Raw genomic sequence first — 57,671 nt, 5'->3', positions numbered from 1 at the left:
ACTCGTGGACGTCACGGTCGGGCAACTACTCATCGAGCGGGCCCGGCAGCATCCGGACCGCGACGCCATCATCGGGACACCGCATGGTCGAGCGGAGCAGCAGCGCCTGACCTACCGCGACCTGCTCGATGAGGCAGCGCGTATCGCCGACGCGCTTCTGCGACTGACGCCCCGCGGTAGCAGGATCGCCCTGTGGGCGCCCAACGCCATCGAATGGCCCGTCGTGCAATACGGCGCGGCGCTCGCCGGGATCGTGCTCGTCGCCCTCAATCCTGCGTTGCGTGACGACGAGCTGCTCTATGCACTCGATCATTCCGAAGCGGCCGTGCTTCTCCATGCTGATATGCACCGCGACTACGACATGGCAGCCGTCGCCGAGCGCGTCGGCCGGCGACTGCCGGGATTGGCCTGCGTGTCGCTGTCGGACGTCGCGCAGTGGCGATCGTCGAACCCGGTGGACGTCACCGCCCTCGATGTGCCCGACGACCCGGACGAGGTCTTCATGCTCCAATACACCTCCGGAACGACGGGCCGCCCGAAAGGTGTTGTGCTGCGGCACCGTTCCCTTGTGAACGTCGCCAAGCTGACTTTGCAGGTCGTTGGCGTTTCGGATGGTGCGGTGACCCTCAACCCGCTGCCGATGTTCCACACCGCGGGGTGCGTCATCGCGACCCTCGGTCCGCTGTGGGTCGGGGGTACGACGATACTCATCGACCGGTTCAGCCCGAAGCCGGTGCTGTCCGCATTGCGCACCGAGAACGTTTCGGTGCTCTTCTACGTGCCGGCAGTGCTCAGCGCACTGCTCGACGCTCAGCGCGCCGGGGATGATCCCGCACCGCAACTGGACATCATCATGGGCGGCGCGTCGAACGTATCCTCGACGCTCATCGAGTCAGCGGAAACGGTCTTCGGCGCCAGCGTGATCAACCTGTTCGGCCAGACGGAATTGTCACCCGTGCTCAGCGCCACCCGGCCGGACGATTCCCGTGCCGACCAACTCGCCACGGTCGGGCGACCCATTCCACAAGTCGACTGCCGCATCGTCGATCCAGCCACCGGCGAAGTGGTCGAAGTGGGCCAGGTGGGGGAGATATGCGCCCGCGGCTATCAGACGTTCGTCGAGTACCTGCACGACCCGCGGGCCACTGCCGCCACCATTGACGCTGACGGTTTCGTGCACACCGGTGACCTGGGCAGCATGGACGAGCGTGGCTATCTCACGCTCACCGGCCGGCTCAAGGAACTGATAATCCGCGGCGGCGAGAACATCGCGCCTGCCGAGATCGAAATGCAATTACAGGGGATGGACGCCGTCGCGGACTGCGCGGTCATAGGGCTGCCAGACGACCGCCTCGGCGAGGTCGTTGCGGCGATCGTTCGGCCCTCCGGTCAGGCGGTCGACAAGGAGCAGTTGGTCGAGCATCTTCGACCGCTGTTGGCGCCGTTCAAGATTCCAACCCGGTGGTTCATCACAGACGAGTGGCCCGTGACGCCGACGGGGAAGGTGCGTAAGTTCGAACTCCGTGACGCTGTGATGCGCGGCGCAGTGGACGAACTGTGAATCACGCTGCATCGGTTGACGTGCGGCGTGCCGCACTTCAGGCACGGTTCCCCAGGTGGCAACCCCGCTCCCTCGGCGGGTGGCTGGACACCTGCGCGGCCGAATACGCTGATCGCCCAATGGTATTGACCGACAACCTCGTACTCACTTACAGCGACGTCGCCGAGCAGTCCAAGGAGATCGCCGACGGCCTGCTGTCGCTGGGGGTGCAACCGGGGGACCGAGTGGGGATGGTGATGGCCAATCACCCCGAGTTCGCTGTGATCAAGTTCGCCATCGCCCGCACCGGCGCCATCGCCGTCCCCCTCAACTACCTCTACCGCGCAGACGAACTGCAGTTCGTCGTAAGCGACGCCGACTGTCGCGTCGTCATCACCATGACGGAATACGGCGGCCTCCGATACCCGGAGATGTTGCGCGCCATGAGCGAACAGCCGATCACCGTGCTGGTCGATACGGACGGTAGTGAGCCGGAGGATGCCCTGACGCTATCGACACTGGCGGCACTGGGGCGCCGAAACGCCGGAGCGTGCGATGCACTGGTCGTCGATCCGCTGACCGGTGGTGACATGCTCTACACATCGGGGACCACCGGATCGCCCAAGGGCGTGCTCGTCACGCATGACGCGGTCTTGCGGACCGCTTACGCCTCGGCGCTGACACGCGCCTACGAAGACGGCAGGCGCATCCTGTTCTCGCTGCCGTGCTATCACATGTTCGGCTACATCGAGGGGTTGCTGTCCGCGATGTACGTTGGCGGAGCGATCATCCCCCAGACCAAATTCAGTCCCCGATCGTATTTCGATGGGATTCAACGACATCGGGCGACCGACATCCTGTGCGTGCCAACGATGGCAGTGGCGCTGCTCGAGGATCCCTCTCGCGACGATTACGATCTCAGTTCGCTGAATGCGATCCTCTGTGGATCGGCGCCGGCGCCGGTGTGGTTGTGGAACGCGATCGAAACGGAGTTCGGCGTCAGCGAGATCGTGACCGGGTACGGCATGACCGAGTGCGGTGGCGCGATGACGCTGACCCGGCCCGAGGATGATCTGGTATTGACCTCGGAAACAGTCGGTAGGCCCAAGCTCGCCGGCTGCGCCGGAGTCGCAGGCAGCGATGAGCTCGTCCTCTACAAGACAGTCGATCCCGAATCGGGCGACGAACTGCCTCCCGGAGCAGAAGGTGAACTCGTCTCGCGGGGGCCCACCGCCATGCTGCGCTACTGGAATCGGCCTGCCGAGACGGCGGCAGCTTTGAAGGACGGCTGGTTGCACTCCGGCGACCTGGGACTCGTCTCGGACGACGGTTATATCAGGGTCACCGGACGGAGTAAGGAGCTGTACAAGAGCGGCGGCGAACTCGTGATGCCCAAGGAGATCGAGGATCTTCTGGATGCCCACGAAGGGGTCAGCCAATCTTTCGCCGTCGGACTGCACGACGAACGATGGGGTGAGCTCGGCTGCGTCGTCGCTGTGCGCTCGCCCGGCTCGCATGTCACCGAAGCCGAGATCATCGAGTACTGCCGAGAGCGACTCGCCCGATTCAAGGTCCCGAAGCGCGTGGTCTTCTACCGCGCAGACGAGCTACCGACGACACCCACGGGCAAGGTCCAGAAATTCCGTTTGATTCAAGAGCTCGGTGCCACGCCGTGGACGGTGAACCGACCGTGACCGACTACGCAACCGCGTACTTCGACGCGAGCGCACCATCCTCTTTCACGACGACGTCTTTGGCGGCCAATAGGTCGAGGTGACACATCACCTCTAACACCGCCGTCATTCCGTGAATGACGCCCAGCTCGTCAAGTGTCAATTCCCTTCTTGTCCAACGCATTTGACGCGCAACCTCGTAGGCGGTGTGCGCTCCGGTGCGCACGAGTTCGGTGATTTCATCAAGCCGTTCTTGGTGGTGTTCGAGCAGTTCGGTGACCCGCGACCCGACGTCGGCGACGACTGCGCCGTGTGCCGGCAACATCGACGACGTGGCCCACGTCTCGCACAGTCGCAACGAATCCAGGTAGCTGGATAGGGCGAGTGGCTGTGGGGCGCGCTCGAATCCTATCGACGGCGTGATCCGCGGAAGGATGTGATCGCCGGTGAACAAGACGCCTGCGGAGGGCTCTTCGAAGACCATGTGGCCGCGAGTGTGGCCCGGCGTCGCGTGTGCGATCACGTCAACCCCGCCGCAGTCGATGATCTCGCCGCCGTCGAGCCAGACGTCGGGCGCACCGAATGGCATGTCCTCCTCCCACGGCTCCAGCTCGACCGCCTCCACGCGGTCAGCAAGCTCGAGGGCGCCCGCCCGGCGCAGCCACCGCACCTGGTTGGGGTAGATGCCGTCGATGGTGTCGAATGCTTCGATGGTGTGGCGCTCGCCTCGACCCAGGTAGACCGTGACGTCGCGCTCGGTCCGCCACTTGACGGCTTGCGTGTAGTGATCCCAATGCGCATGGGTGACGAGGATGCGCCGCACGTCGTCCGGGGACCATCCCGCCACGGCGAGCCCGGCGACGAGCAACGACTCCGACTCGGGATTTGCCCATCCCGGATCGATCAGGGTGACGCCGTCATCGCCTCCGATGGCGTATGCATTGACTTCTTTGAGATCTCGCATCGGAAGTGGCAGCGGGATGCGCCAGATGCTCGTGGTGATGCGTTCGACCGGAGGCTGAATCATGCGCGCTATCTCTTTCACTCGATACGAATAATTTAACATGGACTAGAAAACCTGCTACGGTGGCTGGAGCAGCACCGAAGCCATCGCTGCCTGCACAGTTCGAATACAGATTAAACGATTGGATTCAGGTCATGCCGGCGAAGGTGACCAAGGCCCCGGTGGCGTCAGTCGCGACGTCCCCGTCGGCGCGGATGTGCATGCGGCCGCGGGACGTCGGGCGTTGGCTGTCAACCCATGGAGAACCGGTTCGCGGTCCGGTGACCATCAAGCGCATCGGCTTTGGGCAGTCCAACATCACCTCGTTGATCACCGACTGCGACGGCCGTGCGTGGGTACTGCGCGAGCCGCCGTCGGGCCCACGCCGCGGAAACGCTCACGATGTGCATCGTGAGGCCGGCATCATCTCCGCGCTCGCGGATTCGTCTGTTCCGGTGCCCCGCGTCGTGGGAACCGGGCGCACACGGGATTCGGTTTTCTTCGTCATGGACCGAGTCGCGGGGCGGCCATTGGAGAGCGAATCGGATGCCGCCGAGTTGTCTGAGGACCAGCGGCACGCGCTCGGTGTTCAGATGATCAGCACGCTTGCTGCGCTGCACCGCACGGCGCCGGCGTCGGTGGGGTTGGAATCGCCGACGTCTCCGTACCTTTCGCGGCAGCTGCGTCGCGTTAGCGACGCGTGGCTCCTCACGGGCTCGGACAGCGAACACGATTCGCACTGGCGTGCCGTGCGATCCCGCCTGATCGACCGCCGGCCGGACCCGTCGAACCCCGCCGTGATCATGCACGGCGACTACCGGCTGTCCAACGTGCTCGTAGATTCCGGTGCGATCACCGCAGTGCTGGATTGGGAGCTGTGCACCGTCGGCGACCCCTTGGTGGATCTCGCCTGGCTCCTCGACGACTGGCGCGCTCCCGAGGACGCGGCCATCTCCATGCCCAGCCCCACACGTGCCGGCGGCTTCCCGACCCGCGACGGGATGGTGGACCGCTACGCGAAGCAGACGGGTTTCGACCTTGCGCAACTCGACTACTACCGCGGATTCACGCAGTGGAGAGCGGCCAGCCTGTTGCAGGGGGTGGCTGCCCGTCGCCGCAGCGGGGCCATGGGTGACCACGGAGCCCTCGACCTGGACAAGCTCAGCGCGTCGATCGCCACACTGCTCGACTCGGCCTGCGCCCATCTCAAGGCACGAGCGTGCTGACACCGGCTGACGACTACGTGCACCCCATCGGCCCCGAGCCGAACTTCAACGAGTCCATGTACTTCCACTTCTTCGACCCGTTGCATCGTGTCGGCGGGTTCGTGCGCCTGGCGAACCGCCCCAACGAGGGACGAGGCGAGCGCACGGTGTGTCTGTATCTGGCCGACGGATCGGTCGCGTTCGGGTACGCACGTCCGGAGTTCGCCGACAGCAGCCGGTTTGACGCCGGTGGTCTCACTGTTGAGTCCGTCGCCCCGTTCGAGCGGTTGCGCGTCTCATTCGAAGGGCTCGTCAACGTTTTGGACGACCCGGCCGCCATGGCCGATCCCAAGGCCGCGTTGTCGGCGAGCCCGACTGCGCAATGCAACATTGCGTTCGATCTCACCGCGCTGGCGCCACCGCACGCCGAAACATTCGACGGCGAAGGAGAGTCGTTCGCCCCCAACCACTATGAGCAGCTCATGCAAGTTGCTGGAACCGTGCAGCTGGGTGATCGCACCTTCGCTGTTGCGGGACACGGACTACGCGATCACTCCTGGGGACCCCGTTCCTGGCAGGCGCCGTGGTTCTACCGATGGCTCCACGGCTCGTCGTCCACGCTGGGCTTCATGGGCGCGCTGTTCGGTGACGAGGACGGTGCCGAGCGAACCGGTGGGTTCGTGTGGGACGGCGAGCAACTTCACCCGTGCTCCGGTGTCACGGTGGTCACTTCGCGCGACCGCGACCACACCCCCCAAGCCGTGACCGTGTCCCTGATCGGCGATGGCACCACTTGGACCTTCACCGGGAAGGCTCAGAGTTCGATCCCGCTGCGCCACCGCAGCTCTGACGGACGCACGAACACCCGCATCTCCGAGACCGCCATGACATGGACGACCGACGGAGATACCCGCGTACACGGGATGGCCGAATACCTCGATCAAATGGCCGACGGCGTTCCCGTCGGTCTTCGGGTGTGAGAAAGGAATACATGAAGACCTTCGCGAACCTCGACGACTTCGCAGCCGCCAAGGGAACCGAGTTGGGCCCCACCGACTGGACTCTCGTCGATCAGGATCGGGTGAACCTGTTCGCCGACGCCACCGATGATCATCAGTGGATCCACGTCGAACCGGACCGAGCGGCCGAGGGCCCCTTCGGTGGCACGATCGCGCACGGGTTGCTCACGCTATCGCTGCTGCCACGGTTCATGCATCAGCTCTACGAGGTCGACAACGTGACGATGGCGGTGAACTACGGCTTCAACAAGGTGCGCTTCATCAGTCCCGTTGCGGTCGGCAAGCGTATTCGCGCCACGGCCACGATCACCGACGTAACCAGCCTCGAGGGTGCGGTCCAGGCCATGCTGACCACGGCCGTCGAAATCGAAGGAGCCGGTAAGCCGGCCGCCGTGATCGAATCGATTGTCCGCTATGTCCGTTGAGGTTGATACGGCCACGAAAGCCGCTACCGCACAGCGGCTTTACGACGCCTTGCGGGTGGGTGATCGCGATGCACTGGCAAAGCTGCTCAGTCCCGACTTCGTCGGACACGCCACCGAGGGATTGCCTCTCGGCATGGGTGGGGAACATGCTGGCCCTGATGCGATGCAGCGAGAACTCTGGTGGCGAATCGGCCGCAACTACGTCGCGGAGGCGCAACCCGAGAAGATGCTGGGTCTCGAAGATGGAGCGCTGCTTGTGCGCGGCCGCTACGTCGGCCACGGCCGGGCCTCGGGCGCGAAGCTGGACGCGGAGTTTATGCACCTGATCACTTTCGATGACGGCGGTCACATCAACGGGCTGCGTCAGTTGACCGACAGCGCCGCCTGGGTGCGCGCGCTCGGCGCCGAAACCACGCTGGCCACCATCGATTATCAGGTCGAAAACGGCGTTGCCACAATCTGTTTGAATCGACCTGAGGTGCGCAACGCGATCGATCTGCGCATGGGCGAGGAAACCCTCACCGTCGCTCGCCGTATCGCCGACGACCCCGAGGTTCGCGCGGTGTTGATCTGCGGCAACGGACCCGCACTCACCGTCGGTGGTGACATCGACTACTTTCTGACCGCCCCGCCGGAGACCTTCGGCGCACTGTTCGCACGGATGACGACCCCGTTTCACGAGGCGTTCCGCGTACTCAGCCGCATCGACGCACCGATCGTCGCCGCTGCGCACGGTGCAGTAGCCGGCGGCGGCCTGGGCTACGTGTACGCCGCCGACCTCGTCGTCGCCGCTGAGAACACCAAGTTCGTCACAGCCTTCGCGGCCATCGGGCTGTCGGGGGACGGAGGCGGTACCTGGCACCTGCCGCGGCTCATCGGCGCGCGTCGCGCAGCACAGGCCTACCTGCGCAACACCCCGATCACCGCCGCCGAGGCGCTCGAGTGGGGCATGGTGAATGAAGTGGTGCCCGACGACGACGTGCGTGCTCGGGCCCGCGAGATCGCCGAAGAACTGGCCAAGGGCCCGACGCGAGCGTACGCCAGAATGCGTGCGCTGTTGCGCGACACCTGGATCAATGACCTGTCCACACAACTCGTCGCCGAGACCGAAGGCGTCCGGAGCACGGGTTCGACTGTGGACGCTCGACAAGCCATCACCGACTTCGCCGCCAAGCGCAAGCCGCACTTCACAGGGAGATAGACATGGGACTCATCCGGGAATCCGAGGAGCACGCGGCGATCCGCGAAACCGTCGCCGGAATCGCCAATCGGTACGGCGTGCAGTACTTCCTCGAACGAGGCCGGCGCGGCGAGGATATCGAGGAGTTGTGGAAGGACCTCGGCGCCGCCGGACTGCTCGGTGTTCACCTGCCTGAGGAGTACGGCGGCGGCGGGGGAGGCATGGCCGAAGCGGTCGTCGTGGTCGAGGAGCTCGCCGCGCACGGAATGCCGTTGCTGATCTGGGTCATCTCACCCGCCATCTGCGGCAACATTCTCGCCCACCACGCATCCGACGACATGAAGCGGGAATGGTTGCCGCGCATCGCCGATGGCACCAAGAAGATGGCCTTCGGGCTGACCGAGCCGGACGCCGGTTCGAATTCCCACAACGTCAAGACGACGGCGCGTCGCACGGCGAACGGTTGGGTGCTGTCCGGCCAGAAGTACTACATCTCGGCCATCGACCAGTGCGACGCGATCCTCGTCGTCACCCGCGACGCGGAGCACTCGACTGACGAGAAGTCGAAGCTCTCGCTCTTCGTCGTGCCAACGGATGCACCAGGGCTCACATACCAGCAAATCGACACATCCATCGTCTCGCCGGACCGCCAGTTCACGGTGTTCTTCGATGACGTCGAGATCCCCGACACCGCACTGATCGGGGCGGCGGGGAACGGCCTCCGGCAGGTGTTCGACGGGCTCAACCCCGAGCGAATTCTGGTCGGCGCGCTGTGCGGTGGCATTGGGCGTTACGCGATCGAGAAGGCAGCGGCTTACGCGAAGGAGCGCCAGGTCTGGTCGGTGCCGATCGGCGCGCATCAGGGTGTCTCGCATCCGCTCGCTGAAGCACACATCGCCGTCGAGCTCAGCCGCATGGCGACCATCGCCAGCGCCCAGCAGTTCGATGCGAAAGAGTCAGCGGGTGAGGCTGCCAACATCGCCAAGTTCGCCGCTTCGGAGGCGGCTTTGAAGGCCCTCGACCAAGCAATCCAAACCCATGGCGGCAACGGCCTTTCCCACGAGTACGGGTTGTCGGAACTGTGGTTCGTCACCCGATTGATGCGGACGGCCCCCGTGAGCCGCGAGATGGTTTTGAACTTCGTCGCTCAGACCTCGCTGGGTCTGCCGCGTTCGTACTGACGGTTCGTACTGAATAAGGAGAGCAGCATATGACTATCAATGACTTCGACGCTGTCGTCATCGGAGCGGGCGCAGGCGGTCTCTTCACCGCAGCCCGGTTGTCGCAGCAGGGATTTCGCACGCTGGTCGTCGAGCGGCTCGACAAGGTCGGTGGACGCGCTTCGACCGATGACATCGACGGTTTCAAGGTGAACAACGGTGCCATCGTCATCGAACTCGGTGGTATCACCGAGCAGACCTGCGCTGAGGTCGGAGCGGCATTCGACATCCGCGAACCGAATCCACCGATCCTCTACCGCATCGGCGGGAAGGACATCGATGTCACCGGTGGCGGATGGGGTTTCCTGCTGTCGAAGCTGACCCGACAGGGCGCCAAACTCGTCAAGGGAATCGGCGCGGCCCGCAATGACTCCGGCTTGCCCGAGGACGAGATCTCGACGGCGGAGTGGGTGTCGAAGTACACCAAAAACGAAGGCGTGCACGGCATCTTCCGCAACATGTGTGCGTCGATCTTCGCCGTCGGGTCCGAGGATCTACCGGCCAGGGTGTTTCTCACGTACTTCACCCGCAAGAGCGCGTTCAAGAGGTTCGGCTTCCATCCGGAGGGCACCATCGGGTTGTGGCGCTCGCTCGCCGCGGCGATCGAATCGCACGGTGGTGAGGTGTGGTTGTCGACACCGGTGAAGAAGATCCTGTCGGAAGGCGACACCATCACCGGAGTCGACGTCCTCCGAAACGGCGAACGGGTGACGATCAATGCCCCCATCGTGGTGAGTGACGTCGGCCCCGCGGCCACCGTGTCCCTTCTCGGCGAGGAGAACGTTCCTGCCGACTACCAGGATCAGGTCAAGAAGGCCGACCGGCCGACGGCGATGATCTCTGTCAACTTCGCCAGTCGCGAGCGCCTGATCGATGTGCCGGGGATGCTGAGCTTCGCGAAGTCGAAACGGTTGGCTTACATCGCCAACTTCACCGACCTGTGCCCCGAAATGGCGCCGGAGGGTTGGAATCTCTATGTCGGCACCGCGGTGCCCAAGAACCCCACCGGAGACTTCGATGAAGCCGCCGAAACGGAGTTCCTCTTGCAGGACCTTCGAGAGAACATCGAGGATTTCGATCGCCGGGCGCGCATCCTGAACATCGCTGTCACGCGCGATGATTGGCCGCCGCAACGCGCGGTCGCGGGATTCGATCTCACCCACGACACTCCGTTCGCGGGCCTCTGGAACGTGGGTGACGCGGTCAAGGAGTACGCCAACGGCGGCACCACCGCCTGCGCCGAGACCGCGAAGATCGTCGCAGACAAGATCGTCGCGGCCCACACTCCGGCCGTACGTCAGTAGTAGCAGTCCATGGCCGCCGGTCATACCTGGCGGCTAACTGCATATTCGAACTCCTATTAAAAACTGTCTCCGTCGTCAAAAAGGCTGCTTAACATGGTCGTTGGATCACATAGTTGATTGAGATGTGTTTTTAGTCTATTTTCAATTCGACGGTGAGCCGGATCACGGTATCGGCGACCGGCATACGCCATGAGTGTGCAAGGAGGTGTCTCGTTGAATCGCTGCGGTGGTGAAGCAGGTGCGTGGCGCAGTGCGCTCCACGTAGTCGAATTGGCAGGTGCGCCAACGCGAATGAGGGTTTGGTAGTGAATTCCCTTGGCGTTGCAGCCAAACCCCTCCGCGGTCTCGGCGGATTCTTCGCGATGGCAATCGACACGTTCATATGCATGTTCCAGCGGCCGTTCGCATGGCGCGAATACCTCCTGCAGACGTGGTTTGTCGCCAGAGTCTCACTGGTGCCGACGTTGATGCTGTCAATCCCGTTCACGGTGCTGACGGTGTTCACCTTCAACGTGCTGCTCGTTGAGTTCGGCGCAGCGGACTTTTCCGGAACCGGGGCGTCGTTGGGCACCGTCAACCAGACGGGTCCGATCGTGACGGTGCTCGTCGTCGCGGGCGCAGGCGCCACCGCGATGTGCGCCGACCTCGGCGCCCGCACCATCCGAGAGGAACTCGATGCACTTCGAGTGATGGGGATCAACCCGATCCAGACGCTGGTCGTTCCGCGCGTCCTCGCCGCGACGACGGTGGCGCTGCTGCTGTCGTCGCTCGTGATCCTCGTCGGCCTGTTTGGCGGCTTCTTCTTCTCGGTGTACTTCCAGCACGTCACGCCCGGTGCATTCGTCGCCGGGATGACCCTGATCACGGGAGTCGGCGACGTGGTCATCGCCTTGATCAAGGCGACACTGTTCGGCCTGACCGCAGGACTCATCGCCTGCTACATGGGCACCTCGGTCGGCGGCGGTCCCGCCGGCGTCGGGAACGCCGTCAACGAGACGGTGGTGTTCTCCTTCATCGCCCTGTTCGTCATCAACGTCATCATCACCGCCGTGGGATTCCAGGTGACCTTGTGAGTGCGAGAACAGCTGTGGCGCAGAGGCTCCCGCGACTCTCCCGCCAGGCACGGGGCGTTGTGGACAGCGTTGAGCGGGTCGGCGGTCAAGCCGAGTTCTACGCCACCACCATGACCTCCATCTGGTTTGCGATCAACCGATATAAGAGCGAGACCATTCGACTGATCGCCGCGATGAGCCTCGGGACCGGTGCTCTCATCATGGTGGGCGGCACAACGGCGATCGTCGGCTTCCTGACCTTGTCGACCGGTGCGCTCGTAGCCGTACAGGGCTACAACCAGTTCTCCGATGTCGGTGTGGAGGCGCTCATCGGCTTCGCCTCAGCGTTCTTCAACGTGCGCCTGATCGCGCCCCTGACCGCCGGCATCGCGATGGCGGCCACGATCGGAGCGGGTGCGACCGCACAGATAGGCGCGATGCGGATCAACGAAGAGATCGACGCACTCGAGGTCATGGGAATCCGCTCGGTGGCGTACCTGGCATCGACTCGCGTCGCCGCCGGCGTCGTCGTCGTCGTTCCGGTGTACTGCGTGGCGGTCATGGCTTCCTTCTTCGCCGCCCGTTTTGGCACGACCTTCTTCTACGGTCAGTCCACAGGCGTCTACGACCACTACTTCTACACGTTTCTGTCCACTACGGACCTGTTGTGGTCTTTCGTGCTGGCACTCGTCATGGCGGTGGTGATCATGCTGGTGCACACCTTCTACGGCTACAACGCTTCTGGTGGTCCGGCGGGCGTGGGTGAGGCCGTCGGCCGCGCCGTGCGTACCTCGATGATCTCGGCATCGGTGGTGGTGTTGTTCGTGTCGTTGGCGATCTACGGCCAGACCGGCCACTTCAACCTGGCGGGTTAAACGATGGCAGAGGACGCACGCTCAGGTCGCACCCGCCGATTGTGGTGGGCCCTGGCCCTATTCGTGGCAATGGTGTTGTTCGTCTACGTGACGATGGGCGCGTTCGCCAAGACGTTCACTCGCTATGCACGGGTCACGCTCACCTCCGATCGCTCGGGGCTGGTGATGGAGCCCGGGGCCAGGGTGAAGCTGCGCGGGGTTCAGGTCGGCGAAGTCGGTGCGATCAACAGCGGGAGGGACTCCGTCAGCCTGACGCTGAACATGTATCCCGACCAGCTCGGGTTCATTCCGGCGAACGTCGAAGCCCGGATCCGCGCCACCACCGTCTTCGGGGCGAAGTATGTCGACCTGGTTTACCCCAGCGATCCCAGTTCGCAGCGGCTCGCCGCGGGTGCCGTCCTCAAATCGGACAACGTCAGCATCGAAGTCAATACGGTATTCGAGAATCTCAGCGAACTCCTCGACAAGATCGACCCGGCAAAGCTGAACGGCATTCTTTCCGCCTTGGCCGAGGGCGTTCGCGGCCAAGGCGATCGCATCGGAGAGGCCACGACAAGTCTCAACGAGGTTCTGCAGCAGTTGAATCCGCGCGCGGACGCCATCCGCGCCGACTTCCGGTCCCTGCAGGGATTCGCCGACACCTACAGCGCGGCGGCGCCAAATATCCTCACAACGCTCGATGCCGCAAGCGTTACGAGTACGACCGTCACCAACCAGGCCGAGCAATTGGACGCGTTGTTACTCGCGATCAACGGATTCTCCAACAGCGGCATCAATCTCTTGGCTCCGAACAAGGACAATTTCATCCACGGCATCAACGACCTGCAGCCCACAACCGCGCTCCTGGCGAAGTACAACCCCGAATACACCTGTCTGCTCCTCGGTGCCAAGACGTTGCTGGACACCGGATATCCCGGACTCACTGGTGGGCGAAACGGTAAGTCGCTCATCGTCGACGCCGCGTTGTTGTTCGGCGACGATCAATACCGTTACCCGGACAACCTCCCGATCACGAGCGCCAAGGGCGGGCCCGGCGGAAAGCCGGGTTGCGGATCACTGCCCGACGTGGCGAAGAACTTCCCCGTGCGAGCACTGGTCACGAACACGGGGTGGGGTACCGGTATCGACTACCGTCCCAATCCCGGTATCGGACGGCCGTTCTACACCGATTTCTTCCCCACCACGAGGGGGTACCCGCAGCCGCCGACGCTACGAGGCCAGGACCGCGGGGCAGCACCCGGACCCATTCCGTATCCCGGCGCGCCCGCATACGGAGCACCGCTGTACGGGCCCGACGGTACGCCGCTGTATCCAGGGCTGCCGCCGGCGCCGCCACCCATGGCGCCGCGCGAAGACGGGCCGCCGCCACCCGGGACGGAACCCTTCGTGGTCCCGCACCCGGCCGAAATGCAGCCCTTCCCACCGGCAACGCTGCCGCCGGTGCCGGCCGTCCCGTCACCGTGAGCACCCGCCGACCGTCTAGCCCGGAAAGGACACCGTGAGAGATAATCTGTCAGCCGCCGTCGTGCGCCTGATCATCTTCGTCGTGGTGTGTTTGTCCGGGACATTCGCACTGCTGGCGATATATGCGCAGTTCCGATTCGAGAGCGGCTCCACCTATCGGGCGATCTTCAACAACGTCAGCGGGTTGGAGAACGGCAACTTCGTCCGGGTTGCAGGTGTCGAAGTGGGCAAGGTGACCCGCATCTCGATCACCCCCGACAACACCGCAGCCGTGGAGTTCACTGCCAACAACGCGGTTGTCCTGACGGATGGCAGCAAGGCGGCCATCCGGTACGACAACCTGATCGGCGGACGCTACCTCGAGTTGCTCGAAGGAGCCGGCGGCACCCGAAAGCTCAACGCGGGGGACACCATTGCGATGGACCGCACCGCCCCCGCGCTCGACCTCGATGCGTTGATCGGTGGATTCCGCCCACTGTTTCGCGCACTCGACCCCGATCAGGTGAACAAGCTGTCCGGTGAACTGATCACGGCCTTCCAGGGACAAGGCGGCTCCATCGGTTCGTTCCTCACCCAAACCGCCGCACTGACAAGCACTCTGGCCGACCGTGACGAATTGATCGGGCAAGTGGTGGTCAATCTGAACACCGTGCTCGGCTCACTCGCGGGCCAAGGCGATCAATTCGCCAAAGCCGTGGACTCGTTGTCCACGCTGATCGCAGGTCTGCAGAAGCGCAAAGAGGATCTGAGCAACGGACTGGCCTACGCCGGCTCCGCTGCCGCATCGATCAGCGATCTGCTGGTCGCGGCACGGCCACCGCTGAAAGACACAGTGGTGCAGACGGATCGGGTGGCCACGACGATCTTGAACGACAAGGACTACTTCGACGACTTGCTCAACACGCTGCCGGACGCCTATCGCGTGTTGGGCCGGCAAGCACTCGGTGGCGACTATTTCAGTTTCTACCTCTGCGAACTCGTCTTGAAGATGAACGGCAAGGGTGGTCAGCCGGTGTACATCAAGCTCGCAGGACAGGACACCGGTAGGTGCACACCGCAATGAAACCTTTCGCAGAACGCAACCCGGTGATTCTGGGGCTCGTCGGAGCCGGCGCAGTAAGTGCAGTCGTCATCGGGGCACTGCAGTTCAAGAGCCTGCCGTTCATATCGCAAGGGGAGACCTACTCCGCCTACTTCGCCGACGCCGGCGGCCTGAAAACCGGTGCAGCCGTGCAAGTAGCAGGATTCCAGGTGGGCGAGGTGCGAAGCATCACCCTGCAGGACTCGCATGCACTCGTCACGTTCGACGTCTCGGACGACGTACGTGTCGGGGACCGATCCGAAGCGGCAATCAAGACCAAGGCGCTACTCGGTTCGAAAACGCTCGAGATAACCCCACGGGGTGAGGGACAGCAGCGTGACATCATCCCGCTCGAGCGGACGACGTCGCCCTACCAGCTCCCCGACGCCCTCGGCGACCTGTCCGCCACCATCAGTGGGCTCAACACGGACCAGTTGTCGAGCTCGCTGTCGGTGCTCGCCGAAACCTTCGCGGACACACCGCCGCAACTGCAGGCCGCCGTGCAAGGGGTGGCCCGCTTCTCCCATACCCTCGCCGAGCGCGACGCCGAGCTACGGTCCCTGCTGAGCAACGCCAACAAGGCGACCGGCATTCTCGCCCAGCGCAGCAACGACATCGTCGGGCTCGTACACAACACCAATGCGCTGCTCGCAGAGCTCGAAAGTCAAAGCGATGCACTGGATCAGCTGTCGAACAACTTCGCCGGCATGGCCCAGCAGTTGAAGGGTCTCATCGCCGACAACCGCGCTACACTCAAGCCCGCGCTGGACAGGCTCAACGGTGTCCTTACGATCATCGACAACCGCAAGGGGAGGATTCAGGAGGCGCTCAAGGGACTCCGTGATTACGCGACGTCCCTCGGTGAGTCCGTCGGATCCGGACCCTTCTTCAAGGCCTACGTCGCCAACCTGCTGCCCGGTCAGTTCGTCCAACCGTTCATCGACGCGGCGTTCTCGGATCTGGGCTTGGATCCGAACGTGCTGTCGCCCTCGCAGCGCGTCGATCCGCAGACCGGTCAGCCGGGTACTCCGCCGTTGCCGGTTCCCTATCCGCGTACGGGGCAGGGCGGAGAGCCCAACCTGACTCTGCCCGATGCGATCTCAGGGAACCCCGGGGACCGGCAGTGTGGTCCTCCAGGGATCCCGCTTCCAGGCCCGGGCTGCTATCCGGAGCGTGCTGCGGAACCCGCGCCACCGCCGGGTGGGGCTCCGCCAGGCCCTCCGGCAGTGGTACCCGACGCACCGGCGCCTAGCCCCGTCTTCATGCCCGCGCCCGGTGAACCGCCGCGCGGGCCGGCACCCGGCCCGGCGCCCACGGAGGGAGGCCAATGAGCAGTCGCAACCGAAGGATCGGCCTGGCCGTTGTCCTGGTGAGCGCTCTGATCGCCGGCATCTGCGTCGTCGTGTGGAAAGGCAGCGGACTGGGACGGACTCACCTCGTCGCGTATTTCGACAACAGCAACGGCATCTTTGTCGGCGACGAGGTTCGCATCGTCGGTGTTCCGGTCGGAGAGATCGACAGGATCGAGCCCGAACCGACACGGGTCAAGATCAGCTTCTGGTTGGGCGATCAGTACAAGGTGCCCGCAGATGCGAAAGCGGTCATCCTGTCGCCCTCGCTCGTCACATCGCGAGCGATCCAGCTGACACCGGCATACACCGGTGGGCCGGTCATGCCCGACAACACCGTCATCGGTCAGGACCGTACCGCCGTGCCCGTCGAGTTCGACGACTTCCGCAAGCAACTCGAGAAGCTCAACGAGGCACTGCAGCCCACGCAGCCCGGCGGAGTAAGCCCATTGGGCGCGCTCGTCAACACGACTGCGAACAACCTGCGGGGAGAGGGCGCCAACATCCGCGACACCATCATCAAACTGTCGCAGGCGATCTCGGCGCTAGGTGACCACAGCGATGATCTGTTCTCCACACTGAAGAACCTGTCGATCCTGGTGTCGGCTCTGCACGATTCCTCCGACGTACTTTCCCAACTCAACCGGAACCTCGCCAGCGTGACGCACCTTGTGGCCAATGATCCCAACGAGGTGAGCGACGCGGTTGCCGAACTGAGCGGTCTGGCGGGCGACTTGACGAGCTTCGTCAACGAGAACAGGGAATCGCTGGGGATCACGGCGGACAAGCTCGCATCGGTCTCGCAGGCGTTGAACGACAGCATTCCCGTCATCAAGGACGACCTGCACGTCGCGCCGGGCACGTTGCAGAACTTCATCAACATCTACCAGCCGGCGCAGGGCGCTCTGACGGGCGCTCTGTCGGTCAACAACCTCCAGAACCCGATCACGTTCCTATGCGGTGCGATTCAGGCCGCTTCGCGCCTGAACGCTGAGCAATCGTCGAAGTTGTGCGTGCAGTATCTCGCACCGATCGTCAAGAACCGGCAGTACAACTTCCTGCCGCTGGGGCTCAACCCCCTCGTGGGTGCAACGGCACGACCCAACGAGATCACCTTCAGCGAGGATTGGCTGCGGCCGGACTACGTCCCGCCGCAGCCACCAGCGGCGGCCGCGGCGCCGCCGCCGGCCGAGACGCCGCTGCCCGCGGAGCAGGCCGCTCCGACGAATCCGAACGACGGCCTCGCCGGCCTCATGGTTCCGCCAGGAGGTGAGGGATGACGACCGGACTTCGACGTAGATGGCTCGCTGCCCTGACGATTCTCTTGGTTGCGGGTACGACCGGGTGTCAGTGGCGTGGGCTCAACTCGCTCCCACTGCCCGGCACGGCCGGAGGCGGCCCCGGCTCGTTCACCATTCAGGCGCAACTGCCCAATGTTATTAGTCTGCAACCGAACTCGCGTGTTCGCGTGGGCGACGTAACCGTCGGAAACGTGACCAAAGTCGAGATGCAGGGCTGGCATGCGCTGCTGACCATGACACTTGACGGTGACGTCGACCTGCCCGCCAACGCAACCGTGAAACTCGGCCAGACAAGCCTTTTCGGGTCATTGCACATCGAACTGGCGCCGCCAGTCGATGAGCCACCCAACGGCAAACTGCACGACGGGTCGTTGATTCCGCTATCTGCCGCCAGTACCTACCCCAGTACCGAACAGACACTGGCGGCGATCTCGATGGTGCTCAACGGCGGCGGAGTAGGGCAAATCCAGGACATCACAGAGGCGCTCAGCACGGCGTTCGACGGCCGGGCCGACGACCTCCGCAGTCTGATCAATCAACTGGACGAGTATGTCGGTCAGCTCGACGACCAGAAGAACGACATCCTGGCCGCCGCAGAGAGTCTGAACAATCTGGTCGGGCAGATCGCCGCGCAGAAGCCGGTCGTCGACAAGGCCCTCGAGACCATTCCAGATGCGCTGAAAGTCCTAAGCGATCAGCGGCAGACCATCGCCGACGCCGTGCAGAAACTGGGGCAGTTCTCGGCGCTCGCCTCCGACTCGATCACCCAAACCAAAGACGCTCTGGTGCAGGAGCTCAGAGATGTCGCGCCCGTGCTGAAGTCCCTGGCTGACGCGGGGCCCGCTTTGACGAGGTCACTGGATGTGCTGACGACCTACCCTTTCCCGAAGAGCACGCTGACCAAGTGGAACCGAGGGGATTACGCAAATCTCACCGCCGTCGTCGACTTGACGCTCAGTCGTCTCGACTCGTCGTTCTTCACGGGCACCCGGTTCGAGGGGGATCTCACGGAGCTGGAGCTCCAATGGGGACGGACCATCGGTCAACTGCCCAGCCCCTATACCGCAGCGAATCCGCTCGTGGTGCCCTACCAGTTCAATCAGGGACCCTAAGGTGCATCTGTCCAAACGTGTCGTCATCCAGATGGCTGTCTTCATCGTGGGGACTCTGATCGCCGTCTCGATCATGGCGTTTCACTACATGGCCCTGCCGAACTATCTATTCGGTGTCGGTCACTACCGAGTGACGCTCAAACTGCCTACCGCGGCGGGGTTATATGCCAGCGGCAACGTGACGTATCGCGGCACCGAGGTGGGTCGCGTCGAAAGCATTCGGCTGACCGACGGCGGCGTGGACGCGATCCTGTCGATGGACTCCGGCGTGAATATCCCCGCCGACCTCGACGCCGAGGTGCACAGTCAGACGGCCGTCGGCGAACAGTTCGTGGCACTGCGTCCTCGCACCGGCAATGGACCTGTGCTGAAGAACGGCGATGTGATCCCCCTCGATCGCTCCTCGGTGCCTCCAGATATCAACACCCTGATCGAGGCGACCAATCGCGGCATCCAGGCGATCCCGCAGGACAACCTGAAGACGGCGATCGACGAGGCCTACACAGCAGTGGGCGGATTGGGTCCCGAGATATCGCGCCTGGTCAAGGGTTCGACGTCGCTCGCGATCGACGCCCGGACCAATTTGGACGCGCTCACCACGCTTGCCGATCAGTCGCAGCCGGTGCTGGACTCCCAGACGAACACCTCGGACTCGATCCACGCCTGGGCATCGAACCTCGCCTCAGTCACGCAACAGTTGAAGTCCCAGGACGCGGCGGTGTCCAACATCTTGTCGAAAGGGCCTGCAGCGGCAGAGGAGTCACGTGCACTGCTCGACCGACTGCAACCGTCGCTACCGATCTTGCTGGCGAATCTGGTCAGCCTGGACCAGGTCGGTCTTACCTATCAGGACAATCTCGAACAGCTTTTGGTCCTGCTGCCGCCCGGCATCGAGGTCGTCCAGGGCGCGACCCTGGTGAACAGAAACAACAAGCAGGCCTACAGCGGCGGCTACCTCAGCTTCAACCTGAACTTGAACCTGCCGCCCCCTTGCCTGACCGGGTTCCTGCCGCCGCAGCAACAACGGGTTCCGGCAGACGTCGACTATCCCCCTCGCCCCGAAGGAAATCTGTATTGCCGTGTCCCTCAGGACTCGCCGTTCAACGTACGCGGCGCGCGCAACATTCCGTGCGAGACAAAACCCGGAAAGCGCGCTCCCACCGCGGCAATGTGTGAAAGCGACGAGCAGTACGTACCCCTCAACGACGGCTACAACTGGAAGGGCGACCCGAACGCCACGAACACCGGCCAGCCGATCCCACAGCTGCCGCCCGGCGCACCCGGTTCCGTACCACCCCCGTTGCCCGCGCCTGTCCCGCCGCCGATCGCGTTCGCGGAGTACGACCCCGCCACAGGTGCCTACGTCGGGCCTGACGGAAAGACGTACACGCAAGCGAATCTCGCTGGCGATTCCAACGGTAGCCACACGTGGCAGGACATGCTGCTACCGCCGAAAGGATGATGACGGCAGATGATTGCCCAGATGAAAGACGCAGACACCTCCGAAGCGGACACGGCCGAAGCGGATGACGCGGCGGCGTTGGAACTAGCAGATTTCGACGCGGAGGATGCGAAGGCGGACGGCCGTCATCCGAGGATGACACCGCAGCGTCTGGCCATCTCCATCGGGCTAGCGGCACTGTTGCTCCTTGGGATGTTGGTCTGCTGGTTGGGATTCCGCGTATACCAGGGGCATGCGGAGGCTGAGCAGCATGCGGTGTTCGTGCAGGTCGCTCGCCAAGGCGCCGTCAACCTCACGACGATCAACTGGAACGAAGCCGACGCGGACGTCCGGCGGATCCTGGACTCCGCAACCGGGACGTTCCACGACGATTTCGCCCAACGTTCACAACCTTTCGTCGATGTGATCAAGCAGTCGCAGTCCACCACGGCGGGCACGGTGACCTCCTCCGGGTTGGAGTCCGCGACCGAAAATGAAGCCCAGGTGATGGTGTCCGTCAGTGTAAAAACATCGAGTGCTGCTGCACCACAACAGGATCCGCGATCATGGCGGATGCGGATAACAGTGCAGAAGGCTGGCGGCGACGTGAAGGTCTCGAAGGTGGAGTTCGTACCGTGACCGAACAAGAACTACCGGCCGACCACGGAAACGTCAAGGACGCCGGCACGAATAAGGCGCGACGCCGCCCGGCCCTGGGCCGCCTCGTTGCATTCGGCATCCTGCCGGCCGTCATACTGGCGCTTGCGATCGTCGCCGGCTACCTGAAATACATCGATGACTCGGCACGCGCATCGCGGGATGCCGGCATCTCGGCAGTACGGGCGGCGACCGACGGGACCATCGCGTTGCTGTCCTACACTCCTGACACTGCGCAGGGGAAACTGACCGCGGCGCGGGACTTGCTGACCGGTAGCTTTCGCGACGACTACACCTCGTTGATCAACGACGTGGTGATTCCCGGTGCGAGACAGAAAGGTATCTCCGCGACCGCCAGGGTCCCCGCGGCGTCGTCGACCTCGGCCGACGCGACTCATGCCGTCGTGCTCGTGTTCGTCAACCAGACGGTGGTCATCGGTAAAGGTGCGCCATCGGAAACTGTGTCCGCCGTTCAGGTCACGCTGGACAAGAGCGGCGGCCGCTGGTTGATCTCGGGATTTGATCCGAAGTGATCACGGTGATGAGATCAGCGTGCTCCTTCGCCCTCGTCGTGTCGGCTGCCGGAATCACAGCGGCCATCTCGGCGCCGGCCTCATACGCCGACAATCGTCGGCTGAACAACAGCGTTGCGGCCAACGTCTACACCGTGCAGCACCAAGCGGGCTGCGCGACCGACATAACGATCAATCCGCAATTGCAGCTGGCCGCTGAGTGGCACACCAACGACGTGTTGAACAATCGCGCACTTGACGCAGACATCGGATCCGACGGTTCGACGGTCGCCGACCGCGCGAGCGCCGCCGGCTATCGAGGCGTGGTCGCGGAGACGGTGGCGATCAACCCAGCGCTGGCGATCAGCGGTATCGAGATCCTCAATCAGTGGTACTACGACCCCGTGGACATGGCGATCATGTCGAATTGCGCTAACTCCGAGATCGGCGTGTGGTCGGCGAACAGTCTCGATCGCACGGTCGTCGTCGCGGTGTATGGGCAGCCAGCGTGACCTTGCTGCGCGGCAGATGGAGGGAATCCCTTGAGACGCAGACTGATTCGAACCGATCTCGACACAGCAAAGCTGAGCATCGGTGCACTGCGCATCGTGCTTGTCGTGGCGCTGGCCCTGTGCCTTTGGACGGCCGCCGAGGCGAAAGCGGAACCGCCCATCGAGTACCTGCAGGTGCCATCGGCTGCGATGGGCCGCGACATTCCCGTCGCGTTCTTGGCCGGCGGTCCACACGCGGTGTACCTGCTTGACGCGTTCAACGCCGCACCCGATGTGAGCAACTGGGTGACAGCCGGTGCGGCGTTCACCACGCTTGCCGGCAAGGGCATTTCGGTTGCAGCGCCGGCCGGCGGGGCGTACAGCATGTACACCGATTGGGAACAAGATGGCAGCAGACAGTGGCAGACGTTCCTCTGCGACGAGCTTCCGAACTGGCTGGCCGCCAACAAGGGTCTGGCGCCCAACGGGCACGCTATCGTCGGTGCCGCTCAAGGCGGCTCGGGTGCCATGGAGGCCGCTACATTCCGTCCCGATCGCTTCCGTTACGCGGGCTCGATGTCGGGGTACCTGGCGCCCGAGCGAACGGGTGTGGATGGGGCGATCACCGCGGGGCTGCAGCAGTTCGGCGCCGTCGACATCCGCAACATGTGGGGACTTCCGCAACTGGGACGCTGGAAGTGGCACTCGCCGAACGTCCACGCGCAACTTCTGGTGAACAGCAATATGCGCTTGTGGATTTACAGCCCGCAGACGCTCACGGCGTCCGACCCCGCTGCCATGATCGGCTATCCCGAGATAGCGCAGGGGACCAATCGCACGTTCTACGCGCAGTACCGCGCTGTCAGCGGTGCGAACGGGCACTTCGACTTTCCGCAATCCGGCGATCACGGGTGGTCGAGTTGGGCTCCCGAACTCGCGGCAATGTCGAACGATCTCGCGCAAACGATCAGGTGATGCGGATTGCGCCAAGCATCGCCAGCGCCGAGTAGCTTTCATTGGCTGCGATCTGGTCTGCGACACGGCGTGCCATCGTGGCGAACATGGCGTCGCCGCGTTCGGTGCGTTGCACGCCCAGTGACACCGGAACCGTGAGGATCAGTCCGAACACGGCATGCGCGCGGTATTCCGTCTCGCACCGCTGCAGTGAGTAGTCGCCGATGTTGTGAGTCGACAAGCGCTGGTGATATTCGGACACGAGATCGCGCTCGGCCGAAGCTCGTTCGTCACCGTCGAGTGAGGTGCCCAGGAAGTACGCCAGGTCGATGATGCCGGGAGCCGCGGCGACGCTCTGCCAGTCAACGACGGCAACCGGCACGGCACCGTCCTGCGCGTCGAACAGCATGTTGTCGAGTCGAAAGTCGCCGTGCCACAGGCAGCGGTGCTCACGAAGCGTAGCCAGCCAGGCCGGAACGGCCGGTCCGAGCTGTTGCACTACCTCGGCTTGATCGGCGGTGAGCAGCGGGCCGAACCGTTCCAGCCACATGTCCAGGACGGCGGGGACGCTGCCGCCCAGTGCAGTCCACACGGCCTCAACCGGCAGCCAGTCCTGAGCTTCGACCGTTGGATGACCCCAGGTCGAGCCGTGCAACGTCGCGGCCTGCGCCACCGCAAGCGCGGCCTGATCGACAGAACATCCTCCCAATTGGTCGATGCTCCGGGCTGGCCCCATGTCCTCCATTACGAGAACGAAATCCATTGCGGATGAGGATATGTCAGCGTGGTAGCAGCGGGGGACACGTGCTCCCGCAACGGCGGCCAGGTTCTGGTAGAAGCGAACTTCGCGAAGATATGCGCTCGCAGCCGCGGCCATCTGGCGACTGGACTCGTCTTGGCTGGATACCTTGAGAATCACCGAGTCCGGCGCATCGGCGGGACGGTGGTCGGCGTAGGTGAGGTCCAGTCGGTAGCTGCTGGCCATCTGGCCGGTGCCGACCGCCTTCGTCGTCATCGATGCGATCGAGACCTCGCCGATGGACGCCGACAGCCACGACGAGAGCCGCTCTGGCGTAAGGCTTTCGATCGGGTCAGCGGACAGTGGGAGCATCGGGTTTCCTTTCGGGTTCGGATCCGGTGCGGATCGCGCGATACGACTCGACGATCGGCGCGAGTTCATGGGGGCTGGCGCCGTGGAGGATGACTCCGTCAGCGCCCAGGTCGAGTTGTGCTGCCACCGTCTTCGCGCACTGGTCCGTGCTGCCGGTCGCAGAAGGTGCCAGCCACTCGTCGGGTAGAAGTTCCGCGATGTGTTCGAGATCGTCGATCGGCGTCGAGGGACTGTCGATGACGCGTGGTGCTGCACCGGGCGGTTGGAACCCCTTGACAACCTCATCCTCGCGGAATCGTTGCAGCGCGGCGGGATCCCACTGATTGGTGCGCACCATGAGATCGCCGTAGCCCTGTAGATAGGTGGCCAACCGGCCGACGGTCTTCCGTAGCCGGGCCTCGGCGGGCAGGTGATCGCCGACGGTAGCCAGACAACTCCACACCTCGACGTCGTCGGGATTGCGTCCGGCCTGTTCGGCCGACTCCTTGACTGTGCGAACACATCGTTGCAGCGTCTCGTCGGTGAAGAAGGTGTGGAGGATGACCTTGTCGAAGGCCCGTCCGCCCAGGGCAAGACTGTTGGGGCCGAACGCCACCAGGCCTAGCTTGACGTCCTCGTCGAAGTCGGGGTCCAGGCGGAGTGCAGGATATGCGCCCAGCACACCGTCGTAGCCGAGGATCGTGTCGCCGTGGAAGAGGCGCCGCATCAGTGTCGCAAACTCCTCCAGCTGTGCGGTCGTCACCGTGGGCATACCGAATGCACGCTGCAGTGGGGCGACGCCGCGGCCAAGGCCGAGGGTGAACCGCCCTCCGCTGAGCCGATGCATCGTGGTCGCGTGCGCCGCGGTCACTATGGGATGGCGGGTGTTGTGGTTGGTCGCGCCGGTACAGATTCCGATCGAGTCGCTGACGGCGGCTACGGCGCCACATATGGTGGCGGCCTCCTTTGTCGAGAAGCGCTCGGAGACAAAGCATTCACCGATGCCGAGCGCTTCGGCCTCCCGGACCTCCTCGATGAGAGCGCGGGGGTCGTTGGCTTGACCGGCCAGCGTATAGAAGCCGATCTCCGGCATGCGGACGTTCAACGGGAGGGCTCCTTCCAGGCTTGATGATGCCGCATCGGCCTTGATTCGACGACCAATTCAAATCCGGCACCGAGTTGTCCAACGACTTCAGACAAGACCATCTTGTGTCACTACCACCATCGCACGTATGGTTCTTATCACAGATTAAAAAATATCTGAAGCAGATCACGGAGGTCCTTGATGTCGACGAGAGTGCAGCTGCTGTGCGCGTGGTCCGGCCCGGCCACCGTGATCGTGGCGACGATCGGCTTCCTGATCGCGGGAGTGCTCCCTTTTCCGCTGGGGCCGAACAGTAGCGTGACCGAAGTCGTCGACTTCTACTCCGATAGCACTCGAGTCGCCGCAGGCCTTGTGATCGCCGGCCTCGGAGTGTGCCTCGTGTTCCCGCTCATCGCCCTCATCGGCGTGTACCTGGTGCGCATGGAAGGGCGCACGCCCACCCTGGCCTTCGTGCAGCTGATCACGGGGGCGGCCACGGGCGTCGTGCTGCTGGTGCCGCTCCTGCTCATGACAGCGATCTCGTTTCGACCGGACCGCAGTCCCGAATTGACCATGACCCTGAACGACATATCATGGCTGCTGTTCATCACCCCGATCGGGCCGTTCATGATTCAGAACATCGCAATCGGGACCGCGATCCTGCGCGACCAGCGCGGACTACTTCCCCGGTGGGTCGGTTACGTGAACTACTGGGTCGCGTTCCTCTTCGTTCCCGACGTCCTGGCGTTTTTCTTCCACAGTGGCCCGTTCGCCTGGCGAGGCATCTTCGTATTCTGGTTGGCCTTCGTCGCCTACGCCGCCTTTCTGGTGGTCATGGGCTTCACGCTCCGGCGTGCCATCCTCGACGAATCGAAGCTGGCCGCATCGGAAGCCGTTGCCGTCTAATGACACTCGATATTTCCGCCGACGCCGACCTCCCCGAGTTCCTCGGGGGAGCGCCCGCCGACTCACAGCGTGTGCGCAGGCCCGAGAGGGCAGCAGGCGAGCGGCGAACCCCCGGCGAGCCCGGACTGTGGGTCTTCATCCTCGGCGATATGTCGATGTTCGGCGCCTTCTTCGTGGTACTGCTGTGGCAGCGTCGTGCCGCACCGGCACAGTTCGCGGTCTCGGCGCAGGAACTGATGCGGCCGATCGGTTTGGTCAATACCGCTGTGCTGCTTCTCAGTTCGTATCTTGTGGTCTCCGCGTTGTGGGCGCAGCGCAGCGGTGGGATGCGCCGGGCGACACTGAGTCTGGTCGGCGCACTTGCCTGCGGGCTGGTCTTCGGGGTTTTGAAGGTAGTCGAGTATCTGCACGTCCTCGGCAACGGCCGCGCGGCGCCCGCAACGGACACGTTCTACACCTTCTACTTCGTGATGACCGGCGTGCACCTGCTGCATGTCCTGATCGGGGTGGTGTTGCTCGCTGCGTGGATGGGTGTACTGCGCAAGGGTCGAGCGGTCACGCAATTCGTCGAGGGCAGCGCCGTCTACTGGCACATGGTCGACTTGCTGTGGGTCGTCATCTTCACCCTCTTGTACCTGGTGTGTGCGGCATGACGCGCGGCATCCCGATGCGCGCCACCGCGGTGTGGATGCTGCTGATGGCCGCCACCGCGCTCACGTGGTGGCTCGGTGCCGATCACGGGGCGGGTCTCGGCGGTGGCATGACATGGGTCGCGCTAGCGATTCCCGTCGCATTTTTGAAGGTGTACTTGATCGGCTCCGAGTTCATGGAGGTAAGGACTGCTCCGCGTGCGCTTCGCCTTGTGTTCGGGGCCTGGGCGGTGGTTCTGACCGTCGTGCTAACCACTATCTACCTGCTATGACGGGCTACGCCGGATTGACCCGGCCGGATTTGGCCGCTACCGTATGTGACACACGACATAACACGTCGTAGTATCCCTTTCAGCGCCATCGGTGCCCGACTGGACACAAATTTGAATCTAGATTAAGGAGAACGATGGGGTTCAAAGATGCAGAAGAAGTTCGCACCTACATCGGCGGCATCTTCGAGACCGCATTCGCCGATCCCGAGATCGGCCCGAAGCTGGCCGACACGGGACTGGTGGTGGCGTTCGACTTCTCCGAGCCCGACGCCGTCGTCGTGATCGACATGGCCAACAAGTCGGTGCACGGAGCGGACGGGGGACCGGCACCAGCGGCAACGATGACGATGACCGCCGACACCGGTAACGCGTACTGGCAGGGCAAGGTCAACCTGCCCTTGGCGATGGCCAAAAAGAAGATCCGCGTCGACGGCAACGTGGCGAGCCTGCTCAAGCTCGCACCACTGGGAAAGAAGCTCTATCCGTCGTATGTCGAACGGCTCAAGAACGACGGCCGCGACGATCTGATCGTTTAACCCATGTACCCCGGAACGCACGCCGCATCGGCTCCCGCCCACCCGGCGGTCATCGAATCCGCCACCGGCAGGGTCCTGACCTACGCCCAACTCGAAGACAACTCCGCGCGCTTGGCTTCGGCGCTACACGCTCTCGGATTGCGTAGCGGAGACGTTGTGGCCCTGCTGTCGGACAATCGCGCTGAGGCATTCGAGGTGTATTGGGCCGCGCTGCGATCGGGCCTCTACGTGACGGCCGTCAACTGGCACCTGGCACCCGAAGAGGTCGCGTACATCCTCGAAGACAGCGGGGCTGCCGTGGTAGTCGCATCAGCAGGCGTCCGCGAACTCGCAGAACAGACGGCGAAGGTAACCGATTCGACTGCACGGTGGTTCGCCTTCGGCGGCCCGATCGACGGTTTCGAGTCCTACCAAGATCTGCTGTCGAACGCCGGCCCCAGGCTCGAGGCACAACCCCGCGGATCGGAGATGCTGTACTCCTCGGGCACCACGGGTCGCCCGAAGGGAATCAAACCGCGGCTCTTGGGAATTGACGTCGACCAGCCAGGTGATCCCTTCGCGATGTTGATGTCGAAGGTATTCGGCATCGAAGCAGGCGACGTGTATCTGTCGCCGGCACCTATCTATCACACCGCACCGTTGAAGTGGTGCGCCGCGGTGCAAGCGCTGGGCGCAACGGTCGTCCTGATGGACCGCTTCGGTGCCGAACCGATGCTGGAGGCGATCGAGAGGTACGGGGTGACGGCGACCCAGGTGGTGCCGACGATGTTCATCCGGATGCTCCAACTTCCCGACGAGGTCCGTACCCGCTTCGATGTGACGTCACTGAGGCTGGCCGTGCATGCGGCGGCGCCGTGTCCGCCGGAAGTCAAGGACGCGATGATCGATTGGTGGGGACCGATTCTGGTCGAGTACTACGGCGCGACCGAAGGACACGGCACCACGGTCATCACCACCTCCGAGTGGACATCGAAGCGGGGGTCGGTGGGCCGAGCCGCCCTGGGCGTGTTGCACGTGTGCGACGACGACGGCGCGGAGCTGCCAGCAGGCGACATCGGGACGATCTACTTCGAGCGCGAGGTGGCTCCGTTCGAGTATCACAACGACCCCGACAAGACAGCGGCATCACGACATCCGTTGCACGACAACTGGACCACGGTGGGTGATGTCGGTTATTTGGACGAAGACGGCTACCTCTTCCTGACCGACCGCAAGGCCTTCATGATCATCTCCGGTGGAGTCAACATCTACCCACAGGAGATCGAGAACGTCCTCGCCGTACACCCTCTGGTGTTCGACGTCGCCGTCATTGGCGTACCGGACGAAGAGATGGGCGAGCAGGTCAAGGCCGTCGTGCAGTTGCGCGACAACGTGACCCCGAATGATGACCTGGCGCGCGAACTGATCGACTACGTGCGTGACCGCATCGCCCATTACAAGGCGCCTCGGACGGTCGACTTCGTCGACGAATTGCCAAGGACCGCAACCGGAAAGCTTGCCAAACGAAACCTCATTGACCGCTACGCGAAGGGACGGCCATGACCATCGAGGCACCACAACGCATGCGACCCTATGATCCGGTGAGCATCTCGCCGGTCGAATTCTGGGCGATGACGGCAGACGAGCGAGAGAAGTCGTTCAAGACGTTGCGCGATGAGCGGCCGCTCAGTTGGCACCCTCCGATCGAGGGCGCGTTGTTGCCCGTCGAAATCGACGGGGTGTGGGCCGTCACTCGCCACGAGGACATCACCTACGTAAGCAAGAATCCCGAGCTGTTCTGTTCGGGCCAGGGCGTCATGATCGAAGCGGTTCCCGACGACATCCTCGATGCCGCGCAGTCGTTCCTGGCCATGGACGCTCCGCAACACTCCACTCTGCGGCGCCTCATCAGCTCCGTGTTCACGCCGCGCCAGGTGGCCAAGATCCAAGACCAGGTGAACAACCAGGCCGTCCGGATCGTCGACGATCTGATCAAGACGACCGACGGTGACTTCGTCGAGCAGGTGTCGAAGAAGCTGCCGATGTGGACGGTCTACGAGATGATCGGGCTGCCGGAGGAGCAGCGCGACGAGGCCGCCCACCACGCGGACGGCATGGTCTCCTGGGCGGATGCCGACGTCGCCGCCGGCCGGGAACCGGGTCAGGTCATCAACGATTCCCTCGTCGGTCTACTGACCCTCGGACTGGAGCTGGCCGAGCAGCGCCGTGCCGCCCCCGGCAACGACCTCATGTCACAGCTCGTGCAAGCCGAGGTCGACGGACGGCAGCTGACCGATGACGAACTCGGCGCCTTCTTCGTGTTGCTGTCAGTCGCGGGGAACGACACGACACGCAACACGATCTCGTTGACCACCATGGCGTTACAACAGCATCCCGAACAGCGCGCTCTGCTCGAGCGTGACTACGACGCCACCATCAAGGTCGCCATCGAGGAGTTCGTCCGTTGGGGCAGCCCGGTGATGACCTTCCGCCGCACCGCAACTCAGGACACCGTGTTGCGGGAGCAGGAGATCAAACAGGGCGACTGGGTGTTGATGATCTACTCGTCCGGTAACCGCGACGAGAGGGTCTTCGCCGACCCATACAAGTTCGATCTGACACGCAAGCCCAACCCCCACGTCGGCTTCGGCGGCGGCGGGCCGCACTTCTGCATGGGAGCGTTTCTCGCGAAAATGCAACTCGAGGCGTTCTTCCGCGAGTTGATCTTCCGGGCGCCGACGCTGCGGGTCGGCCAACCGGAATATCTGACCGGCAACTTCGTCCACGCAGTCAAATCACTGCCCTACACCCTCGACTAGAAGGGCCCATCGCCATGTCGGACTTCACCGGAAAGCGCTACCTCGTCACCGGCGCCGCTTCGGGTATCGGCCACGCCACCGCCGAACTTCTGTTGGCAGCGGGTGCCGAGGTGATCTCACTGGATCGCAACGTGGCTCGCGCGGCCGTCACCCGCCACGTCGAGGTGGACCTCGCCAATCCGCGAAGCATCGATGCCGCTCTCGAACAGATCGACGGTGAGTTCGACGGCTTGATGAACATCGCGGGCATCCCCGGCACCGCACCGGCCGATGTCGTCGTGGCCGTGAACACCTTGGCGGTGCGCCATCTCACCGAAGCCGTGATGACCCGACTCCGTCCAGGTGGCTCCGTCACCATCGTGTCGTCGACGGCGGGCTTCGGGTGGCCGGAGCGCCTGGACGATATCCGCGACTTCCTGGCCACAGACACCTTCGAGGACGGTGCGGCCTGGTTCAAGGAACATCCGCTAAAGGGCAACGCCTACAACTTCTCCAAGGAGGCGAGCACCGTCTACACGCTCACCATGGGACTGGCGTTCGCTCAGATGGGTCTTCGCATCAACGCGGTGTTGCCAGGGCCGGTGGAAACCCCGATTCTGGTGGACTTCGAAAAGTCCATGGGCAAGGACACCCTCGACGGCGTGAAGGAACTGCTCGGCCGCCACGCCACCCCGGAGGACATCGCCGAAGCAGTGGTGTTCTTGGCCTCTGACGCTGCCCGGTGGATCAACGGCCATCCGCTCGTGGTCGACGGCGGCATCACCGGCGCGGTCGCGTCCGGCCTGGTTCCGGTTCCGGAGTTCTGATCGGGCATGACGACATCGGTATCCACCACGTCAGCTCCCGCGGCAGAATTGGTCGCGAAACTGCGCTCGTTCTTCGCTGAAGGCTCTACCACTGAATTGCGTTGGCGGACTGAGCAGTTGCGCGGTCTGCAGCGACTTCTCGTCGAACAGGAAGATGCGATCGTCGATGCGCTGGCGAGCGATCTCGGCCGGCCGCCGCCAGAGGCGTGGCTGGGGGACATCGCATCGACGCAGGCCGAGGTCGCGTATGCGCTCAAACACCTGAAGAAGTGGATGCGCCGTCGACGAGCGTCGGTTCCGCTTACGCAACTACCCGCCCGAGCATGGGTGCAGTACGAACCTCTCGGCGTGGTCCTCGTCATCGGGCCGTGGAACTACCCGGTGTACCTGAGTCTGGGCCCGCTCGTCGCCGCGTTGGCAGCCGGAAACTGTGCGGTCGTCAAACCGTCGGAGCTGGCGCCGGCGACGTCGGCGCTGCTGGCAAGGCTGTTGCCGCGCTATCTCGACCCGCGCGCTGTGCGCGTCGTGGAAGGTGATGCCACCACCACGCAGGAGTTGTTGGCGCAGGGATTCGATCACGCCTTTTTCACCGGCGGAACAGAGATCGGGCGCAAGATCATGGCTGCGGCCGCACCGACGCTCACCCCCGTCACCCTCGAGTTGGGCGGCAAAGGGCCCGTCATCGTCGCCGCCGATGCAGACCTTGACGTCGCTGCCCGCCGAATCGCGTGGGTGAAGTTGATGAACTCCGGCCAAACGTGCATCGCCCCGGACTACGTTCTCGCCGAACACACCATCGCGTCGGTGCTCACGGAGAAGATCATCGCCAACCTCGAGCAATTCCGATCCGGGGAATCCGATCCGCGACTCCCGATCGTCAACCGCCGCCAGTTCGATCGACTGACGTCACTCATCGATCAAACAGGTGGCGAAATCCGCTGTGGCGGTACGTACAACGCTGACACATTGCGCATCGACGCGACGGTCATCGCCGATCCGCGACCGAGCGACCCGGTGATGGTCGACGAGATTTTCGGCCCGATTCTGCCCGTGCTCTCGGTGGACACGATCGACGACGCGGTGCAGTTCGTGAACGACCGTCCGAAGCCACTCGGCTTGTACGTGTTCTCGAGTAACGCAGCGGCGCAACGGATCATCGACCGAATACCCTCCGGCGGCGCGGTGATCAACCACCTTGCCATGCACTGCCTCGTTCCTTCGTTGCCCTTCGGTGGCGTCGGCGAGAGCGGAATGGGTGCCTACCACGGCAAGTGGGGTTTCGAAACGTTCAGTCACCGCCGCGCCGTGCTGTCCAAGCCCACCTGGCCCGACCCGCGGCTGATCTACCCGCCGTACACACCGCGCGCCCTGAAAATGATGCGGAGGATGTTCTAGTGAGGCTACGCGTGGACTCGTCGAAGTGCTCCGGTATAGGTCTGTGCGAGATGACGGCACCGACCATTTACCAGGTGGGTGATGACGGCAGATCACACCTGCTACAGGACGACCCGGACACCAGCGAAATGCCAACTGTGACAGAAGCGGTCGCGAACTGCCCCACCGGTGCGCTGTCGATCGAAGCCGACGAGACTTAAGGAGCCTTGCCCGTCATGGCCTACGTCATCACCCAGAACTGCTGCAAGGACGCGAGTTGCGTTCCCGTCTGTCCGGTGGACTGCATTCGTCCGACACCGACCGGCGACTTCGACGTCGCGCCGATGCTGTACATCGATCCCGTCGCCTGCATCGACTGCGGGGCATGCATGGAGGAATGCCCGGTCGGCGCTATCTATTACGAAGACGATCTCCCGTCTGACCAACGCCGTTTCCGCGACCTCAACGCCGCCTACTTCGCACGCCATCCACTCGAGATGTCTTATCCGACAACGGTTCGCGACCACCCGTCGGTGGAGCGTGGGGAACTGCGCGTCGCGATCGTCGGTACAGGCCCGGCGGCACTGTACGCCGCAAGTGATCTGCTCCGCATCGGGGGTGTGGAGGTCAATCTGTTCGAGCGGCTTCCGACTCCGTTCGGGTTGATCCGCGCAGGAGTTGCGCCGGACCATCAGCGCACGAAGGAGGTCGCCGAGTCGTTCCGCCACGTATTCGCCGACAGCAAGGTGAACTGCTACTTCAACGTCGAAATCGGACGTGATCTGACCCACGCCGAGTTGGTCGCGAGCCACCATGCCGTCATCTATGCCGTCGGAGCCTCCAGAAGCCGCGACTTGGCGGTACCCGGTGAAGGTCTTCCAGGGAATCACGCGGCCTCCGATTTCGTGGCTTGGTACAACGGGCATCCCGACCACGCGGGTGATGAGTACGACCTGAGCGGCGAGCGCGCCGTCGTCATCGGCAACGGCAACGTCGCCCTCGATGTAGCTCGGCTGCTCCTGATGAACCGCGACGATCTCGCCAAAACCGACATCGCCGGTCATGCCCTGGAAGCGCTGTCGCGCAGCAATATTCGAGAAGTAGTAGTACTCGGTCGCCGTGGTGCGCGGTATGCCGCCTTCTCGTCGGCCGAGCTACTCGCGTTGGGGCATCTGCCGGGCGTCGACGTGGTAGTGGAAGCCGCTGACTTGACCGTCGGCGAGGACGACGACATCGACACCGCCGCAAAGCTCGGCATCATGTCCGAGTTCGCGGCCCGTGCCGTTCATCCAGATAACAAGCGGATCGTGCTGAGGTTCGATTCCGTGCCCACGGCGATCATCGGTGTATCGCAGGCAACGGGCGTGCGAGTGAGGGCAGGCGATGACGAGCAGGTCATCGACTCGCCGCTGATTCTGCGCTCGATCGGGTATGTCGGCGAGGCGATTCCGGGGCTGCCGTTCGATCACGACGCCGGTGTGGTGCCCAACGATCACGGTCGAGTGGTCGGCACGAACGGAGCTGAACCGGGTGTCTACGTCACCGGGTGGATCAAACGTGGAGCCCGCGGTGTTATCGGCACCAACCGGCAATGCGCCCGTGAGACGGTCGGCAAGCTATGGCAGGACTTCGATGAAGGTCTGCTCAGCCTCGACGTCACTGCCAAGTCCGGCGTTGGCGAGTTGCTGGCCCGACGTGGCGTCGAGCCGATAGACACCGTCGGCTGGCGCGCGATCGATACAGCCGAACGTCTTCGCGGCCGCGAGGTCGAACGCCCGCGCGTGAAGTTCGTGGACATCGCCGAGATGCTGGTGACGGCCCGCGGGTGACCGCGGATACTGGACGGTCCGTTCGCTTAGGGATCGATCATCGCGCGAGGTCGCGTCCGATGATCTCCTTCATGATTTCCGTGGTGCCGCCGTAGATAGTCTGGACCCGAGTGTCGAGATACGCACGAGCGACGGGGTATTCGGTCATGTAGCCGTATCCTCCGTGGAGCTGGAGGCAGCGGTCGAGAACTGACTTTTGTAGTTCACTGACGTACCACTTGCCCTTTGCGGCGTCGACCGGGTCGAGTTGACCGGAGTTGTAGGCCAGGACCGACTTGTCCACGTAGGCCTGCGCCACATCGATCTGCGTCGACATCTCGGCGAGTTCGAACCTGATGTGCTGCTGCGAGGTGAGCGGGTCGCCAAAGGCGTTGCGGGTTCTGCAGTATTCGACCGTCTGCCCGAAGATCGCGGTCGTCGTCGCAATCGCTTTGGCCGTGACGCCGAGTCGCTCCCGAGGTAGATGGCTCATCAGGTGCTGCAGGCCGTGACCCTCTTGGCCGATGAGGTTGGCGTGCGGCACGCGAGCATCGACGAAGAACAGTTCGGAGGTGTCTTGGCCGGGGAGACCGATTTTGTCGAGCTTGGCGCCTCGCTCGAACCCGGGGGTGTCCCTCTCCACCACGAACAGGCTCAGCCCCCCGGGCCCCTCATCCGTGCGCGCTGCGACGACGACGAGGTCGGCCATGAGCCCGCTTGAGATGAAGGTCTTCTGTCCGTTGATGATCCAGTGCTCGCCGTCGCGGCGCGCGGTGGTACGGATGCCGCGGAGATCACTTCCTGCGCCGGGTTCGGTCATCGCGAGCGCGCCAAGGATGTCTCCCGAGGCGAATCCCGGCAACCATCGTTGTTTCTGCTCTTCGGATGTGAGGTCAAGCAGATAGTGCAGCACGAGGTCGTCCTGCAGGCTCACGGTCAGCCCGAATGACAGTGCATTGATCCGCGCGACCTCCTCGCACACGACCATCCGGTAGCGGTAGTCGTGCTCACCGGATCCGCCGAAGCGCTCGTCGATCTGGAGACCGTACAGGCCGGCCTTGGCTGCGCGGGCGTAGACCGTCCGGTCGATCCAACGGGCGTCATCCCAATCGTGTTGGTGAGGAACGACTTCGCGAGCGAGGAACTCCCGCACGGTTTCCCGGTAGACCTCGTGATCGTCGTTGTATAGCTCGCGCAGCATCGTCGTCCCGCCGCGCTAGAGGCGTTCGATGATCGTCACGTTGGCTTGGCCGCCACCCTCGCACATCGTTTGCAGGCCGTATCGGGCGCCGGTGCGTTCGAGTTCGTGGAGCAGTGAGGTCATCAGTCGAGCGCCCGTGCAGCCGATGGGATGCCCCAGGGCGATGGCCCCGCCGTTGGGGTTGACGCGTGCCGGGTCGGCGCCGAGCTCGGCCAACCAGGCAAGCACCACCGGGGCGAACGCCTCGTTGATCTCCACGGCGTCGATGTCGTCGATCGACATGCCGGTGCGTTTGAGCGCGTGCTGGGTGGCCGGAATCGGTGCGGTCAGCATCATGACGGGATCGCTACCGCGCACCGACATGTGGTGAATCCGCGCGCGGGGAGTGAGCCCGAAGCGCTTCACCGCATCGTCGGAAGCGATGAGTAAAGCCGCGGCGCCGTCGGAGATCTGACTGGCCACCGCGGCGGTGAGCAGTCCTCCCTCGGTCAGGGTCGGCAGGGTGGCCATTTTCTCCAGCGACGTGTCCCGGCGCGGCCCCTCATCGACGCTCACTCCCGCGTAGGGAACGATCTCGCGTTCGAAGTAGCCGGCGTCGATGGCTGCGATCGCACGATCGTGGCTCTGCAATGCGAAGCGCTCGTTGTCCTCCCGGGAGAGCTGCCAGTGCTCGGCGATCAGCTCGGCGCCACGGAACTGGGAGATCTCCTGGGTGCCGTAGCGCGACTCCCAGCCGCGGCATCCGGTCCAGGGATCGGTGGCACCGTATGGCTCACCGGCAGCGAAGGCGCTCAGAATCGGGTACTGGGTCATCTTCTGGACACCGCCGGCAACGATGAGGTCCGACGTGCCGCTCATGACGGCTTGCGCGGCGAAATGCACTGCCTGCTGGGCGGATCCGCACTGACGATCGATCGTGACGCCTGGTACCGACTCCGGGAGCCCGGCGGCGAGTGCGGATGTTCGGGCGATGTCGCCGGCTTGTGCGCCGATGTTGTCCAGGCAGCCAAGGATCACGTCATCGATGGCGGCCGGATCGATGTCCTGTCGGCCGACCACTGTCTTGATCACGTGGGCGGCCATGTCCGCCGGGTGTTCGCCGGCGAACCCGCCCTTGCGTCTACCAACTGCGGTCCGCGCCGCGTCAACGATGAAAGCTTCAGCCATGACAATAATTTAACAGAGAATCAAAAAAGATCAAATGCGGATCCGAAGAGCGGAAAGAACCCACTACGGGGGATGTGGACTCGCCGCCAGCCCGTGGCGGACGAGGCTGCGTGCGTTGGCGACGACGGCGTCCACCGAACTGCGTCGCGGATCGAACCATTCTGCGGCCCAGTTCAATGCGCCCACGACAAGCAACTGAGCGAGTCTCGCGTCGAGTTCGGGTCGCAGTTCGCCGTCGGCGTGGGCTTGGTCGAACAGTCCGCTCCAGAGTGCGCCATAGGCCTGTTCCTCGTCGCGCTGGCGCGTCCGTAGTTGGTCGGGGATCTGCCCCGAGTTCCGTATCGACGCCGTCGTGTAGTCCGAAAGTTCCAGTTCATGCCGCAAGTGGGCCTCGACGGCGACCAGGATGCGCTCGAGCATGGGGGTCTCAGGAGGCAATGCATCGAGGGACTTCCGAAGGTGCACCCGCATGTCCGCGATGCCCGCGTACATGACCTCCTCGATCAGATCGTCGCGCGAGGAGAAGTAGTAGTAAATGGCGGGCGCCGCAACCTCAGCGCTGGATGCGACGTCGCAGAGGCGGGTGCCGGCGTAACCCTTGATGCTCAGCACATGCGCCGCGGCATCCAGGATGCGGACGCGCGTGCGGGCTGCCTTCGACTCGCTGTCCGACTGCCTCGAGGCCGACCAGAGCAGATTTCTATCCACAGTTAGATAATATGCGTGCCGGACGCCTCTAGGAGGGCGATCTGGCGGCCGCCCCGCCAAGGAAGTCGGCGAAACCGTAGTGCGGGTACGCGCCGATGACGACCTGCTCCAGTACTCCGAGCCCGTGCCGGCCGCGCCACGAGGCTCGAACGAGTTGCTGCACGTGGAGGTTTTCGGGAGCCATCGGGTCGAGGTCTGCGATGTCGTAAGACTCGCTTGCAACGGCGAGTTCGTCGTGCCACTTCCCGTGCGCCCACGTCGGGTGGCCGTATCCCAGGCCCTTCATCTGAAAAGTCGCGAGTGGTTCGAGTCTCATCTCGTCTGACGCGCCATCGATCGTGTGAGTGACGAGGACGGCCTTCCGGGCGCGTCGGGTGCCCGGAATCCAACTGACCGAATGGTCGACGCGGGCGAAGTGGACCGACTCTGCACTCACCGATGCTGCGGACTTCGGGACTACGAAAGCGTCTCGGGCCCAAGAGGTGCCATCGGGATCTTCGAAGACGAGGAAGTGAAAGCACTCGTCGTCGAAGTGAATCGGCGCCCACAGAAACAGAACCTCCGGAGGCGCGGACGGCGCACCGTCTGTCCATCCGTGCGTGGATCGCGATCCCCACGATCTGTCCTTGGTGGCGTGCACGCCGTCGGTGCCGAGTCCGATCCGTTTCCCGGCGACCTCCAGCTCGCCGGTCCACGTACCCCACTGGGTGGCTCTGGTGGCATCCATGTACAACCGTGCGCCGCGGTAGGCGGTTTGGCGGGTCTCTTCGACCGCAGCCGTTGTCGCGGTGTAGGTGAGGTCGGCGACTATCCCGTGATCGGGGGCGTCCACGATGACGCGGTTGACCCGCATCGGCTCGATGATCTCGATCCGGATCGGCCCGACAGAGGTGTCCACCGGGTTGGGGCCGATGCGACCACTGGCGAACACCGAGTGTTGTCGGCCGTCGACCACAGCCGAGAACGCTCCATCCACGAGCTCGCGGTTCGGATATACGCAGAATGCGACGCCGAACATCAGGTCGTCGCGGAAACCGTTGAACCAGAAGCGATCGTAGTGATGAGGGCTCCCGGACCCGGCGTGCGCGAGGGGGAGTGCGGTCTGGTGGACGGGATAGTCGTCGAATCCGATCAGCATCGAGTTAGATACCTCCGCGAGACACCAGTTGGCCGGCGATGACGTTGCGCTGGATTTCGTTGGTGCCCTCGCCGACGATCATCAGAGGAGCGTCGCGGAAGTAGCGCTCGACGTCGTACTCGGTCGAGTATCCATAGCCGCCGTGAATGCGCACGGCGTTGAGCGCGATCTCCATGGCGATTTCAGAAGCGAACAGCTTCGCCATACCGGCTTCCATGTCGGCCCGTTCGCCGCTGTCGTAGCGTTCGGCCGCGTAGCGGGTCAACTGGCGCGCCGCGGTCAACTTGGTCGCCATGTCGGCCAGGTAGTTGCCGATCGACTGGTGCTTCCAGATCGGCTGCCCGAAGCTCTCGCGTTCCTGCGCGTAGCGCAGCGCATCCTCCAGCGCCGCAGTGGCCACGCCGAGTGCGCGAGATGCGACCTGAATGCGGCCCGTCTCAAGCCCTTTCATCATCTGGGCGAAGCCCAGGCCGGGATCGCCTCCGAGTATCGCCTCGGCAGGAACGCGACAGTCGTCGAACGACAGCTCGCACGACTCCACGCCCTTGTAGCCAAGCTTGGGCAGGTCACGGGACACCGTCAATCCTGCTCCGTGCTCTACCAGTACCACCGAAATGCCCTTGTGCTTGGGCACGGCGTTGGGGTCGGTCTTGCACAGCAGTGCGATGAGGCCCGATCGGCGCGCATTGCTGATCCACGTTTTCGATCCGTTGATAATCAGGTCGTTGCCCTCTCGGCGGGCAACCGTCGTCATGTTCTGTAGATCCGAGCCGCCGCCGGGTTCGGTCAGCGCCATGGTCGCGCGCATGTCACCCGACGCCATGGCGGGCAGGTACTTCTGCTTCTGCTCGTCGGTGCCGAACTGGCTGACCAGCTTGGCGACGACGGTGTGCCCGCCCATCGCGCCAGCCAGGCTCATCCAGCCGCGAGCCAGTTCCTGGGTGACCTCGACGTAGCAGGGCGTGCTCACGGGCGTACCGCCGTACTCCTCCGGTACAGCCAAACCGAAGATGCCGATGCGCTTCATCTGTTCGATCCACGCGTCCGGGTACTCGTTGGCGTGCTCGACATCGCGCACGGTGGGCTTGACCTCTCGATCGACGAATTCGCGCACGGTGTCGACGAGCATCGTCTCTTCGTCGTTCAGGTGAAAACTCACTGGGTTACCTCGTGTCAGTTTCTATTCTGAATTAAACAATGTTAGCGCACCCGTCGTTGCGAGCCTTTCGACGGTATCGAGATCCACGAGAATTCCGCGCAACTCTGATCGGAAGGCCGCACGGCGTTCGCGGAGGTCAGCACTCGGCGTCGTGAGCAGGCCCTGGTCGGCGACCACTTGCCGCGCGGTGGCGAACAATAGCGTCGACACCGACTCATTGCTGCGGACTCGCTGCGCGACGTATTGGCGGCCGAGGCCGAGCGCACGCTGGATGAGGTCCGCGTTGTCGAGCGGTTCGTCAGGAAGGTGATGGAGGACGTCGGCGACGATGGAGTACGCCTCGAAGTAGGGCCTCAGCATCGTGGCAGCCATCAGTGGATGCTTATCCCGCAACAGTTCTCGCGTCGTATCCCCTCCGCAGGCGATTCGCTGCTCCCAATCGTGCAGCCACGTCATCTCCTCGGTGACGTGATCGGTGAACGAGGCGGAGTCCGGGAAGTAGAAATCGAACTTCAACAGGTCGCGCAACCGCGCGACTTGGTTCCAGAACACCTCGAGCCTGCCACCGTCGGATCGTGCCGTGTGCGCGAGTGCAAGCTGGATGATCGATGTCTCGAGGAACGCGTGAATGAGCGTGTTGCGATAGAACGCGGCTTGATGTTGATGTTCGGGTTGGATGAGCCAGACCGGCTCCATTCCATCGTCCACGCGAGTGACCGGATGACCTTGGGACAGCGAATCAGCCGCCGCGCGGACGCCCCCGGGTGTCCTCAACTCCGCGGCGCTGGCCGTCATCGGCAGCCGCCTGCGCTCCAGATATTCGAGCGGATCCTGCAGGGCGTGGTGTAGTCGCTCGAGGGTGAGTGCCGCGCCGCGGGTGTTCAGCAGCACGGCGGCCAGCAGCGCGGTGGCGTTGACGGGACTGGCGTGCAGTATTCGCCAAGCAACTTCGAGTGCCATCTTGTGAATCACCAGGCGCTGGCCGTCCTCGTCCACTGGGGCCGCCTGCGGGGCACCGAGATACTGCCGAACGGATACGGGCGGGGGGAACCGCACGTAGATCTTGCCGTAACTGCGCTCTCGCTGCGCCTTGATGAACTCGAAGAACCACCGGAAGCCCTCCGGTCGCTTCTCGGCACCGCGTGCGTAGTTCGCGTATTCGACGGTCTCGTGCAACTGGTCGAAGCTGATCGAAACCGGTTGTAGGAGCACGTCATCACAGCGACCGTCGACGTACGCGCTCGTGACGTAACTGATGAGCCCGAGTTTGGGCGGCAACATCTTGCCCGTGCGAGATCTGGTGCCTTCGATGGACCAGCTGAGGTTGAACCGCTTTTCGATTAGGTACGCGACGTACTGCTTGAGCGTGTACTTGTAAAGCGGGTCACTGCCGATGTTGCGCCTCACGAAGACGACGCCGGACCGTCGCATCAAGGGACCCATGAACCCGAAGGCCATGTTGACACCGCCGAAGACGTGCGCCCGCGGTAAACCGTTGTCACGTAAGGCGATCGTCAACACGAATGCATCGAGGTTCGATCGATGCGAGAACAGCATCACCGAGGGATGCTGATCGAGTCGCGCGCGCAATGCGCAGACCTCCTCGGCGTCGTAGTCGATCGAATCGAAGCCGCGACGGAGGATCAACCGGCCCATCGCCGGGACCAGGTCCACCGATGCGCGGCTCCATCCGGCAGCCATCTCGTCGAGGATCGCTCCAGCGCGGTCCACCGTCGCGCCTGGAATCTGTTCCAATCCCGAACGAAATCGTCTCGACGCCAACAGTTCCGGCTTCACGAGGCGCGGTGACTTGTACTCGGGTCCGAGTATTCGGTACTCGACTCGCTCGATCGCCAGCACTGCGCGCCGTAACACGAATTGGGCGAAGTCGATGTGGCCGCCACCGCCGACTTCGGAGTGCCACTGTCGACGGAGGTCGGCGACGCAAGCCGGTTCGCCCGACACGACCCGAGCGCGGCCTGGGAACCGCCTGACGATCGACCGCTGCCGAAACCGTGCCGGGCGGTGGGCGTCTCGGCCGGATAACCACGCGAGAGTTTTGGACAGGACGCCGACGTGGCCCGGTGACCACATCACGCGCACCGGAACCACCTCGGTAAGGGCGTTGGTCGCGAGAAGGTCGGCGAGGCGATTCTGCAAAGCGACTGGTGGGAAGCCTCGCGGCAGCTGCACCACCTCGACGATGTCGCTGGTGCTCGCACGCCTCGAAAGCCACTCGTCGACGAGACGAAGTTCGACGTCCGAAGTAACTGCGGCCAGTACCAACGTGCTGTCGGCGACCCCTGTGAGGGAGCCACTGATGGAGGCGTTGCTCGATGGCGACGTCACGCTCGTGTCCCGAGCCTGACGGCCACCAGACGGACGCGGTTGCCGGTGTTGGATTGTTGCAGAAGATGCATCACGACCGTCCCCCATGTGTCGTCGACACCCGAAGTTTAACCCAAATTAGAAAAAGTGTCGAAGCGGTTGGTCCGAAGGTCGACGGAGAACACCGTGGACCGGCGCCTACGGTTGACGCCTCAACCCTCCGGCGAGATTCCGTGACGGATGATCGTCTGTGCGTTGGCGACGACCGCTTCCACTGATCCGCGCCGCGCGTCCCACCACTCCACCGTCCAGTTCAACGCCCCGAGCACCAGCATCTGGGCGATGTAGAGATCGAGTTCCGGCCGTAGACCACCCTCGCGAGCGAGGTCGTTGATCAGCCGTCGCCAAATCTCGCCGTAACGCTCCTCTTCCAGAATTTGGCGCTTGCGAATCGTCAGTGGAACTTGCCCTGCGTTGCGGATCGAGGCCGTCGTGTAATCCGAGATCTCCAGAGCGTGGCGGAGGTGGGCTTCAACCGCGACGAGCAGTTTGTCCAGAGGCGGCGTGCCATCGGGCAGTTCGGCCAGGGCTCCTGCCACGTGCTCGCGCATGTCCGCGATGCCGGCCCACATGACCTCTTCGATCAACTCGTCGCGGGACGCGTAGTAGTAGTAAATCGCCGGTGCCTGGATCTCGGCGACTGCGGCGACGTCGGTCAGTCGAAGACCCGCATAACCCTGCTCGCTGAGGACTTGTGCGGCGGCGTCCAGGATGCGGGCGCGTGTCAATGCCGACTTCGACGCGGCCTCGGTATCGTCCACCTCCGGTGTGGTCGATCGCACTGTGTTGCCCGTTCGCTTAGCCATCGTTCGATTCTATGCCGCGGGTGCCGTGCAGGATGGTTCACGGCACGTAGCGCGCTGGGCGGGAATAAGTTGAATATATATTAGAAAATGATTATCGTGGCCGTATGTCACTGCGAGCGGCGACGGCCGCTGACTCCGACACGGCTTTTGAGGCGAAGGTCCAGATGTGGCTTGCGGGAATCTCGCTCGCCGGCATGCTTCTGGCCGGAGCGGGCTTTCTCGTGATCGCGGGTTACATGCCGCCGCCACGGGCCGACTGGTCGCCGGAAAGGATCGCCGAGTTTTACGCGGACAACACGACGGCCATCCGGTTCGGCCTGCTGATCTCATTCTTTGGCTGGGCGGGGTGGGGGACGCTGGTGATCGCCGTCAGCGCCCAACTCAAGCGGGCCGACGGCAGCCCGTCATCGCTCTCCCGACTGGCTGCGCTCGGCGGCGGCGTGGCATGGACGCTGCTGCTGCTCCCGACGATGCTGCTCGTCGTCGCGACCTTTCGCCCAGAGCGCGACCCGGCGCTCACGCAAACCCTGCACGACATCGGCTGGATCACGGCCTTCTATACGACGGTTCCGTTCATCGTTCAAGCCCTCGCCATTTCAGCCGCGACGCTCGCCAACCGGTCTCCGTATCCCCGGTGGGTCGGTTATTTCTGCGCCTGGTGCGCGCTGACGTTCGCGCCGGGCAGCTTGCTTGCATTCTTCAAGACCGGGCCGTTCGCCTACCAGGGGATCTTCGTCTTCTGGGTGCCCTTCGCGGTGTTCGGCGCCTACGTCATGGTGCTGATTTGGGCCGTCTGGCGCGCGGCCCGGGCCGATCTCGAACCGGAGCTGCGTCAGAACAAGCCTTGCATTTAGTTTAATTTCGATTAATCATGGTTCTCAGTCGCATGTGTGCCCATACTCGCCGGCGTCGCGGAGTGGGAGGGTCACTCACTATCGGCACGACGGATACGGAGGTACGGCGTGGATCCCAATCCGGACTACGACGCCAGCGACGAGCTCGAGTATTTCTTCAACTGGTTCCCGTGGGCACTGCGAGGTGTCTACCCGCCGCCGGCATACCCGCCCGTCTAGCGGAAACGCCCATGAACAGTGAAACCAGGCTGCTGCGTGCCGTTTTCGGCCGGATGCTGTTAGCTGCGGTGTTTGCAGCGGCCGCGGGTACGGCGGCGACGGCGCCGGCGGCCGCCGAACCGGGCGAGAATCCCTGCGAGCTGGCGCTCTCGTTCGTCTGCCATTTCGTGCCGATCGCACCGGACCTCAACAGGACGTCGACCTCACACAACAGTTGTCGCCGGACGGTGCCGCCATCCCACCGTCGGACCCGCTGTCACCGACGAATCCATGTTCCGCGGGCTGCATCTAGCTGGGACGAGGATCACCGATGAAGGTTCGTAAAGTATTCGGGGCCAGGGCTATTGGCGTCATGGTCCTTGCTGCTACGACACTGAGTCTTGCGCCGCCAGCATCGGCCGTGCCGGCCCCTGAAGTGGAGTTCACCTACAACGTGGTCTTTCGTCGCCATTACAACTTTCCGAACAACGACGCCATCGGGTACGGCTACGGGATATGCGACAAGGTGGGTCGGGGGGCGCCTTACGCAACCGTGATGGCTGAGGTGAAAGCCGACATCACGCCCAATGACGAGCAATCCGCGAATTATCTCGTTTCGAACGCAGTGGGCATCCTTTGTCCCGCCAGCATCTGGCAGTTGCGCAACTCGGCGGCGGGATATCAGCCGACCTAATGAGTGGTCCGCTGAGAACGCTGTGGCCGTTGCGCGCGTAATGCCGAAACATCAACTCAGAACTGCGGTGTCGAACCAGTGGCAGAGGAGCAACGCGACTTCGACATCCAGTCGATCGTCGGTGATCGGTTTGCCGCGACGCTCGAGCGCGCGCTGCACTCGATATTTCACCGAGTTGGAATGCAGATGCAGCTCGTCGGCGGCGGCCTTGAAACTCGACCCGGTGTGCAGGAACACCCGCAGAGTTTCGCGCATCCGTTCGTCAACGTCCGTCGCCGAGGCAAGCGGGCCGAGCACCTCGCCAACCCATGCGCGCGCCGCCTTGAGATCACCGCTGAATCGGGCGGCCACCCCGAGCCCCGGATCGCTGGCCGCGGTCACCCGTGGCTGGCGCGGGCCCGCGGCAATCGCCACAGCGCGCGCTGCCATCGCTTGTTGATGCGAGCGGCGGAAGCCGTCGATGCCCGGCAGGGGATTGCCAATCGCCATACGCGGTGCGTCCGCTCGAGCCTCGGCGAATGCACGAGCCTGCGTCACCACGCGAGGCGCCGTGTCAGCGGACAGCGGTATCCATGCCCATCCGGTCACCCGATCGGCGCCGATGAACAACGGATGCTCCTGGGCGCCGAGCGATTTCCCGAGTTCACTTGTAAACCGTTCCAGCGTCAACAGTTCGTCGCCGCTTTCCGACTCCCCGTACCACACGACGGCAGACAGGTGAATACCTCGTAATGGGTAGCCGATTGCGGTCGCGGTCTCGTCGATATCAATCTCGTCCGCGTCAATAGTTTCCTGGACCCGTAATGCACGCACCCGGTTCTGGTTCGCCAACCAGCGGTCGCGTTCATCTTGGTAGGCGGTAAGCACCAGCTGGGAAATCCTGTCGATATAACGAAACGACATTGACGTGATCTGCTGGAAAACGTCCAAGGTCAACTGGGCATCGAAATCTGTGGCGCGAACCTCGTCGAGTACGAGGTCTACCACCGCCTGGTGGCCAAGACGGTATCCACGCGCCAGTGCATCTGCGTCCATCCCCCGCTGGGCCATGCGCCGTGCATGCTCGAGCGCCGCCGTCGGCGGCTCGATGCGGTCGACTGGTATGCCGTGGCGGATCGCCGGAAAGAACGCATCAAAGTTTCCTTGTGCGGCGTCGTAAACCAACGCCAGCAGCTCTCCGTCGGCGGCAACTTCCGGTACCTCGCTGGCCAGCATCTCCTGCACGGATTTCGTGATCTCAGGCAGCTTGTCGTTGAGCCGGCCGATGATCATCGCTGCCGCCTTGGCAACGAGGGCGCCGTGCTCCCCGCTGCGTTGAGCCATACATCAGACTTTATGGCGCGCGGGCAGCGCGAGATGAGGGAACGCCAGCATCCGGCTACCTAGTTTCACGGTCGGTGAAGTTACAGCCCGAGACTCTTGTCTGTTAGCGACAACGATGCACCGAAAGTCCGTCGAATTTGGTCGGTTGACGACGTAGCTGTGCCGCCGTTTGGTTCGTAACGTTTCCTCCTGAACGCAAAGCCCGACATCGCCCTCACCAGCGAGATTCCGGGTGTTTGCAATTGCAAATCAATACGATCCGCTTCACGGAAGTAAGTGAGTAGAAATATGTTTTCTGCCGTCGCAATCCTGACGCTTGTATTGTCGCCGGTGCTAATTCCGGCGATTATCACGGGATTTCATTTTTTGGCCGACCGGCGGCGAAGTCGGAGCTACTCTCAACTCGAGCAAGAGCTCGAGCGGGACCACTTGGCCGACCGTGTTGGACGCGGGCCGCAGCCCAGCATGCCGACTGCGTGACGGGGTAGGCGCGCTGACATGTTTCCGGGAACACACGCGGCAATTGCACCAGATCGTCCGGCCGTCATCATGGCCGGCTCGGGTCAAACTCTGACCTATCGTCAACTCGACGAAAATTCCGCCAAGCTGGCATCCGCGCTGCACGGCTTGGGGCTGCGCACGGGTGATGTCATCGCCATGGTGTGCGACAACGCCGCGGAGGCTTTTGAGATTTACTGGGCGGCTTTACGTTCCGGCCTCTACATCACGGCGGTGAATTGGCATCTGGCGCCTGAGGAAGCGGCATACATCGTGCAAGACAGCGGCGCTCAAGTGGTGATCGCGTCCGCGGGTGTGCGCAAGATGGCCGAGCCGTTGCCGGCGTTGGTCCCAGACGTCAAGCGTTGGTACGCATTCGGCGGGACCATCGAGGGCTATCAGTCGTACTCCACGTTGTTGGCATCGGCCGGTGCGCGTCTTACCGACCAGCCCCGTGGATCCGAGATGCTGTACTCCTCGGGCACCACGGGCCGACCGAAAGGCATCAAACCGCATCTGTTGCCAATCCAGGTCGACGAACCGGGGGACCCGTTGATCGCCCTGCTGGCCAACGCTTTCAAGATCTCCGGCGGTGATGTCTATCTGTCCCCCGCGCCGATCTACCACACCGCTCCTCTGAAGTGGTGTGCATCGGCTCAGGCGTTAGGCGCCACCGTGGTCCTGATGGAGCGGTTCGGCGCTGAGGAGGCCCTGGCCGCGATCGAGCGATATCAGGTCACCGTGACGCAAATGGTGCCCACCATGTTCGTCCGGATGTTGCAACTGCCCGAGGAGGCACGCACCGCATACGACGTGTCGTCCCTGCGGTTGGCAGTGCACGCCGCCGCGCCGTGTCCTCCAGATGTCAAGGACGCGATGATCGGTTGGTGGGGGCCGGTTCTCGTCGAGTATTACGGCGCAACCGAGCAACACGGCACCACCATCATCACGACCGAGGAATGGCAGACCAAGCGCGGATCGGTGGGTAAAGCGGCGCTCGGTGTCCTGCACATCTGCGACGACGACGGCAACGAGCTCGCGGCCGGCGAGGCCGGCCTGATCTATTTCGAGCGGCCTGTCGTGCCGTTCGAGTACCACAACGATCCGGAGAAAACCGCGGACTCACGGCACCCCATGCATGAGAACTGGTGCACAGTAGGCGATCTCGGGTACATCGACGCGGATGGCTACCTGTTCCTCACCGACCGCAAGGCGTTCATGATCATCTCAGGTGGGGTCAACATCTACCCCCAAGAGGTCGAGAACGCCCTCGCCCTGCACCCGAAGATTCTTGACGTCGCGGTCATCGGGGTGCCCGACCCGGAAATGGGTGAACAAGTCAAGGCAGTCGTCCAACTGCGTGAGGGAGTCACGCCGTCCGACGAACTGGCGGCCGAAATCATCGGCTACGTACGGGAGCGGATTGCGCACTACAAGGCTCCCAAGACGGTCGACTTCGTCGGCGAATTACCAAGGTCTGCAACCGGAAAGCTTGTAAAGCGAGCGCTCGTCGAGCGCTACGCGAGCGCTCGATCGTAATGGAAGGAACCCCCATGTCTGAATTCGCCGGAAGGCGGTACGTCGTGACGGGCGCCGCGTCAGGTGTCGGACACGCCGTAGCTGAGCAGCTGCTGAAGGCCGGCGCGGAAGTCTACTGCCTCGACCGCAACACTCCGAGCGCGGCGGTCACCCGCCACATCGAAGTCGATCTGTCGAACCCACGCAGTATCGAGGCTGCCGTCGAGCAACTCGAAGGCCAGTTCGACGGTCTGATGAACGTGGCCGGTATCCCCGGCACCGCGCCGGCCGATCTCGTGGTGGCCGTCAACGCCCTGGCTGTACGGCAGCTGACGGAGTCGTTCTTCGAGCGGCTTAAGCCTGGGGGCACGGTGACCATCGTCTCGTCGACGGCGGGCTTCGGCTGGCCGGCGCGGCTCGACGTGATCTGTGACCTGTTGGCCACAGAAACCTTCGAGGAGGGGGCGGCCTGGTTCAAGGCCCACCCTCAACAGGGCAACGCCTACAACTTCTCCAAGGAAGTCACCACGGTGTACACGATGTCGATGGCTCTGATGTTGGCGCAGAAAGGGTTTCGCATCAACGCTGTATTGCCAGGGCCGGTGCAGACGCCGATCCTGGCTGACTTCGAGGACTCCATGGGCAAGGACGCGCTCGACGGTCTGAAGGCATTGCTCGGGCGCCACGCGACTCCGGACGACATTGCCGGCGCCATCGTCTTCCTTGCCTCCGATGCGGCGCGCTGGATCAACGGGCATCCGCTCGTCGTCGATGGTGGTGCCACCGGCGCGGTACTCAGTGGGGTCATCCCCGCTCCTGAGATCTAGATCGCGAGGTCCGTGAAATGCCAAGCCGTACCGCATCAGTAGACAGCCCCGACGTGCTGTCCGACCTCCGCCGCGTGTTCGCAGGGGGCCGCACCCGCGGGATGTCGTGGCGTCTGGATCAGCTGCGCGGCATCGAGCGACTGTGCGACGAACGCGAGCCAGAGATCGCCGCTGCACTGGCCGACGACCTTGGCCGGCCGGCAGTCGACGCCTGGCTCGGCGATATCGCTTCAACGAAAGCCGAGGCGGCGTATGCGCGAAAGCATTTGAAGAAGTGGATGCGGCCCACCCGGCAACCGCTGCCACTGAGCCAGCGACCCGGCCGAGGGTGGGTTCAATACGACCCGCTGGGTGTCGTGCTGATCATCGGGCCGTGGAACTATCCGCTGTATTTGAGCCTGGCCCCATCAGTCGCTGCCGTTGCCGCCGGAAACTGCGCCGTGATCAAACCGTCGGAACTCGCCCCGGCGACCTCCGCTCTGCTGGCGAGACTGCTGCCGGTGTATCTGGATTCCGACGCCGTGCGGGTTGTCGAGGGCGACGCCGCAACGACACAGACGCTGCTGGCCCAGGGTTTCGACCACGCATTCTTCACGGGTGGCACCGAAGTCGGCAAGAAGATCATGGCTGCGGCCGCCCCGACGCTGACGCCCGTCACGCTTGAACTCGGTGGCAAGAGCCCGGTGATCGTGGCAGCCGACGCAGACATTGACGTGGCCGCTCGCCGCATCGCTTGGGTGAAGCTGATGAACTCCGGACAGACCTGCATCGCACCGGATTATGTGCTCGCAGACCGGGCCATCGCCGATGAGCTCGTCGACAAGATCGTCGCGAATCTGCACGAATTTCGTTCGGGGGAGCAGGATCCGTCGTTACCCATCGTGAACCAACGCCAATTCGATCGGCTTGTCGCCCTCGTCAGCGCTACCGAGGGCAAGGTGGTCGCCGGCGGAGGGTCCGACAGTTCCACGCTGCGCATCGAACCGACCGTGATCGTCGACCCGTCGCCAACCGATCCCGTCATGGCCGACGAGATCTTCGGACCGATCCTGCCCATACTGAGGGTCGAGTCCACCGACGCGGCGATAGACCTCATAAACAGTCGGCCGAAACCCCTGGCGCTGTATGTATTTACGTCATCTCGGCGGCGTGCGCGCGCGTTGATCGACCAAATCCCGTCGGGCGGTGCGGTGGTCAACCATGTCGCCGTGCATTGCCTGGTGCCGCAATTGCCGTTCGGCGGTGTGGGCGCCAGCGGGATGGGCGCCTATCACGGCCGTTGGGGATTCGAAGCGATGAGCCACCGCAGGGCTGTGCTGGCCAAACGCGCCAAACCCGACCCCAAACTGTTCTATCCCCCGTACACGCAACGCGCACTCAAGATCATGCGACGGGTTTTCTGATGCGACGGCTATCGGCTTTGGACGCGCAGTTTCTCGCGGCGGAGCGCGCCAACTTCGGCGCGCATTACTGCGGACTCGCCGTCTATCGAACCCGGCGCGGACAGCCGATCACCGCTGCCAAGATGCGGCGGCTGATTTCCGAGCGCATCGGCGAATGCCCGCCGCTGCGTTGGAAATTGGTGACAGTTCCGCTCGGTCTGGACCATCCGGTGTTCGCCGAAACAGAGATCGACCTCGACGACCACGTGTCGGAGACGACACTGGCCGCTCCTGCCGATGAATCGACCCTGGCGGTCGAGGTGGCGAGCATCCTGTCCACGCCTCTCGATCGAGACAGGCCGCTGTGGAAGCTCAGCGTCTTTCACGGTCTGCCGGGACGTACCGCGGTCGCCTTCACCTTGCATCACGCCGCGGTAGACGGCATCGCGGCGGGCGAGATATTCGCCAAGCTGCTCGACATCTGCGGTGACGAACGCTCGGCGGTAACGGAATTGAGGCAGGTACCCGCGGACGGCCTTCCGAGTCGAGCCGCGCTCGCGGTTCGCGGTCTTGCATCGCTACCATTCCGCCCTGCCCGGACGCTGCTGTCCGCCCCACGTGCGCTCGCGCATCTCGATCAAGTTCCGGCTCTGCGTTCATTGCCGGGTGTACACGCCGTCTCACGTGTCGTCAGGCGAGACCTCAGCGCGAACCGTCTCGACGCCCCACGGACAAGATTCAATGCACGGCTTTCACCTGCGCGCGCCGTCGCCTTCGGCACGGTCCCATTGGCCGACGTCAAAACTGTCAAGAACGCTCTCGGCATCACGGTGAACGATGTCGTAATCGCCATGTGCGCCGGTGCGATACGCCGCAGGCTTGCATCGACCGGCGAACTACCGACGGAACCGCTCGTGGCCTATCTACCCGTTTCCACGAGGCTGCCCGACGCGGAAGACCGCTACGGAAACTCGATCACCTCGATCATTGCGCCGATCCCAACGCACTTGACCGACGCACACGAGCGACTCACCTTCGCCCACGAAACGCTGGCGGTCGCGAAACGTCGCACCGCGCAGGCTCCGCCAACCCTCATGAGCGATGTGAATGAACCGATCCCGGCGCCGATGTTTGGCATTGCTGCTCGAGGTCTGATGGACCTCGTCTCTTCGCAATGGGTACGGCCGCCGATCAACCTGATCATCTCCAACGTGCCCGGATCGCCGGTCGGGCTGGCATGCGCCGGAGCACCACTCCTCGCGAACTACCCGTTCAGTCTCGTCTTCGACGGCTTCGCTCTCAACATCACCGTCGTCAGCTACCAGCAAGGACTAGACGTCGGCATCGTCGGCGATGCCAAGGCATTGCCCGACGCCTGGGATCTGATGGCTGACATTCGCAATGAATTGGCTGAGCTCTCGCGGCTCGTGACCACGGAAAGGAGTGCGGACTGTTGACTACCGCTCAGGCAACCCCAGCCATGGTGTCGGGCGCCAAGGTCCACGAGTTCACGACCGATCTGGTCGTGCGGCGCCGACACCCGGCGGCCGACGGCGTGGTGGTACTTGATCTCGTCGACCCGCAGGCAGGCACGCTGCCAGCCTGGGAACCCGGGGCGCACGTCGACCTGATGCTGAAGGAGGGATTGGTCCGCCAGTATTCGCTGTGCGGTGACCCGACCGACGGCAATGTCTGGCGCGTCGGCGTGCTGCTTGATCCCCATAGTCGCGGCGGCTCTCGCTATGTCCACGAGAATCTCGCGGAAGGCGCGTCGGTCCGAGTTCGGGGCCCGCGCAACCATTTTCCGCTCGTCGACTCGCCGAGGTATCTGTTCATCGCGGGCGGCATCGGGATCACCCCGATCATGCCGATGATCGAAGCCGCGCAGCGGGCGGGGAGTGACTGGACGCTCATTTATCTCGGGCGAAGTCGCACCACAATGGCTTTCGCCGCGGAACTGTCCGCGACCTACGGTGACCGCGTCAATCTTTGGCCGGGCGACGAAAGAGGACGTTTCGATCTGGAGGCGGCTCTCAAAGAACCGACAGATGAAACCCTCGTGTATTGCTGCGGACCTGAACAACTCCTGTCCGCGCTCGAACAGAGCTGCAGTCACTGGCCGGAGGGCAGCCTGCGCATCGAGCGATTCGCGGCCAAGGCGCCCGCCGCCGACGCTGGCAGCGAAGCGCTCGACACCTTCCAGGTGGTATGCCAACGCTCAGCGGTGACAGTCGACGTCTCAGCCGATGTGTCGATCCTCGAAGCGCTGGAGGACGCCGACATTCCAATCCTGTCGTCGTGCCTCGACGGCATCTGCGGCACATGCCAGGCGACCGTCGTCGAAGGGACGCCCGATCATCGCGACTCCATGCTCACCGACGCCGAACGTGCCTCCGGCAACATGATTTTGACCTGCGTGTCGCGGTCACGCACGGAAAGGTTGGTGCTCGACTTATGAACGCGAACTATCCGAAGAAGTGTTGGTACGGGGCCGCCACATCAGAGGAACTCGGTGATGCTCCTCTAGGTCGGCGGTTGCTGGATCGCGATGTCGTCCTATGGCGATCCAACGACGGTCAAGTCATGGCCTTTGACGACCGCTGCGCACACCGGGGCTTCCCGCTGTCGGACGGCCGCGTAGACGGTAATCGCCTCGTGTGCGGATATCACGCCTGCACCTACGGGCCCGATGGTCGCTGCGTGCAGATTCCGACACAGCACGATGTTCCACCAGGAATGCGCGTGCGGACGTATCCGGTCTTGGAGGAGCCCCCGTTCGTCTGGATCTGGATGGGTCCACCCGCTGCGGCTTCCGGCCGCCGACCGCCGCGGACACCGTGGCTAAACGATAGGGATTGGTCGACGTTCACGAGCGCCTGGCTCGTGAAGGCGAATTACCTGATGTTGCACGAGCACTATCTCGACTTCTCTTATGCCCCCGTCGTGCATAGGGATGACGTCCCGCCAGGGCTTGATCGTCTCCCGGCTTTTCACGATGTCGAAGTCACCGAGACAACGGTCTCCTACACGCGACTGCTTCCGGAGGCCCCACTTGCGAAATGGGAAGCCGACGCCACCGGACTGGATACTGCGCGCGGGTATTCCCGGCGTGAAAGTGGGGTCTTCGCTTCGCCGGCGATGCAGATTCAGCGGTGGGAGATCGAGGCCGACGGGGTGAAATACTCGAACGTACGGACACATGCAATCACCCCCGAAACAGCTTCTTCGACACACGTTTTCATGCAGGCGTCGCGCAATTACGCACTGGAGCGTGACTCGGTGACGACAACGCTGCAGTCGTTTGTCGACGAACTCATCCACCGTGACACGGCCATCGTGGAAGCGGCTGCGTCCCGCGTGGGCTACGACGGCTGGCAATCAAGCGTTGAGTTCCAGGCCGACGCCGCCGCATTGCGTGCGCGACACATCGTCGCGGTGATGCTCGCCAAGGAAGCGGGCCGCTCGACGTTACGCCCTGGCTTGTCGACGGCGAGAGTCGCTGACATCAGCCGAAATTCGACATCTTTCGAAACCCTTTGATCCACAACGATTTAACGAGGAGAACGTCATGACCACGCTATCCAATCCTGCCGAAATCGACCTGTCCAAGGTTGATCTGACCGACCTTGCGTACTTCGAAGATGGGCCGCCCTACGAGCTATTCGCCCGGATGCGCGAAGAAGCAAGCCCGCATTGGAACGCGTTGGAAGGTGACGAGCCCGGCTTCTGGTCCTTCACCCGGGCGGCCGACATTCAGGCCATCAGTCGCGATCCCGCGACCTTCTCGTCGGCCCGCGGCGGGGTGTTCACCACCGCCCAGGGTGCGGTACCCGCTGAGGTGCTGAGGGAAGTCCTCCTCGGCATGGACCCGCCTCGACACACCCAGCAGCGCAACGTCGTACAGGCTGTCTTCACACCCAAGATGATCCGCCAAAAGGAGGCCGACATCCGGAACGTCGTGACGGAACTCATCGACGACGTGATCGAGAAGGGCTCGTGTGACTTCGTCGACGACATCGCCGTCGAGATGCCCCTGCGCGTGATCGCCGACATGCTGGGCGTTCCGCAAGACGACCGTCGGCAGCTGTTCGAATGGACCAACACCCTTTCCCGGGCGGCGGGGACCTCCAATCCGGAGTTGGGGCTAGGTGCCCTCATCGAGATCGGCGGGTACTTGACCGGCATCACCGCTGCGCGGAAGGCTAATCCCACCGACGACCTCGTGTCGCGATTGATCACAGCCGAAGTCGACGGCGAGAGCCTCACCGAGGCCGAGGTGACCTACTTCTTCGCCATCATGATGTTCGCCGGCAATGACACCACACGGAACACAGCCTCCGGCGGCATGCGGGCGCTCCTCGAGAACGATGGCGAGCGTCAGAAGCTGGTGGGCAATCCTGGCGCGATACCGAAGGCCGTCGAGGAGATGCTGCGCTGGGTGACACCAGTCATCTACTTCACCCGTGTTGCACAGTGTGACACCGAAGTTGGCGGTCATCCGATTCGAGAGGGCGAACGCGTCGCCATGTGGTACTCCGCAGGCTCCCGGGATCCGGAGCTCAACGACGATCCCGAACGGTTCGACGTGTCCCGCGAGAAACCACCACATCAGGCGTTCGGCGGCGGCGGCGCACACTTCTGCCTTGGCAACCCGCTCGCGCGACTCGAACTGCGAATCCTGTTCGAAGAACTGATGCGGCGGATGCCGGACATGCAGATCGCAGGACCCATCACCCGCTTGACCTCAAACTTCTCCAACGAACTCACCTCGATGCCAGTCACCTTCACCCCCGGCAAGCGCGAAAGCGCCGTGAGTGGCTGAGACTGTATCGTTTAATCTATAGTAAAAAATTCTGGACTTTCTGCAACCGCTGGAAGAAGGACGGCCTGATGTCACGGATGAGCAGGTGAGTACCGACGCCGGTGCGCTGGACTGGGGAACCGCCGACGCGCTGACTCCGTTCGACACGGTGATGTGGCGCGCGGATACCGACCGGACGATGCGGTCAACGGTCATGGCGGTCGAGTTGCTCGATACCGAACCCGATTGGAACCGGCTCGTCGACGCCCACGAGTGGGCCACCCGGATGGTGCCTCGACTCTGTGAGCGGATTGCCGAGCCCCTGGGTTTTGTCGGCATCCCGGTATGGGTGAGGGACCAGGATTTCGATCTGCGCTACCACTTACGTCGGTCCCGCCTTGGCGGAGAAGGCGGATGGTCAGAACTGCTCACTGCGGCCGCGCAGATTGCCATGTCGCCGTTTGACCGCACCCGGCCGCCATGGGAGGCGGTGCTCGTTGAGGGCTTGCCGGATGGCAAAGCGGCGTATCTACTGAAACTGCATCATGCGCTGGTTGATGGGCTGGGGTTCAGGCAGTTGTTGTCCCAGTTGCATTCTCGGCAGCGGGCTCACCAACCCGACAAGCCACAACCGAGCGCGCCGGCGAATGCCGAACCAGGTCCGGCGGACTTCGTAGTGCGCGAACTCAAGCATGACCTCGGCGCGGTGCCCACGGTGATCGGTGGCGCAACTGCCATGGTGCGCAAGGGCTTCGGTGACCCTCTGGGGTCGGCTCGGGGCGTGATTCGATACGTCGATTCGGCTCGGCGGGTGCTCTCGCCACCTGATGTGCCGGGATTACCGGCGCTGTCTGCCCGCGGGGGTTCATGGCAGTTCGTCGCCCTCGACCTCGAGCTAGCTGATCTGCGCGCGGCGGCCAAATCCGCGGGCGGGTCGGTGAACGACGCGTTTTTGGCCGCACTACTCGCCGCATTTCGGCTCTATCACGATGAACTTGGCGTGCCACTGGATGGGGACGCGGCAATGCCCGTGTCAGTGCCGGTGTCGGTACGCCGGGACGTTGACAGTCCTGGAGGAAACCGCTTCGCCCCTGCGCGCCTTGTCGCCCCGGTCGGCATAGCCGACCCCGCCGCGCGAATCGAGGAGATCAAGCAGCTGGTGCGCACCGCGCGCGATGAACCGGCGCTGGAGAGCGCGGAGTTCGTCGCGCCGTTGATGGCGCGCCTGCCCGCCTCTGTTCTCGTGCGCATCGCCGGTGCGACCACCGCAGGCAATGATCTTCAGGCAAGTAACGTTCCCGGACTCGAGGAGGACCTTTACCTTGCCGGAGCGCTGATCGAACGCATCTATCCGTTTGCGCCCTTACCAGGTTGCGCTGCGATGATCAGTCTGCACAGCTATCGGGGCACATGTTCGGTCGGAGCCAACCTGGACGCCGCCGCAATCGTCGATCCCGGGCTGTTCGCCCGGTGCCTGAGCGACGGGTTCGCCGAAGTGCTGGCGCTTGCACCGGCCGCAGGAAAGCCGAGGCTGCTGATATGACGCCCGCTCCTATCGTCCTGCTCCACGGCGCCACCTCGTCTGCCAAGGCATGGGACGCGTTGATTCCGCCGCTCGGCGAGAAGTACCGCGTCTTTGCACCGACTTTGGCCGGGCATTGTGATGGCCCACCGTTGCCTGCTGGAGACGCAGGTGTGGTGCACAGGATTGTCGACTCCACGTGCCGCCAACTCGACGAGGCAGCGATCGACACCGCTCACATCGTTGGGAATTCGCTTGGGGGATGGGTTGCTATCGAACTCGCCCGCCGTGGACGAGCGAAATCCGTGCTGGCCCTCTCGCCCGCAGGAGCGTGGCGATCGCCCAGGGACCTCCGGCGGCTGCTGGTCGTCTTTCGCGCGGGCGCCGCCCTGGCGGGCGCGAACTACATGTCACAGCTTGTGGCGCACAAGCGGGCCCGTCGAATTATGTTGCGCCTCATGGCAGAACACTCCGACCGGCTGACACTGGCGCAGGTTGCGGCCATGTTCCAGGACATGGCCGCGTGCTCGGCACTGCCAGAAATTCTTGACGGTGCGCGTAACAATGGGCCGATTGAGCCAGTTCTCGAAGTGAAGTGCCCCGTGCGCATCGCCTGGGGTACGCACGACCGAATGTTGCCGTTCATGCGCTACGGCGTTCCGATGCTCCTCGCCGTCCCTGACGCCGAGCTCAGGTTCCTGCCCGGTGTCGGACACGTACCCATGGTCGACGATCCGGTTTTGGTGGCCCACACCATCCTCGACTTCGTCGAGAGCAACGAATCACTTCCACGGGCCTTGTGACGCATCCCAATTCGGGCGCAGATTTGGCATCACGCCGCGACGCGAGCTGACGTTGCCTCAGCAGGCAGCACTGATCTTGTTTTTCGACACGGCCGTTTCGTATTACGCTATATATGTAATGATTACAAAGATGGCGGGCGGAAAGCCGAAGGTAGCGGTCATCGGGGCTGGTCCTGGCGGCATCGCCATGGGAATCCAGCTTGCCGCCGGTGGCTATGACTTCACCATCTTCGACCGCAACGACGGCTTCGGCGGCACCTGGCGCAACAACACCTATCCCGGCGCCGCTTGCGACGTGCCCTCGCACTTCTACTCCTACTCGTTCGCGCTCAACCCGCGCTGGAGCAAGACTTTCGCCAATCAACCCGAGATCCTCGCCTACCTCGAGAAGGTCGCCGCCGACAATCACCTCGCCAACCACCTCGTAACCGGCCGCGTCACCACGCTGCGGTGGTCGGACGTCGACCGGCGGTGGACGCTGGAAACCGAGGGGGGCGCAGAG

The 57,671-nt window shown here is 63.5% G+C and carries 53 protein-coding genes (2 of these 53 cut by a window edge); 42 read left to right on the top strand and 11 right to left on the bottom strand.

All coding sequences use genetic code 11. The annotated features are described in order from the left end of the window. Positions 1–1,561, top strand: the 3' portion of a protein-coding gene (locus J3E61_RS02735) for an acyl--CoA ligase (protein WP_210082526.1). Its footprint begins 62 nt before the window's first position; the window shows 1,561 of its 1,623 coding nt (coding positions 63–1,623); the start codon falls outside the window, past its left edge; it ends in the stop codon at positions 1,559–1,561. Further along, positions 1,558–3,234: an acyl--CoA ligase gene (locus J3E61_RS02730; protein WP_210082525.1), complete on the top strand. Its 1,677-nt coding sequence runs from the start codon at positions 1,558–1,560 to the stop codon at positions 3,232–3,234. Before J3E61_RS02735 ends, J3E61_RS02730 begins: the two co-directional genes overlap by 4 nt. A gap of 4 nt (positions 3,235–3,238) precedes the next feature. On the opposite strand, the gene J3E61_RS02725 is transcribed toward J3E61_RS02730, so the two are convergent. Further along, positions 3,239–4,240: an MBL fold metallo-hydrolase gene (locus J3E61_RS02725; RefSeq protein ID WP_210082524.1), complete on the bottom strand. Its 1,002-nt coding sequence runs from the start codon at positions 4,238–4,240 to the stop codon at positions 3,239–3,241. 86 nt (positions 4,241–4,326) lie between these two features. Here J3E61_RS02725 and J3E61_RS02720 point away from each other — a divergent pair, with 86 nt between their 5' ends. The 18 genes from J3E61_RS02720 to J3E61_RS02635 all read left to right on the top strand — a co-directional run bounded on the left by J3E61_RS02720 (position 4,327) and on the right by J3E61_RS02635 (position 22,879). Further along, positions 4,327–5,442 carry a phosphotransferase family protein gene (locus J3E61_RS02720; protein ID WP_210085406.1) on the top strand — a complete coding sequence of 372 codons (1,116 nt, stop codon included), beginning with the start codon at positions 4,327–4,329 and terminating at the stop codon, positions 5,440–5,442. Further along, positions 5,412–6,401 (top strand): hypothetical protein, encoded by a 990-nt coding sequence (locus tag J3E61_RS02715; RefSeq protein ID WP_210085405.1) that lies wholly within the window; start codon positions 5,412–5,414, stop codon positions 6,399–6,401. Before J3E61_RS02720 ends, J3E61_RS02715 begins: the two co-directional genes overlap by 31 nt. Positions 6,402–6,412: 11 nt before the next feature. Then, entirely contained in the window at positions 6,413–6,865 is a 453-nt protein-coding gene (locus J3E61_RS02710; protein ID WP_210082523.1) for a MaoC family dehydratase, read from the top strand. Beyond that, a complete protein-coding gene (locus tag J3E61_RS02705) occupies positions 6,855–8,066 on the top strand; it encodes an enoyl-CoA hydratase/isomerase family protein (RefSeq protein WP_210082522.1) in 1,212 nt (403 codons plus the stop codon). The genes J3E61_RS02710 and J3E61_RS02705 overlap by 11 nt, the downstream gene beginning before the upstream one ends. A 2-nt stretch (positions 8,067–8,068) precedes the next feature. Beyond that, positions 8,069–9,226, top strand: a complete 1,158-nt coding sequence (locus J3E61_RS02700; RefSeq protein WP_210082521.1) for an acyl-CoA/acyl-ACP dehydrogenase — start codon at positions 8,069–8,071, stop codon at positions 9,224–9,226. A 29-nt stretch (positions 9,227–9,255) separates the two neighbouring features. Beyond that, positions 9,256–10,569, top strand: coding sequence for an NAD(P)/FAD-dependent oxidoreductase (locus tag J3E61_RS02695; RefSeq protein ID WP_210082520.1), 1,314 nt, complete (start codon positions 9,256–9,258; stop codon positions 10,567–10,569). 305 nt (positions 10,570–10,874) lie between these two features. After that, positions 10,875–11,642 carry an ABC transporter permease gene (locus J3E61_RS02690; RefSeq protein WP_210082519.1) on the top strand — a complete coding sequence of 256 codons (768 nt, stop codon included), beginning with the start codon at positions 10,875–10,877 and terminating at the stop codon, positions 11,640–11,642. After that, a complete protein-coding gene (locus J3E61_RS02685) occupies positions 11,639–12,496 on the top strand; it encodes an ABC transporter permease (RefSeq protein ID WP_210082518.1) in 858 nt (285 codons plus the stop codon). The genes J3E61_RS02690 and J3E61_RS02685 overlap by 4 nt, the downstream gene beginning before the upstream one ends. A gap of 3 nt (positions 12,497–12,499) precedes the next feature. Next, positions 12,500–13,960 (top strand): MCE family protein, encoded by a 1,461-nt coding sequence (locus J3E61_RS02680; RefSeq protein WP_210082517.1) that lies wholly within the window; start codon positions 12,500–12,502, stop codon positions 13,958–13,960. Positions 13,961–13,994: 34 nt separating this feature from the next. Further along, positions 13,995–15,023, top strand: coding sequence for an MCE family protein (locus J3E61_RS02675; protein WP_210082516.1), 1,029 nt, complete (start codon positions 13,995–13,997; stop codon positions 15,021–15,023). Beyond that, positions 15,020–16,372 (top strand): MCE family protein, encoded by a 1,353-nt coding sequence (locus J3E61_RS02670; protein ID WP_210082515.1) that lies wholly within the window; start codon positions 15,020–15,022, stop codon positions 16,370–16,372. The genes J3E61_RS02675 and J3E61_RS02670 overlap by 4 nt, the downstream gene beginning before the upstream one ends. After that, entirely contained in the window at positions 16,369–17,670 is a 1,302-nt protein-coding gene (locus J3E61_RS02665) for an MCE family protein (RefSeq protein WP_210082514.1), read from the top strand. The genes J3E61_RS02670 and J3E61_RS02665 overlap by 4 nt, the downstream gene beginning before the upstream one ends. Then, positions 17,667–18,803: a virulence factor Mce family protein gene (locus J3E61_RS02660; protein WP_210082513.1), complete on the top strand. Its 1,137-nt coding sequence runs from the start codon at positions 17,667–17,669 to the stop codon at positions 18,801–18,803. The genes J3E61_RS02665 and J3E61_RS02660 overlap by 4 nt, the downstream gene beginning before the upstream one ends. Before the next feature lies 1 nt (position 18,804). After that, positions 18,805–20,265, top strand: a complete 1,461-nt coding sequence (locus tag J3E61_RS02655) for an MCE family protein (protein ID WP_210082512.1) — start codon at positions 18,805–18,807, stop codon at positions 20,263–20,265. A 21-nt stretch (positions 20,266–20,286) separates the two neighbouring features. Then, on the top strand, positions 20,287–20,883 hold the full coding sequence (locus J3E61_RS02650) for a mammalian cell entry protein (protein WP_210082511.1): 597 nt from the start codon (positions 20,287–20,289) through the stop codon (positions 20,881–20,883). A 74-nt stretch (positions 20,884–20,957) separates the two neighbouring features. Beyond that, positions 20,958–21,434, top strand: a complete 477-nt coding sequence (locus J3E61_RS02645) for a hypothetical protein (RefSeq protein ID WP_210085404.1) — start codon at positions 20,958–20,960, stop codon at positions 21,432–21,434. An 8-nt stretch (positions 21,435–21,442) separates the two neighbouring features. Next, positions 21,443–21,925 (top strand): CAP domain-containing protein, encoded by a 483-nt coding sequence (locus tag J3E61_RS02640; protein WP_210085403.1) that lies wholly within the window; start codon positions 21,443–21,445, stop codon positions 21,923–21,925. A 72-nt stretch (positions 21,926–21,997) separates the two neighbouring features. Further along, positions 21,998–22,879 carry an esterase family protein gene (locus J3E61_RS02635; protein WP_210085402.1) on the top strand — a complete coding sequence of 294 codons (882 nt, stop codon included), beginning with the start codon at positions 21,998–22,000 and terminating at the stop codon, positions 22,877–22,879. Here the strand turns inward: J3E61_RS02635 and J3E61_RS02630 are convergent. Continuing rightward, positions 22,872–23,969 carry a phosphotransferase gene (locus J3E61_RS02630; protein WP_210082510.1) on the bottom strand — a complete coding sequence of 366 codons (1,098 nt, stop codon included), beginning with the start codon at positions 23,967–23,969 and terminating at the stop codon, positions 22,872–22,874. The genes J3E61_RS02635 and J3E61_RS02630 overlap by 8 nt on opposite strands. Further along, complete coding sequence (locus tag J3E61_RS02625) at positions 23,950–25,053, bottom strand: TIGR03857 family LLM class F420-dependent oxidoreductase (protein ID WP_210082509.1); 1,104 nt, start codon at positions 25,051–25,053, stop codon at positions 23,950–23,952. The genes J3E61_RS02630 and J3E61_RS02625 overlap by 20 nt, the downstream gene beginning before the upstream one ends. 198 nt (positions 25,054–25,251) lie before the next feature. Between J3E61_RS02625 and J3E61_RS02620 the strand changes: the two genes are divergently transcribed. From J3E61_RS02620 to J3E61_RS02575, 10 genes are all read left to right on the top strand, one after another. Continuing rightward, positions 25,252–25,938, top strand: coding sequence for a hypothetical protein (locus J3E61_RS02620; protein ID WP_210085401.1), 687 nt, complete (start codon positions 25,252–25,254; stop codon positions 25,936–25,938). After that, entirely contained in the window at positions 25,938–26,591 is a 654-nt protein-coding gene (locus J3E61_RS02615) for a cytochrome c oxidase subunit 3 (protein ID WP_210082508.1), read from the top strand. Before J3E61_RS02620 ends, J3E61_RS02615 begins: the two co-directional genes overlap by 1 nt. Beyond that, positions 26,588–26,860: a cytochrome C oxidase subunit IV family protein gene (locus J3E61_RS02610; RefSeq protein ID WP_210082507.1), complete on the top strand. Its 273-nt coding sequence runs from the start codon at positions 26,588–26,590 to the stop codon at positions 26,858–26,860. The genes J3E61_RS02615 and J3E61_RS02610 overlap by 4 nt, the downstream gene beginning before the upstream one ends. A gap of 134 nt (positions 26,861–26,994) precedes the next feature. Then, positions 26,995–27,396: an SCP2 sterol-binding domain-containing protein gene (locus tag J3E61_RS02605; RefSeq protein WP_210082506.1), complete on the top strand. Its 402-nt coding sequence runs from the start codon at positions 26,995–26,997 to the stop codon at positions 27,394–27,396. A gap of 3 nt (positions 27,397–27,399) precedes the next feature. Further along, a complete protein-coding gene (locus tag J3E61_RS02600) occupies positions 27,400–28,938 on the top strand; it encodes an acyl-CoA synthetase (protein ID WP_210082505.1) in 1,539 nt (512 codons plus the stop codon). Beyond that, complete coding sequence (locus J3E61_RS02595; RefSeq protein WP_210082504.1) at positions 28,935–30,194, top strand: cytochrome P450; 1,260 nt, start codon at positions 28,935–28,937, stop codon at positions 30,192–30,194. The genes J3E61_RS02600 and J3E61_RS02595 overlap by 4 nt, the downstream gene beginning before the upstream one ends. Before the next feature lie 14 nt (positions 30,195–30,208). After that, positions 30,209–31,000, top strand: a complete 792-nt coding sequence (locus tag J3E61_RS02590) for a coniferyl-alcohol dehydrogenase (protein ID WP_210082503.1) — start codon at positions 30,209–30,211, stop codon at positions 30,998–31,000. A 6-nt stretch (positions 31,001–31,006) separates the two neighbouring features. After that, positions 31,007–32,395: an aldehyde dehydrogenase family protein gene (locus tag J3E61_RS02585; RefSeq protein ID WP_210082502.1), complete on the top strand. Its 1,389-nt coding sequence runs from the start codon at positions 31,007–31,009 to the stop codon at positions 32,393–32,395. After that, positions 32,395–32,595 (top strand): ferredoxin, encoded by a 201-nt coding sequence (locus J3E61_RS02580; RefSeq protein ID WP_210082501.1) that lies wholly within the window; start codon positions 32,395–32,397, stop codon positions 32,593–32,595. The genes J3E61_RS02585 and J3E61_RS02580 overlap by 1 nt, the downstream gene beginning before the upstream one ends. A 15-nt stretch (positions 32,596–32,610) precedes the next feature. Next, positions 32,611–34,203 (top strand): FAD-dependent oxidoreductase, encoded by a 1,593-nt coding sequence (locus J3E61_RS02575; protein WP_210082500.1) that lies wholly within the window; start codon positions 32,611–32,613, stop codon positions 34,201–34,203. A 37-nt stretch (positions 34,204–34,240) separates the two neighbouring features. Here J3E61_RS02575 and J3E61_RS02570 read toward each other — a convergent pair whose 3' ends face one another. The 7 genes from J3E61_RS02570 to J3E61_RS02540 form a co-directional block, all read right to left on the bottom strand. Next, on the bottom strand, positions 34,241–35,383 hold the full coding sequence (locus J3E61_RS02570) for an acyl-CoA dehydrogenase family protein (RefSeq protein WP_210082499.1): 1,143 nt from the start codon (positions 35,381–35,383) through the stop codon (positions 34,241–34,243). A gap of 15 nt (positions 35,384–35,398) precedes the next feature. Beyond that, complete coding sequence (locus J3E61_RS02565; protein WP_210082498.1) at positions 35,399–36,550, bottom strand: acetyl-CoA C-acetyltransferase; 1,152 nt, start codon at positions 36,548–36,550, stop codon at positions 35,399–35,401. 63 nt (positions 36,551–36,613) lie between these two features. Next, positions 36,614–37,258 carry a TetR family transcriptional regulator gene (locus J3E61_RS02560; protein ID WP_210082497.1) on the bottom strand — a complete coding sequence of 215 codons (645 nt, stop codon included), beginning with the start codon at positions 37,256–37,258 and terminating at the stop codon, positions 36,614–36,616. Between the two features lie 28 nt (positions 37,259–37,286). Further along, positions 37,287–38,396, bottom strand: a complete 1,110-nt coding sequence (locus tag J3E61_RS02555) for a hypothetical protein (protein ID WP_210082496.1) — start codon at positions 38,394–38,396, stop codon at positions 37,287–37,289. A 4-nt stretch (positions 38,397–38,400) separates the two neighbouring features. After that, complete coding sequence (locus tag J3E61_RS02550) at positions 38,401–39,555, bottom strand: acyl-CoA dehydrogenase family protein (protein WP_210082495.1); 1,155 nt, start codon at positions 39,553–39,555, stop codon at positions 38,401–38,403. 21 nt (positions 39,556–39,576) lie between these two features. After that, positions 39,577–41,904 carry a glycerol-3-phosphate 1-O-acyltransferase gene (locus tag J3E61_RS02545; protein WP_210082494.1) on the bottom strand — a complete coding sequence of 776 codons (2,328 nt, stop codon included), beginning with the start codon at positions 41,902–41,904 and terminating at the stop codon, positions 39,577–39,579. A 191-nt stretch (positions 41,905–42,095) separates the two neighbouring features. Further along, positions 42,096–42,671: a TetR family transcriptional regulator gene (locus J3E61_RS02540; protein ID WP_210085400.1), complete on the bottom strand. Its 576-nt coding sequence runs from the start codon at positions 42,669–42,671 to the stop codon at positions 42,096–42,098. A 242-nt stretch (positions 42,672–42,913) separates the two neighbouring features. Between J3E61_RS02540 and J3E61_RS02535 the strand changes: the two genes are divergently transcribed. Next, positions 42,914–43,603 carry a hypothetical protein gene (locus tag J3E61_RS02535; RefSeq protein WP_210082493.1) on the top strand — a complete coding sequence of 230 codons (690 nt, stop codon included), beginning with the start codon at positions 42,914–42,916 and terminating at the stop codon, positions 43,601–43,603. Positions 43,604–44,132: 529 nt separating this feature from the next. Next, positions 44,133–44,495 carry a DUF732 domain-containing protein gene (locus tag J3E61_RS02530; RefSeq protein WP_210082492.1) on the top strand — a complete coding sequence of 121 codons (363 nt, stop codon included), beginning with the start codon at positions 44,133–44,135 and terminating at the stop codon, positions 44,493–44,495. Positions 44,496–44,546: 51 nt separating this feature from the next. On the opposite strand, the gene J3E61_RS02525 is transcribed toward J3E61_RS02530, so the two are convergent. Further along, positions 44,547–45,818: a helix-turn-helix domain-containing protein gene (locus J3E61_RS02525; protein ID WP_210082491.1), complete on the bottom strand. Its 1,272-nt coding sequence runs from the start codon at positions 45,816–45,818 to the stop codon at positions 44,547–44,549. A gap of 498 nt (positions 45,819–46,316) precedes the next feature. On the opposite strand from J3E61_RS02525, the gene J3E61_RS02520 reads away from it, so the two are divergent. From J3E61_RS02520 to J3E61_RS02475, 10 genes are all read left to right on the top strand, one after another. Then, entirely contained in the window at positions 46,317–47,855 is a 1,539-nt protein-coding gene (locus J3E61_RS02520) for an acyl-CoA synthetase (protein WP_210082490.1), read from the top strand. Between the two features lie 14 nt (positions 47,856–47,869). Continuing rightward, the gene (locus J3E61_RS02515) at positions 47,870–48,661 is read left to right on the top strand and encodes a coniferyl-alcohol dehydrogenase (RefSeq protein WP_210082489.1); all 792 of its coding nucleotides are present in this window, start codon (positions 47,870–47,872) and stop codon (positions 48,659–48,661) included. 17 nt (positions 48,662–48,678) lie between these two features. Beyond that, positions 48,679–50,064 (top strand): aldehyde dehydrogenase family protein, encoded by a 1,386-nt coding sequence (locus tag J3E61_RS02510; protein ID WP_210082488.1) that lies wholly within the window; start codon positions 48,679–48,681, stop codon positions 50,062–50,064. Further along, a complete protein-coding gene (locus J3E61_RS02505; RefSeq protein ID WP_210082487.1) occupies positions 50,064–51,500 on the top strand; it encodes a wax ester/triacylglycerol synthase family O-acyltransferase in 1,437 nt (478 codons plus the stop codon). The genes J3E61_RS02510 and J3E61_RS02505 overlap by 1 nt, the downstream gene beginning before the upstream one ends. A 23-nt stretch (positions 51,501–51,523) precedes the next feature. Continuing rightward, positions 51,524–52,501: an oxidoreductase gene (locus J3E61_RS02500; RefSeq protein ID WP_210085399.1), complete on the top strand. Its 978-nt coding sequence runs from the start codon at positions 51,524–51,526 to the stop codon at positions 52,499–52,501. Continuing rightward, positions 52,498–53,583, top strand: coding sequence for an aromatic ring-hydroxylating dioxygenase subunit alpha (locus J3E61_RS02495; protein WP_210082486.1), 1,086 nt, complete (start codon positions 52,498–52,500; stop codon positions 53,581–53,583). The genes J3E61_RS02500 and J3E61_RS02495 overlap by 4 nt, the downstream gene beginning before the upstream one ends. 28 nt (positions 53,584–53,611) lie before the next feature. Beyond that, positions 53,612–54,865, top strand: a complete 1,254-nt coding sequence (locus tag J3E61_RS02490; protein WP_210082485.1) for a cytochrome P450 — start codon at positions 53,612–53,614, stop codon at positions 54,863–54,865. Positions 54,866–55,016: 151 nt separating this feature from the next. Next, positions 55,017–56,387 carry a DUF1298 domain-containing protein gene (locus J3E61_RS02485; RefSeq protein ID WP_210085398.1) on the top strand — a complete coding sequence of 457 codons (1,371 nt, stop codon included), beginning with the start codon at positions 55,017–55,019 and terminating at the stop codon, positions 56,385–56,387. Next, the gene (locus J3E61_RS02480; protein WP_210082484.1) at positions 56,384–57,169 is read left to right on the top strand and encodes an alpha/beta fold hydrolase; all 786 of its coding nucleotides are present in this window, start codon (positions 56,384–56,386) and stop codon (positions 57,167–57,169) included. Before J3E61_RS02485 ends, J3E61_RS02480 begins: the two co-directional genes overlap by 4 nt. A 130-nt stretch (positions 57,170–57,299) precedes the next feature. Next, positions 57,300–57,671: the 5' end (the start) of an NAD(P)/FAD-dependent oxidoreductase gene (locus J3E61_RS02475; protein WP_210085397.1), read on the top strand. Its footprint extends 1,107 nt past the window's final position; the window shows 372 of its 1,479 coding nt (coding positions 1–372); the start codon lies at positions 57,300–57,302; its stop codon lies beyond the right edge, outside the window.

The organism is Mycobacterium sp. OAE908, from assembly GCF_017872775.1.
In the GTDB taxonomy this organism is placed as follows: domain Bacteria; phylum Actinomycetota; class Actinomycetes; order Mycobacteriales; family Mycobacteriaceae; genus Mycobacterium.
Note: the sequence above shows the minus strand (reverse complement) of the source record. Positions and strands in the feature narration are given on the sequence as shown.

What these genes read in the sequence shown, in the direction of transcription:
- J3E61_RS02725 (WP_210082524.1), bottom strand. Translation starts at nt 4,240, where the DNA reads ATGATTCAGCCTCCGGTCGAACGCATCACCACGAGCATCTGGCGCATC.
- J3E61_RS02710 (WP_210082523.1), top strand. Translation starts at nt 6,413, where the DNA reads ATGAAGACCTTCGCGAACCTCGACGACTTCGCAGCCGCCAAGGGAACC.
- J3E61_RS02705 (WP_210082522.1), top strand. Translation starts at nt 6,855, where the DNA reads ATGTCCGTTGAGGTTGATACGGCCACGAAAGCCGCTACCGCACAGCGG.
- J3E61_RS02700 (WP_210082521.1), top strand. Translation starts at nt 8,069, where the DNA reads ATGGGACTCATCCGGGAATCCGAGGAGCACGCGGCGATCCGCGAAACC.
- J3E61_RS02695 (WP_210082520.1), top strand. Translation starts at nt 9,256, where the DNA reads ATGACTATCAATGACTTCGACGCTGTCGTCATCGGAGCGGGCGCAGGC.
- J3E61_RS02680 (WP_210082517.1), top strand. Translation starts at nt 12,500, where the DNA reads ATGGCAGAGGACGCACGCTCAGGTCGCACCCGCCGATTGTGGTGGGCC.
- J3E61_RS02670 (WP_210082515.1), top strand. Translation starts at nt 15,020, where the DNA reads ATGAAACCTTTCGCAGAACGCAACCCGGTGATTCTGGGGCTCGTCGGA.
- J3E61_RS02665 (WP_210082514.1), top strand. Translation starts at nt 16,369, where the DNA reads ATGAGCAGTCGCAACCGAAGGATCGGCCTGGCCGTTGTCCTGGTGAGC.
- J3E61_RS02660 (WP_210082513.1), top strand. Translation starts at nt 17,667, where the DNA reads ATGACGACCGGACTTCGACGTAGATGGCTCGCTGCCCTGACGATTCTC.
- J3E61_RS02650 (WP_210082511.1), top strand. Translation starts at nt 20,287, where the DNA reads ATGAAAGACGCAGACACCTCCGAAGCGGACACGGCCGAAGCGGATGAC.
- J3E61_RS02640 (WP_210085403.1), top strand. Translation starts at nt 21,443, where the DNA reads ATGAGATCAGCGTGCTCCTTCGCCCTCGTCGTGTCGGCTGCCGGAATC.
- J3E61_RS02630 (WP_210082510.1), bottom strand. Translation starts at nt 23,969, where the DNA reads ATGCTCCCACTGTCCGCTGACCCGATCGAAAGCCTTACGCCAGAGCGG.
- J3E61_RS02615 (WP_210082508.1), top strand. Translation starts at nt 25,938, where the DNA reads ATGACACTCGATATTTCCGCCGACGCCGACCTCCCCGAGTTCCTCGGG.
- J3E61_RS02610 (WP_210082507.1), top strand. Translation starts at nt 26,588, where the DNA reads ATGACGCGCGGCATCCCGATGCGCGCCACCGCGGTGTGGATGCTGCTG.
- J3E61_RS02605 (WP_210082506.1), top strand. Translation starts at nt 26,995, where the DNA reads ATGGGGTTCAAAGATGCAGAAGAAGTTCGCACCTACATCGGCGGCATC.
- J3E61_RS02600 (WP_210082505.1), top strand. Translation starts at nt 27,400, where the DNA reads ATGTACCCCGGAACGCACGCCGCATCGGCTCCCGCCCACCCGGCGGTC.
- J3E61_RS02595 (WP_210082504.1), top strand. Translation starts at nt 28,935, where the DNA reads ATGACCATCGAGGCACCACAACGCATGCGACCCTATGATCCGGTGAGC.
- J3E61_RS02590 (WP_210082503.1), top strand. Translation starts at nt 30,209, where the DNA reads ATGTCGGACTTCACCGGAAAGCGCTACCTCGTCACCGGCGCCGCTTCG.
- J3E61_RS02585 (WP_210082502.1), top strand. Translation starts at nt 31,007, where the DNA reads ATGACGACATCGGTATCCACCACGTCAGCTCCCGCGGCAGAATTGGTC.
- J3E61_RS02575 (WP_210082500.1), top strand. Translation starts at nt 32,611, where the DNA reads ATGGCCTACGTCATCACCCAGAACTGCTGCAAGGACGCGAGTTGCGTT.
- J3E61_RS02570 (WP_210082499.1), bottom strand. Translation starts at nt 35,383, where the DNA reads ATGCTGCGCGAGCTATACAACGACGATCACGAGGTCTACCGGGAAACC.
- J3E61_RS02565 (WP_210082498.1), bottom strand. Translation starts at nt 36,550, where the DNA reads ATGGCTGAAGCTTTCATCGTTGACGCGGCGCGGACCGCAGTTGGTAGA.
- J3E61_RS02555 (WP_210082496.1), bottom strand. Translation starts at nt 38,396, where the DNA reads ATGCTGATCGGATTCGACGACTATCCCGTCCACCAGACCGCACTCCCC.
- J3E61_RS02535 (WP_210082493.1), top strand. Translation starts at nt 42,914, where the DNA reads ATGTGGCTTGCGGGAATCTCGCTCGCCGGCATGCTTCTGGCCGGAGCG.
- J3E61_RS02530 (WP_210082492.1), top strand. Translation starts at nt 44,133, where the DNA reads ATGAAGGTTCGTAAAGTATTCGGGGCCAGGGCTATTGGCGTCATGGTC.
- J3E61_RS02525 (WP_210082491.1), bottom strand. Translation starts at nt 45,818, where the DNA reads ATGGCTCAACGCAGCGGGGAGCACGGCGCCCTCGTTGCCAAGGCGGCA.
- J3E61_RS02520 (WP_210082490.1), top strand. Translation starts at nt 46,317, where the DNA reads ATGTTTCCGGGAACACACGCGGCAATTGCACCAGATCGTCCGGCCGTC.
- J3E61_RS02515 (WP_210082489.1), top strand. Translation starts at nt 47,870, where the DNA reads ATGTCTGAATTCGCCGGAAGGCGGTACGTCGTGACGGGCGCCGCGTCA.
- J3E61_RS02510 (WP_210082488.1), top strand. Translation starts at nt 48,679, where the DNA reads ATGCCAAGCCGTACCGCATCAGTAGACAGCCCCGACGTGCTGTCCGAC.
- J3E61_RS02505 (WP_210082487.1), top strand. Translation starts at nt 50,064, where the DNA reads ATGCGACGGCTATCGGCTTTGGACGCGCAGTTTCTCGCGGCGGAGCGC.
- J3E61_RS02500 (WP_210085399.1), top strand. Translation starts at nt 51,524, where the DNA reads ATGGTGTCGGGCGCCAAGGTCCACGAGTTCACGACCGATCTGGTCGTG.
- J3E61_RS02495 (WP_210082486.1), top strand. Translation starts at nt 52,498, where the DNA reads ATGAACGCGAACTATCCGAAGAAGTGTTGGTACGGGGCCGCCACATCA.
- J3E61_RS02490 (WP_210082485.1), top strand. Translation starts at nt 53,612, where the DNA reads ATGACCACGCTATCCAATCCTGCCGAAATCGACCTGTCCAAGGTTGAT.
- J3E61_RS02485 (WP_210085398.1), top strand. Translation starts at nt 55,017, where the DNA reads ATGTGGCGCGCGGATACCGACCGGACGATGCGGTCAACGGTCATGGCG.
- J3E61_RS02480 (WP_210082484.1), top strand. Translation starts at nt 56,384, where the DNA reads ATGACGCCCGCTCCTATCGTCCTGCTCCACGGCGCCACCTCGTCTGCC.